Below are 44632 nucleotides of genomic sequence, written 5' to 3'. Positions count from 1 at the left end.
GCAGTAATATATCAACCAAACTATTTCACATGAAAAAAGGAAAAAATATGCAAATAAATTTCATGCACAAAGTGGCTAAAATAGGCCTTGTTGCTTCACTTTTTACAGCTCTTAGCCTAAGCGCAGCTGACTCTGCTAGAAGCATCACAGATATGAAAGGTGTCAAAGTAAGCGTGCCTGAGAAGGTTGAGAAGATCGCAGCACTATGGAATGCAAACAACGAGATCATCCTAGCACTTGGCGGTATGGATAAGGTTGTAGCCACAACTGATCTGATCAAAAACAACAAGTGGTTTGAGCACATCTATCCAAAACTTAAAAATTTACCAGCTGCACTAAACGGCAAAGACCTTCAGATCGAAGAGCTTGTTAAACTTGCACCTGACGTTATCATAGTGTATAACAAAAATTTTCAAGATGAACTTATCAAAAATGGCTTTAGCGCGGTAAATTTGATCTTTAGAGACTATCCAGATATGGAGAAAAGCATCTATGCAACAGCTGAAGTCATAGGCACTGATGATGCTAGAAAAAAAGCTGAAAAACTTGCTAATAAAATCCACGATAACTCTGAGTTTGTAACAGCAAGAACAAAAAGCATCCCTGATGCTAAGCGTCCAAAAGTACTTCACCTTCTTGGTGGCGCAAATTTGCTAAAAATTGATGGTACAAACACCATCCAAAACACTTGGATCAAGCTAGGTGGCGGTGTAAATGCTATCAATACTGAGGGTTCAATGATCGAAGTTAGCGCTGAAGAGATCATCAATGCAAACCCTGATATCATCATCGTTGGCGGCAATGACACAGACGCACAGATCAAAAAGATAAAAGAGCACCCTGCATTCTCTGGCTCAAACGCTGTTAAAAACGGCAAAATTTACGGCAACCCAAAAGGTGTATTTAGCTGGGATAGATATGGTGCTGAAAACGTACTTCAAATTTTATGGGCAGCAAAAACTATCCAACCAGATCTATTTAAAGATGTCGATATGAAAGTAAAAACAAAAGAGTTTTATAAAGAGTTTTTAAATCACGATCTTAGTGACAAAGAGTATGGCTATATCTTAAAAGGCCTAAATCCAGATGGTAGCAGTAAGTAAGATATGAAAAACGCAAATTTTTCAATAGTTGTTATCTTTTTAGCTCTACTAACGCTTGTTTGCGCCTTTGTCGCACTTGGCGTTGGTAGATTTTACATACCATTTAACGACGTCTTTAGCGTGCTAGCTCACGGCTTTGGCTATGGCGAAGGGGCAGCTAGTAACATCACAAATGTGATAGAAAATTTACGCATACCGCGCATTATAGCCGCTATCTTAGTCGGTGCTGCTCTTAGCGTGAGTGGTGCAGCCTATCAAGGCGTCTTTAAAAACCAGCTAGTTAGCCCTGATCTTCTAGGCGTCTCGGCTGGTGCTTGCGTGGGAGCAGCAACTGCCATTATCTTTGATCTATCACTATTTTGGGTGCAGGCTTTTGCCTTTGGCTTTGGCCTAGCAGCCGTTGCTATCACTCTAACCATACCTAAGATGATGGGGCGCGCGAGCACGCTTATGCTGGTTCTTTCTGGTATCATCGTAAGTGGCCTCATGGGCTCAATAATCGGCTTTTTAAAATATGTCGCAGACCCTGAGACAAAGCTACCTGACATCGTTTATTGGCAGCTTGGTAGCCTTGCAAAGCTTGATAGCGATAACTTAATATACGTCGCCCCAGTGATGATCATCTGCGCCATTTTGCTAATAGCCATGAGCTGGCGTATAAATTTGCTCTCTCTTGGCGACGAGAGTGCGGCAAGACTAGGCGTAAATGTAGCTTTTGAGCGCGCTGTCATCATCATCTGCGCTACGCTTCTTACAGCGTGCAGCGTCTGCATAAGCGGCATAGTCGCTTGGGTAGGACTTCTCATGCCACACTTAGCGCGTATGCTAGTTGGCGCAAATAACATAAAAAGCATGCCTGCAAGCATATTTATGGGTGCGATATTTTTGCTTTTTGTAGATACTTTAGCGCGCAGCATAAGCGTGAGCGAAGTGCCTCTTGGCGTACTTACTGGCTTTATCGGCACGGTATTTTTCGTCTGGGTTTTATGGCGAAATAAAAAGGTTGCGTGATGCTTGAAGTTAGAAATTTAAACTTTAGCTACCCAAATGGGGCTGGCAAACTAGAAAATGTAAATTTAAAGATAGGCGCTGGGGAAATTTTAACCATACTTGGTCGAAACGGAGCTGGCAAATCAACTACTTTAGGCTTAATAAGCGGCTCACTAAAGCCAGTTTCTGGAGAAATTTTCCTTGATGGCAAAAACGTAGATAGCCTAAGCAATAAAGAGCGCGCTAAGATCATGGCGTATGTCGCTCAAAGCGAGGTTACAGAGTATGACTACACTGGGCTTGAGTTTATCACGATGGGTCGTGCGGCGCACCTTGGTATCTTTGCAAGACCTAGCAAAGAGGATGAGGAGATCGCTAGAATTTACATCAAAAAGCTTGAGATCGAGTATCTTGAAGATCGCTTCATCACGCAGATGAGTGGCGGTCAAAAGCAGATGTGTATGATTGCTCGTGCGATGGCTGCACAGCCAAAGATGATCATATTTGACGAGCCAACGAGCGCGCTTGATTTTGGCAACCAGTATAAATTCCTACGCACAGTTAAGTGGCTAAAAGAGCTTGGCTACTCGGTCGTGCTAACCACTCACAACCCCGACTTTGCCGTGCTTCTTGGCGGATATGTCGCTCTTGTAAAGGGTGATGGCGAGGTTGGATTTGGCACGGTTGATGAGATCATCAGAAGTGAGAATTTAAGCCAGCTTTATGGACTAAATTTAAACGTAAGCTACATCGACGAAGTAAAAAGAAACTGCTGCCTCACTTATCCACTCTAAATTTATCTGCTCTTAAATTTTTAAGAGCAGATAGTCCTTTTATCTAAAAATTTCTACTTAAATTTACTAACCATGAATGCTAAAATGCAAAATAAATTTAAAGGAAAAACAATGGCTTACCCACTACTAGGCACAAAAATCGTGATCGATGAAGAAAAGGTTTTAAGAGAGAAAAAGTATAAGCTAGATGTGATCTATGAATATTTAGACCAACTTGCCAAGCAGTGCGACTTGATCAAGATTGACAAAAATACTTTTCACGCAAAGGGTAATGAAAATGATTTGGCAAATTTAGGTCTGTTTGTTTATAAACACGCCATTAAAAACGAGTGGATAACTAAAAATGTCAAAGAGTGGGTTTGGATTAGTCAAAAAGAGGGCAACAGCGATATAGTTGGTGATGATATAGGAGTTTGGGAGTGAGCGATAAAAAAGATTAAATTTATCCCGCCATATCAAATTTCATATAAATTTTAAAAAGAGCCTGCGAAAGGTTAAATTTTGCTAGGCAAAGTAAATTTAGATATGGTAGCTCTAAACCGATTTGTTAGCAACCTTTTTATTAATAGCAATATTGAAAAAGACAAAAAGCAAGATCGGTCTTGGCAAGGAATTAAAATTTAACCGCATTAAACTAACAACCTTGCCATAAATTTGACGCAAATTTATATCCTCCTAGCCAAAAGCAATCATCTACCATAAATTTAATACAACCCACAAGATCAAATTTGAGCTTTATTTTTAAGCTCAGCCACTCTCGCCTTTGCAGCCTGCGTGATATCGTCCTCGTAGTCATAGAAGTTAAAGGTCGCTCCGTGCTGGAAAAAGCCATTTAATATATCGCCGCTTTGGCGGTTTTTAAGATCAAGCTCGGCCACCTTAAAGCCGTCATTTGTCGCGCAAAATTCTTTTAGTCTAGCTGGTGCCTCTTTTAGCTTGGTAAATAAAAAGCAGTATCCATCGCCGCCGTTTCGCCCCACTCTACCGCGCAGCTGATGAAGCGTGGCAAGTCCCAGCCTCTCAGCACCCACGATCACTATCGTATTTAGCCTTGGTAGCGAGATACCGACCTCAACAACCGTCGTCGAGAGCAAAATTTCGCCCTCTTCTCTAAATCGCCTTAAAATTTCCTCTTTTTCCTTATCCTTGCCGTGCGTGACGAAGACATTTTTGAAATTCTTTAGCCAAAAGCCCTGCGCCTCGCTTAAACTTTGGTAGTTTGAGCTCTCGCTGCTCTCAACTAGCGGATAGATGATGGCTACTTGAAAGCCGCCCGCAAGCTGCTTTTTGATGTGAGCGAGCAGATAGCCAAACTCGCTAGCACCTAAAATTTGGCTCATTATATTTTTCTTAAACGGCATCTGCTTTAAAAAGCTAAAATTTACGATCTCAGACTGGATCAAACTTAGAGTCCTTGGTATGGGCGTAGCTGAAAACTGCACGAAATTTGCTCGCTCGTCCTCGCTTGAGGCAAGCTCTTCTATCTTTTTGCGCTGATTTGAGCCAAAGCGGTGCTGCTCATCGACCATGACAAGGGGCGAATTTGGTAGCTCGTGAAAGAGCAGCGCATGCGTACCAACGATCAAATTTGCCCCACTAAAGTCTATCTTTTTCTCCCCGCTTCGCACGAGCATCACATTCATAAAAGGCGGCAGTAGCCTCTTTGCTTCGTTATAAATTTGCTCGCTTAAAATGCTTGTTGGCGCCATCAAAATGGCACTTTGCGGATAGACGCTAAGAGCAGCCGCTAGGATAACTAGCGTCTTGCCACTTCCCACGTCGCCCATTATGACGCGCCTTTTTGCCTGCACGGCACTAAGGTCGTCTCTGATGTCATTTATCGCATTTAGCTGATCATTTGTCGGCGTAAATGGCAGGCTCTTAAGCCAAGAGCTTATGTCAAAAAGCTTGATTTTTGGGCTTTTAAAGTAGGTTTTTTTGGCACTTAGCTTTTTTATGTAGTTAAAAATTTCTACAAATTTTAAGATTTCCACGCCCTCGCCACCATTTTTTAGGCGGTATAAAATTTGCACGCTTTGCTCATCTAGCCTTTGCAGATCAGCTAGAAATTTAGCCTCTTTTTCATTTAAGCCCTCGGCTAGTAAATTTTGTAAATTTAGATATTTTAAGATGAGTTTTTTTAGCTCTTCATCTTTTAGCTCGGTCTTAAATTTAGGCACGATCTGGCCTATTTTTGTGGTGATTTTTGGATTTACTATCTGCCACGAGCCAAATGCGTAGGAGCAAAGCCCATATATCGCCATCTCTTTGCCAACCTTAAAAGCGCCGTAGTGCCAAGACTTCGCGTTAAAAATGACGATCTTTACGCTACTTTGCCACTGCTCGCAAAAAGCAAGTGCTGTTAGCATACCAGGGCGCGAAGCGAGCGAGGTAATCTTTACATTTATGCAGACCTGCCCTTCTCTTGGGCTCTTAGCGATCGTCGTATCCTCAAAGCCCTTTGGCAGCACAAGAGCAAGGTCGAGTAGGCTAAGCACGCCTATTTTTAGAAGTTTTGCTCTGTCGCTTGCTTCAAATTTCATTTTTTAAAACGCAAAAACTTAGCTCGTTTATCTCTGCGTGGGCTTTTATGAAGCTATTTAGCTCGCTTAGCGAAAGGGCTAAAATTTTATCCAAGTCCTTTAAAAATGCCCCAAGCTCGCCATGTTCGTAAAACTCGCCCTGCGCGATGTCAAGTCGCTTAAATAGCGTCTCAAGTCTAAGCGGCAACGAGCCAAGTAAAAATTTCTTCGCCTGCTCAAGCTCGGCTTTGCTAACGCCTTTTTTGCTAAATTTTAAAATTTCCTCTTTTATAACGGCGATCGCCTCGTCTTTTTTTTCATTTTTTGTCTGCATGTAGCCGTAAAGCTGGCTGTAAGAGAGATTTAGCAAATTTCTAGCGTAGGCGCTGTATGCAAGCCCTCTTTTCACGCGGATCTCCTCCATGAGCCTCGAGCCAAAGCCACCCTCGCCCAGGATAAATGTCGCCACTGCGGCCTTGTATTTCTCCTCTGGCTTTACATCAAATGGCGCACCAAAGTAGATGTAGGCTTGCTCACTTTGTCTGATGATCTCGCTACTTTCGCACTTGTTGCTTGGGCTAAAGCGCTCTAGCTTTCGCACCTTGCCAGGTTTTAGGATTTCTAAAACGCTTGCAAGCTCTTTTGTCTGCTTCTCGTCGATGTCGCCACCAAGCACGCAGAGCAAATTTGAAAGGTCTAAATGCTCGTTTAAAAATTTTCTCACATCTTCAAGCGTGATCGCTTTTACGCTCTTTTTCGTGCCGATACTAGGCTGTGCAAGCACGCTTTTTGGGTATAAAATCTCAAAAAGTCCCTGCCTTGCCACATAGTCAAAGTCGTTTTCATTTGCTGCGATCTCGCCAAGAGTGACGGTTTTGCACCTATTTAGAATTTCTTCTGTTAAATTTGGAGCACTCATGAGCTCTTTTAGCTTGCCGCACGCAAAGGCAAAGTGTTCTTTTAGGCAGTTTAGGTCTATGCAAAATGTCTCAAAGCCACAACTTGCATTTAGGCTAATCGCCCGCACTTCAAGCTCTTTGGCAAATTTAGCCGAGCCTAGCTTCATATCGCCCTCGTTTAGTAAATTTGCACTTAGCCTTGCAAGGCCTGCAAGCTTGCCATTTTGCGAGCTACCAGCTGCTTTGAAAACTAGCTTTAGGCTCACTACTGGCATCGCTTTTGAGCATTCAAAAACGACTGGAATTTTTATATTTTTTACATTGATATCTAAAATTTCCATCTAAAATTTCTCCAAAATATCGTAGTTTGTGTTGCGCTTAGCTGGAATTTCTCCAACATCTTTTATAAGCTCGATCATCTGGTCTTGATTCATCCTAAAGCTAGCCCCTGCGGCCTTTACGACGTTTTCTTCCATCATCGTGCTACCAAGGTCGTTTGCACCAAAAAGAAGCGCTAGCTGGCCTACGTAGCTGCCCTGCGTGACCCAGCTGCTTTGGATATTTTTAAAGTTATCCAAAAAGAGCCTTGAGACCGCAAGTAGTCTTAGGTAGAAGTTTGAGCTTTGCTTTTTGATCTCTGGAAACTCTTGCATGAGCTTTGTGTTTAGCCCTTGAAAGCTCCAAAGTATAAATGCCCTAAATCCAGCCGTCTCATCTTGTAAATTTCTGATGTGCTCCCAGTGCTCCACGATCTCGCGGGTGCTCTCAACCGTGCCAAACATCATAGTAGCAGTCGTCTTCATGCCAAGCTCGTGCGCCTCTTTGTGTATGCGAAGCCAGTCTGCGGTGTCGCACTTTTTAGGCGCAATGATGTCACGCACTCTGTCGCTTAAAATCTCCGCTCCAGCCCCTGGCATCGAGTATAAGCCCTTTTCGTTTAGGCGTCTTAAGACCTCTTTTGTAGAAATTTTTGAAACTCTTGCTATGTAGTCGATCTCAACGGCAGAAAAGCCATGTATCGTGATGCTTGGATAGTGCTTGCTGATGTAGCTTACAAGCTCCTCGTACCACTCGATCTTTAGCTTTGGATGAACGCCGCCTTGAAATAAAATTTGCGTGCCGCCGATGGCGATTAGCTCCTCGATCTTCTTGCCGATCTCCTCAAAACTTAGCACATAAGCGTCTTCCTCTTTTGCGTGGCGGTAAAATGCGCAAAATTTACAATCCACCCAGCAGACATTTGTATAGTTGATGTTGCGATCTACGATGAAGGTCGTAATGCCCTCTGGATGAAGCTCTTTTTTTCTAGCTAACGCCATCTTGCCAAGCTCGTAAAGCGGTGCATTTTCTATAAGATCGATGGCTTCATTTACACTAAGTCTTTTCAAATTTAACCTTTTATTTTGCTTATTTTTTGGCGAGAGTTTAGCCAAAAATGCTTTTAAATATGATAAATCAGGCGTTATGAAAAATTAATTTTTAAAGGCTAAAATGTGAGAAATTCTTTAAAGGAGAGAGTTATGAAAAAGGTAATATTTGCCGTTATCTGCGGATTATTTTTAGTTGGTTGTGCTAAAAACGAGCCAAAGCCAGCTGGGCCTCAAGGTGCAAGTTGCGGATGTGCTCATCATCAAAAAATGATGCAAGAAAATATGCCAAGCTGCCCACATCATGGCATGCAAGGGGCGATGCATGGGCAAATGCCAGCAGGCTGCCCAGCCCACGCAAAATAAATAAAGTGCCAAATGGCACTTTATTTTAATATAACCTTGTCGCCTTTAGTGCCTAAAACCTGCACTTTTTCGCCATTTTTTAGCGCTCCGTCATACTTCCAAAGAGTGCCTTTAAAATAGACCATATTTTCTCTGATCTCGCCAACGCCAGCTTCATCTAAAAATTCCTCATTAAAGCTCTCTTTTTTAGCCATAAATTTACTCTTTAACGGCGCTTTTAAGAGCGCAAGCAAGATAAAGGCAAGCACTAGGACAGCTAAAATTTGAAAGCTCCACTCAAAACTAAAGCCAAAATTTACCACCCCAATGATGATAAAAGCGACGCCAAAAAAGAGCAAATAAAATGAAAATAGCATAAGCTCAGCCGCGCATAAAACTGCGCCTATGGCTATCATTATAAAAGGACTTATCACGCCTTATCCTTAGCTAAGAAATTCTTTAAAACGCTAAGCGAGCCGATGAGCTCAGCCGCCTCATAAGGGACTAAAATTTTATCTTTTGAGCTATTTTTAGCTAGCTCGCTAAATGCCCCGACCCTGTCACGAGCGAGCAGAAATTCAGCCGCATTTGCGTTTTTGCTCATACTATCATTTATCATATCCATAGCCTCTTTTTGAGCCGTTGCGATGGCTATTTGCTCGTATTTTTTCGCATCAGCCATACGTTCTATCGCCTCTGCTTGAAGTACTTTTTCTTGTTTTAGCGCCTCTGCGTTGCGTATTAAAGCCTCTTTTTCAGCCAAGGCTTTTAGCTCGATCGCGCGCTTTTCACGCTCAGCCTTCATCTGCATATTCATCGCCTCTTCGATACCAAGTGGGACAGAAATTTCAGAAATTTCCACACGCATGATCTTTACGCCCCAGTTGCCAGCTGCGTCGCCAAGAGCTACTTGAAGTGCGGCATTTAGGCGGTCACGTGAGCTTAGCGTATCATCAAGGTTCATAGCGCCTATCTCGCCACGAAGCGTTGTCATGGCTAAATTTGCAATGGCGCGCTTGTAGTTATCAACATTATAAACCGCCATTTTTGCATCAAATACCTTTAAAAAGACGATGCCATCGACGCTAATATTAACATTATCTTTTGTGATGACTTGCTGTTTTGTGATATCAACAAGCTGCTCTTTTATAGTTATGATCGCTCTTATCTGATCGACAAATGGGATGATGATATGAAATCCCCCGTCAAGCACCTTGTGAAATTTACCAAGTCGCTCGATCAGCAAATTATCTGCTTGCGAAACGATCTTAATGCCAGCTTTTAAAAACAAAAATGCAAAAATAACCAAAACAACGACTAAAACGCCAAATGTCTCAACTTGCATCTTCTCTCCTTTAATTTATAATTTGTTATTTTCTTAAGTATTATAATACATTTTAAATTTTATTTTCAAAAAGGATCAGCATGAAAAATTTTATCTTTGCACTAAGTGCAGCTCTACTTTTAGCAGGTTGCGCTACGTCAAACCAAAGCGCAAGCGTCCCACAAGGCAAATGTGAAGTAAAAGGTAGCTGCATGGCTCCAGTAAGCAGCATCGAGGGCACTTACAAGGCATTTTTACCTTGCGCTAGCTGCATGGGCATAGACTCAACCCTTACACTTAAAAAAGACGGCACATTTGAAAGTGTGATGAACTACAAGTCAAAAGACAACTACAAAGCCGTTAGCAAGGGCAAATACTCAGTCAAAAACGGCGTTATCACAACCGTTGATGAGTATAAAGAGAAGAGCTTTTATAAGATCGAAGGAGAGAGCCTAAAGATGCTTGACATGGATCAAAAAGAGGTCACTGGCGAGCTAAAAGACAAATACATCTTCAAACGCGTAAAATAAATTTTAAAGGCAAAATGATATAATTTTGCAATTTTTAAGGAGTTGCAAATGAAATATCTTTTTGCCATACTTATCTCATTTTTCATCATTGGCTGCGCTAAAAATGAAAATTTAAAGCCACAAAACCAAGAGCAAACACAAAAATCAAAAGAAGAAAAACCACTTCTTAGAGACGAAAAACCCAAAAAACCAGAAAAACTAATACTTTCAAACTCTATCTACACGAGCTACTACACGACCTTGCCATGCTCAAACTGCGAGGGCGTGAAGACTATCTTAACTCTAAATAAAGACAAAACCTACACAAAAACTATGCTTACGATGGATAAAGCTGCTACCTTGGTAGAAAAAGGCGGCACTTTCGATGTCGATGAGAGCGCTATCGTGCTAAAAGATGAAAGTGGCGCACTTAGCTACTTTGTGCCAAACAAAAACTCACTTCTTCAGCTTGATGATAAGAAAAATAAGCGAGTTGGCGTGCTAGCTCAAATTTATAACTACGAGCCAGTAAATAAGGCTTATAAAGATAGTTTTTTTGCTAGATTTTCTAAATTTAAAGACAAAAATGGCTTTTTAGAGCTTGTGCTTGTGCCTAGCAAAAACGGCGCAAAGATAAGCTTTTACTCATCGCTAAAAGATGGCTCGCCACTTTGTAAATTTAACTCAGAGCTGCTTTACGACAAGGGCATTTTTTACCTTTTGGACGAAAAAGGCGTGGCTTTAAGCGTGCATAAAACCGCTAACAACATCTTCGTAATTGCAAACGATAAAATTTGCAAAAACGCTCACATAAGCGGACACTACAAAAGAGAAAAAGGCAGATCTAGCCTCTTTGGCAAGGGCTTTTTTGCGAAACTTACAAATGAGTCAGCAAATGCTGATGTGATGAAATTTTACGGCGCAAAAAACATAAAAAGAGACAATACTAAAAAAGAAAATAGCTACATCGTCACAAGTAAAAACGAGAGAATTTTTGAATACACCTTGCTAAATGGCATCATTACGAGCATCGAAATTTACTCAAATGAGTTTAAAACTCCAGAAAACATCAGCCTAAAGTCAAATTTCAAAGATATAAAAAACGCACTTGTTATCTCTAAATTTCAAAGCGACGCAAACAATATCTATCTAAAAATAGACAGCCACGACATGCTCATAAAGCTTAAAAATCCGCTCGCACAAGAGATAACAAACTTAAACCAAATACCAGACGAGGCGCAAATAGAGCAGATAACTCTGATGTGGAACCAGTAGCTTGAAAGAGTATCTTAAGCTTTTAAGGGATGAGAGAAATTTCCGCCTTTTAAGCACCATCCAGCTCATGTGCTACTTTGGTGTGTGGTTCTCGCACACAGGCATCTTTACGCTACTTATCTCGCTTGACGCTCCTGTTTGGGCGCTCACACTAAGTGCGGCGATGGCATTTATCCCAGGTGTTGTCATCGCTCCATTTAGTGGCATTTTAGTGGATAAATTTAGCCCAAAACCGATGCTTGTGATCATGATGGCGGTTGAGACAGTGAGTGTTTTTATGCTGCTTTTTATAAACTCACTTGATTTTTTATGGCTACTTTTGCTTATCATTTTTGTTAGAAACGGCGTTGGCGGGATGTATTTTCAAGTAGAAATGAGCGTGCTGCCAAAAATTTTAAGCAAAGAGAGCCTAAAGCTTGCAAACGAGATCCACTCGATCATCTGGGCGGTATCATACACCGCTGGCATGGGGCTTGCAGGCGTTTATATACATTTTTTTGGCATCAAAAGCGCCTTTTTGCTTGACGGAGCTCTTTATCTTTGCAGTTTTGGCTTTTTATATCTTTTAAAGCTAGACGAGCTAAAGCCAGAATTTATAGAAAAACCTCTAAAAATGCTAAAAAATGGGCTTAAATATCTAAAAGAAAATAGGCTCATCGTGCATCTTATATTTTTGCACGCCTTTGTTGGCATCACAGCTTATGACGCATTGATCGCACTTCTAGCCGACTATAAATACACAAATTTACTCTCAACCTCGCTAGTTATTGGCTTGCTAAATGCCTCAAGATCACTCTCACTAATGTTTGCGCCAGCCTTGCTTAGTAAATTTATGAATAAAAAAACGCTCATCTACATCTACATCGGTCAAGGAGTTGGCATCATCATCTGGGCGCTCTCTTTGCAAAATTTTTATCTCTCGCTAATTGGCATCATCTTTGCTGGATTTTGCACATCAAGCCTTTGGAGCTACACCTACACGCTGCTTCAGCAAAACTGCCAAAAAGAGTTTTACGGCAGAGTGATCGCGTATAATGATATGGTTTTTCTTGGATTTAGCGCGCTTATCTCATTTGCGATCGGCTTTTTATACGAGCTTGGACTAAGCGTAGAGATGATCGCAGCCTTCATGGGAAGCCTCTTTTTCATTGGAGCCTTTTACTACCACGTAGTTTCAAAAAGGTATGAGATAAAATAGAAATTTAAAAATCAATATTAGATCGCGGGCTAAGCCGCAATCCATTATAGATAAACTGGGATATTTGTATGTTCTAAGAAAAATCTTGACGTTCCGCCAAGGACCATCTCCATTAGTCCGTTTTCGCCATATCTGCTAGCTACGATAAGGTCTGCGTTTCTATCATTTGCAGCTTTTAAAAGTGCCTCGCCAGGTATCGTTGTAGTTGCTATAACTTCAAAACTAGCGCTGATATTATGAATCTTAAAATACTCTTCAAGTTTTTTAAGATTTAGCTCGGCATTATCGCCAAGGCTTGCTTTTGAAGTGATGCACTGAACTTTTTTAGCGCTCTTTAAAAGATCGATCGCGCCAGTTAGGGCTCTTGAGCTTTGAGTTGTTCCTGTCCAGCTTACAAGGATGTTATCAGCTTTAAAATCACGCATCTTTCTAGGGATAACGATCGCATTTTTGCCGCTTTTTAAAACAGCTGACTCAAATGTGCCAGTGATCTTGCCGTCAAGTGGCACTGCAGCTACGACTAGATCGCAAAATTTACTCTCTTGCTCAACTATGGCGCTTCTTTTTCCATTATGGATCGTGAAATTTGCAGTGCAGACATCTTCGATAACCTCGTCGCTCACCTTTATGCCTAGCTCTGCGCAAATTTTATTAAAAAGCTTTTCGTTCTCTTCGTGCTCAACCGCAAGCTCTGACTTGGCTGATTTTAAAAATTCCTCAAAAAGCACTCCACCACGAAGCGTCATTTTCATATTATAAACCACGCTTGGATCTAGTTGGCAAGTGAGGATCTCCATGTGAGCTTTAAACCATTGTGCAACCTTTAAAGCACCATAAATTCTTGGCTCGATATCGTCCCCTGCTCCTATTGGAAAAAGCAACTTTTTGTATTTCATCATCTATCCTTTAAAAATTTATTCAACCAAAGAGAGCGAAATTTTATTCCCTTTTTGCTCGCTCACACACACTTTTACCTGATCGCCTACGTTTAATGGGCTCTTTATCTTTGAGATATGAAGCAGGCCATCAACACCGTCTTTTAGCTCGATAAATACTCCAAAATCAACCACGCTTTTTACGCTTCCAACAAACTCATCTCCGATATTAAATGTCGGTTTTGCGCGGTCTTTGTCGTGTTTAAATGGCTTTTTGCCAAATGAGCGAGAGTTCTCTTTTGAAGTGATCGAGATGATGTAGTCTTTTGCCGCATCGACGTTTTTCTTAGCGCCACCTGCGATTTTAACTTCGCCTTTTTCTCTATCAAGGTCGATTGAAACTTCAAATTTCTCGATGATCTCTTTTATCGTCTTGCCAGCTTGACCGATGATATCTACTATCTTGCTTGGATCAACGCTAAATAGCTCAAGTTTTGGAAGCACATCTTCGTTTATCTCTATATTTTTATCAGCCTGTGTCATTAGAGCAAGGATATGCTCTCTGCCGCGTTTTGCTTGATAAAGCGCCTCTTTTAGCACTTCTAAGCTGATGCCTCCAAGTTTGATGTCCATCTGAAGCGCTGTGATGCCATCACTTGTGCCAGCAACTTTAAAGTCCATATCGCCATCGTGGTCTTCAAGTCCCATGATATCAGTTAAAACTGCGTGCTTATCGCCTTCAAATATAAGACCCATCGCAACACCTGCAACTAGTTTTTGGGTATTGACCCCAGCAGCTCTAAGTGCGAGCGAACCACCGCAAACACTAGCCATAGAGCTTGAACCGTTGCTCTCTAAAATTTCTGAAACGACCCTTATCGTATATGGAGAAGCTAGATCGATGCTTGGTGCAAGGGCACGTTTGGCTAAATTTCCATGTCCAAGCTCACGCCTGCCTGGAGCTTTAAGTGGGCTTGCTTCGCCGACGCTAAAGCCTGGGAAGTTGTAGTTAAACATAAATTTCTCAACCAAAGGAGCTTTTTCAGTTAGGATGTCATACATCTGAGCATCGCTATCTGTGCCAAGAGTGGCGACAACTAGCGCCTGAGTTTGACCTCTTGTAAAGAGGCATGAGCCGTGAGCGTTTGGAAGGACATTTGTCTCGATGCTAATAGGTCTAACCTCTTCAAGCCCACGTCCGTCGGCTCTAACGCCCTCGTTTATGATCTGCTCTCTTACTATTTTCTTTTTATATTTACCAAGGACATTTGAGATGACGGCCTCGTCCCAGCCCTCTTTTTGAGCCACTTCATCGCTTGAAATTTGCTTAGCGATCTTGCCAAGCTCGCTAGCACGCTCACTCTTTGCCATTTGGTTGATCGCGTTTTTAACCTCTGCTTTATAAAATTTATCGATGTAAATAGCGATATTTTCATTTTCTATCTCAGGTTTTAGCTCAAGTGCTGCGTCCTCTTTTTTATGCTCTTTAAATGCCTCTTCATAAGCGCTGCTAGCTCTTAGTATCGCTTTACCAGCAAAGTCGATCGCCTCAACCATCTTATCTTCGCTAAATTCATTCATCACTTGCTTTTGCGCCATACTATCGCTTAGGCTTGGATCTATCATCGGCTCGATCGCTACCATCGGGATAAGCTGCGTAGTTTGTTGAGGCAAGCTTCTCATCTCTATCATCAAAAGCTCATCTTTTGTGCCAGCTACATAAAGATCAATCGCACTTTGTTTTAGCTCAGAGTTGCTTGGGTTTATAACAAATTTATCATCTATATATCCAACTCTTACGCCACAAACTGGGCGATTTACTGGGATATCGCTAAGATACAGTGCAACTGAGGCTGCATTTAGGCTCACAACTTGCAAATCAACCTCAGGATCAGCCGAAAGCACCATGACAACGATCTGCGTTGGGTATGCGTAGCCTTTTGGGAAAAGTGGGCGAAGTGATCTATCTATGATGCGAGCTGTTAGCGTCTCAAAGTCGCCTGGCTTGGTCTCACGCTTGACGTAACCGCCTGGGATTTTACCAGCAGCGTAAGCTTTTTCGATGTATTGCACCGTTAGAGGCAAAAAGTCCTCTTCAACTTGCACATCTTCTCTTGCCACAGTTGCTAAAACTACGGTGTTTTTCACCCTTAAAAGCACTGCCCCGCTAGCTTGTTTAGCTACTTTATTAAGGTCAAAAATTTCGACCTGATTATTGACTTCTATACTATATTGCATTATTTTTATCTCCTTGTTGTTTTTGTAACGGTAAATAGTGAGGGCTCTCTTCTAATATCGACATGATGCGCTCGCTAGTAGCCTCGATCTTTTTCTCATAATACGAATCCACATCGATAAAATCAGCGATCTTATTTATCGTGTAAATTTCATCGACCATATCATTTAAATTTGTAAAGACATCAGTTGCTATCATCGGCGTTGCGTATGAGATGGATTTTACCTTCACATCAAGCAGCGTCTTTATGCAGATGAGTGCCGTCATGCCAGTCTCACACCCCTCATCGATAAGTAAAATATTCTTGCCCTTTAGCTCTCCTATCAAATTTCCTTTTCTGTATTTATATACATTTTTTAAAATTTTCTCTTCATATTTTCTATGCGCCTCGCCGTAGATGTAGTCATAGCTTATGTTAAAAGCTTTTATGAGAGGGTCGTTTAGTACGATATCCTCAGTTTCGCTAACTATCGCTACGTCACATTCACTGTTGTTTGGCGCAGGGATTGGCTCGCTAAAGAGCATCTCATAGCTTAAATTTAGCCCTCTGCAAACCACATCAGTCAGGATAACTGACTCAAGCGACATGCAAAGAACTATCGTCTTAGCGTCATTTAGCTCTTTTTTTGGCAAGATCTCGATGAGCTTATTGGCTGCATCTAGTTGATCTTTAAATTTAACGCTTGCCATTATCTAGCCATCTTATTTGCTACTTGATGAAGCGGTGCTGCTTTGTGAAAAGTCATAGTGCAAGCCGCCCATTGGGTAAAAGCTGATAGTAAAATAGACACCATTTGACTTAGTCGAAGCAGAACCGCTTGTCGTTGTCGTTGGCTCGATATCTCTTTGATAGATAAGGCCGTAGTTCCAGCACTTTCTTTGATGAAGCACGCCAACTCTCCAACTCTTTGTGTAGCTTCTCTCAACGTCGTATTGCCAGCCGCCAATTAGGCTATATTGATGAGGGAGCTTCACGCCTGCACTGCTTGTAAAGTAGCTATCTTTTGTTGCGCTGTTTTTAGCCTTGCTATCGCTCTTTTTCATAGTATGGAGCATATTTATCCAAAATAGATCATGCGTATAGTAAAGTCCATTTTGCACCTTTTTAAGCTCTCTATCTTTGTGTGAATACTCTAGCTTGTTATAAAGGCTAAAATTCTCAAACGGATATAGGTAGATGGCATTTTTTAAATTTGAATACTCATTATCTTTTGTGTAGTAACCTTGTGAGATGCTGTGTTTTACGACTTTTCTACCACTGCCGTTAAAGAAATACTGCGTCAAATAGCCAGAAACTTCCTCTTTGCTCTGATCTTGAGCTAAGAAATTTTCATACTCATTTAGATCTTTATCGTATATAAACTCGTCGTCTAAATTTCCTTTTCTATATCCTGGCAGCAAGTACTCAGCACCAAAATTTAAAGTGTGATAAAAGCTCTCATACGCCTTTGCAAGGTCTGTGTGAAGGGCAAATTTATGGTAGTTATTTACAAAATTTGCGTGTTTATCTTCTCTTTTGTCATCAAATGAATTTATCTTGTTTTCGTAGTTTATCCTTGAAGCGTAAAGATACTCGTAAAATGAAAATGTTAAGCTATCATCAAATAGCGGCACATGCACTGAAGCTGGGAGTGTAAATTCATACTGAGTTGCCCTAACGCCTATCTTTCTATCATATCTATGTGATTGAAGATCGATTGAATATAAGATATTTGGCAAGACTATATCATCTGTAAATTTATGATACTGAAGCGATGGAAGCTCTTGAAGCGTATCTTTGTTTTCGTTCTTTGAGCCGATCTTTTCGGTGTCTATGTAGTATTTCGCATAGGCACCAAAGTAGTGATCGTCATTTGCGATAAAGTAGTTAAATTTAGAGGTCACAAGTGAGTCATAGTCATCGTCTCTGCCCTTTAAATTTAGATAGTCTATGTCATTTAGCTTGGTTGCATCTATCCACATACCCTCTTGCAGATCAGCCTCGCTAAGGTATTTTATGAGTTTATCTCTTTCATATTTTAGCCCGACACCTTTGTGAGTTTTGTTTTTTAGCTCAGCTCTGTTTGAAGTCTCGCCTTTTTGCTTGGCTCGGTAGCTGTTTTTATCAGTAAATGAACCAAAGCTGATCTCGCCTCTTGAATCAGGCGAATCAGTAAATCTAAAAGCACCGTAAATTCCAGCGCCTCTGTTTGTTCTTATCTGCGGATCAAACTCTAGATCCCACTCATTATAAGGCGCAAAATATACTGGCTGCTTATAGTAAAAGCCCTCTGACTTGCCGTATCCAAGCTCTGGCGGCAAAAGACCTGTCCTTCTTGTGGTATCAGTTGAGAAGCCAAAATATGGCAAGTAAAAGACTGGCACATTTGCTATGCGAAAGACTGGGTTAAAAAGATGCAAAAATTTACTCTCTTTATTTAGCATGGCTGAGCTTGAAGTGATGCTCCAGTCAGGATCTTGGACATTACAGCTTGAAACCATAGCCTTTCTTACTCTGTAATACTCGCTATCAGAGCTGCTCTCGTCGCTTCTCATCCACACTTCCATGTCTTTGTTCATCATAAAGAGCGACTCAAAGGCAGCATTGTTGTTTTTTAAATTTAGCTTGGCATAGTTTGAGCGAGAGACCTCGTCTTTACCCTTCATCATATTGACATTGCCAAAGAGCTCGATGACGGAGCTATTTTGATCATACACCGCGCAATCAGCCGTCACAAGATACTCTTGCGAATATACAACGACGTTTTTATTTGCCGTTACGATGCCCTTATCTTGCTTCACGTCATCAGCTAATAGCTGCACATCTTGCACTGCTGCACTTAAACTAAAAACACAAACCGGAATTAAAAATAAAATTTTACGCATTTATCACCACTGTTTTTGCTATTTTGTCTTGCCACGTCTGCCTTGCAGGGTTTGAAAGTGCCCACGCAAAGCCAAGATAAAAACAAGCTTCACTAACTATCCTAAAGATCGCCCTAACAAGACTTTGAGTTAAATTTGGCTTATCTAAAATTTCTACATTTATACACATCGTCTTTGTTATCATCTGCCCGGGGCTTGCGCCGTAATACCAAACGAAAAATGTGTGATAGATGACTTTTAGTAGGTTGATCTGCCAAAAAAGATTTAATACTAAATTTCTAACATCATCAAAGTTAGTGCTAGTAGAAAGTGGCTCCCAGTAGATGATCATAAAAAGAAATACAACTATGATCTCATCGATAGAAAACGCCATGATCCTTTTAGCAAAAGGGGCAAGTGAAATTTCTTCGTTTTGAAGCTTCTCTTCTATCTGCATACTCATTTTAGAGCCTGCCACGCGATATCTTTTCTAAAGTGCGCTCCGTCAAATTTGACATTTTCGCAAAGCTCATAGGCCTTATCACGTGCCTCTTTTATGCTCTTTGCAGTCGCCACGCAGACTAGCACTCTGCCGCCATCTGCGTAAATTTCATCGCCCTCTTTACTCACACCTGCGTAAGCTATATGAGCGTCTTTTACATCATTTAAAACTGAAATTTTAGCCTTTGGGCTGCTTTTATAAGGATAGTTTTTGCTAGACATTACGACACCTACTGCAAATTCATCTTTTAAGCTGATAGGCTTTAGCTCGCCTTTTGCAGCATTTAATAAAATTTCACTCAAATTTCCATCTATCAATGGCATCAAGACCTCGCACTCAGGATCGCCAAATCTCACGTTAAACTCAAGCACATAAGGCTCATTTTTCACGATCATTAACCCCACAAAAAGCACTCCACAAAACGGACTGCCCTCGTTTTTCATCCCTTTTAGCGTAGGTTTTACTACCTCTTCTTCGACCCTTTTTACTAGCTCTTTTGAAGCAAGCGGGCTTGGAGCATACGCACCCATGCCACCAGTATTTGGGCCCTCGTCGTTATCAAGTAGGCGTTTGTGGTCTTGCGCCACTGGCAAGCTTACGAAATTTTCGCCATCACAAATGGCAAAAAAGCTTAGTTCAAAGCCGTCTAGAAACTCTTCAACCACCACAAATTTACCAGCCTCACCAAAACTAGCCCCACTTAGCATGTCGCTAACTGCCTCTTTGGCCTCTTCTTTAGAATTTGCGATGATAACGCCCTTTCCAGCGCAAAGTCCATCAGCCTTTACGACCATCGGAGCGCTTAGGGTATCAATAAATTTAAATGCTTTTTCTTTGTCGTCTGTGTTTAAGTATTTTGCAGTTTTTATGTTATTTCTAGCTAAAAAGTCCTTCATATAGGCCTTGCTAGCTTCAAGTCTGGCTGCTGCTTTGCTTGGTCCAAAGATGAGCAGGCCCTCTTTTTTAAAGATATCCACCACGCCCTCGCTAAGCGGTGCTTCAGGTCCCACGATAGTTAGCTCGATACTATTTTTTTTGGCAAAATTTGCTAGTTCATGAAAGTCTTTTATGTTTAAATTCTCGCCAAGGCGTGAGGTCGCACCATTTCCAGGCGCAAAGTATAAATTTATATCGTTTTTTTCACTTTTTAGCTTAAGAGCGATGGCGTATTCGCGGCCGCCACTTCCTATTATGAGAATGTTCATATTATCTCCGTAAATTTAAAAACCCAAGTGGGCGTCGCATAGAAGAGTGGCCCATAAACAAAGCCAATCTTGCAAATAGATGGATACCAAAAGGTTGCAACTTCTCGCTGTTTAAGGCTCAAACGAAGCCACATCGCAAGGCACCCATACCTTTTCGCTAACAAAAAAGTGTTGGACCCCGTAAAATGCTGACTCGCTTCACTCAGGCAATAAAATTATATAAATTCTTTGCTTAAAGTAACGTTTTGGCAAGTGCGATACAAGCGTTTATATCTTGGTTTTGGCTCACTATTGGCGTGGTAAATTTTAGCTCTTTTGCAGTGACCTTTCCGATGCTTATCGTCTGATAGCTCTCGTCCCAGCCAAAATTACTAAGAAAATTTCTCACATTTATCGGAGATGCGAATATCAAAATGCTATCTTTTGGCGGTTTTAGCTCCATTTTGCAAGGGTTTAAGACATTTTCATAGGTAATGACTGCTTTTATATTTACGCCGCCATCTTGTAAAATTTCTAAGAAATTTGAAGCGCTATCTTTGCCCTTTAGATAAAGCACCTTTTTGCCTTTTAAAAGTGGCAAAATTTCTCTTGCAAAGTCATCTCCATGAGCATTTTGTCCGGTGTAAATTTCACTAAAGCCAAACTTTCTTGCAGCCGCTGCGCAACTATTTGCGATAGCAAAAACTGGCAAATTTACACATGAAATGCCATTAAATTTTAAAGCTTTAAAAGCGTTTTTTGAGGTTGCTACAAGCGCGTCATATTCGCTTAAATTTATCTCAAATTTCAAAAACTCTATCTTGCTAACGCTTAAATTTACAACGCTCTTATCAGCCGTTTTTGTGTTTGAGACAAGATAAATTTTACGCAACTCTTTTTAGCCCTAAAAATGAGATAAAGGCAAGCACGCTGCAAGCTAAAATAGCTATTGAAGTCGAGTAAAAAATGTCGCCAAGACCAACTAGTGGCGAGATGATGCCACCTAAGAAAAATGGGCAAAATCCAAGCACCGCTGAGGCTGAGCCCGCGTACTCTCTGCCCTCATTCATCGCAAGTGAAGAGGCTGTTGGTAAGATAAAGCCAGTAAAGAGCAAAAGCAAGAAAAACGCGATGATAACGCCGATCACTTCAAATTTAAAGCAAAGCATAAACGCTATAAAAATGCTAGCAAACAAGGTGCCAAAAAGCCCAGTTTTTAGTGCTTTTCGTTCATTTAGCAAGCTCGCTATCCTAGCACCTATGACGATGGCTAGGCCATTTGCCGCAAAGCAAAAGCTGTAGCTTACCGGGCTTAGTAGGTAAAACTCTTGTAAAATAAAAGAAGATGCTGCGATATAGGCAAACATCGCAGCCATCGTAAATGTCTGGATCGCAATAAATAGCATAAATTTCTTTTTTCTTAAAATTTTGCCAAAGACGCTGTAGGTCTGAAGCAAAGGCACTTTTAGGCGGTTAGCAGGGCTTAGGCTCTCTTTGAAGTAAAAATTTGCGACAAATAGCAAAATGCCGATGATCGTTAGCGCCATAAAGATGCCGCGCCAGTCGGTAAATTTAAGTAGCAAGCTGCCGCCTATTGGTGAAAATATCGGAGCAAGACCATTTACAACCATCATAAGACTAAAAAATTTAGTCATCTCGTGACCCTTATAAAGGTCGCTCACGACGGCTCTTGAGATAACCAGACTGCCCGCACTTGCAAGCCCTTGGATGATGCGCATAAAGATAAAAAACTGGATATTTTGCGCAAAAAATATAAAAATCGTGCTTATCGTGTAGATGATGAGCGAGATGGTAAGTGGCGTTTTTCGGCCAAATTTATCACTGATTGGGCCAATTATTAGCTGACCGATCGCAAGGCCTGCCATTGAAGTAGTTATCGTTAGCTGCGTGGCAGAGATACTTGTACTAAACCACTCAGTTATGGCTGGAAGTGCTGGCAAGTAAAGGTCTGTGACAAATGGTCCAAAGGCTGAGAGCACGCCTAAAAATATCAGTAAAAATAGTTTGGAATTTTCTTTTCTCATCGCTCTTCTTTTTTAAAAACGATTATATTATGGCTTTGCTTTTTTGATTATTAAAGGTAAATTTAAAGTTAAATTTGTAGTTTTTGATATGAGAAAAAGCCCTAAAATAGGGCTTATTTTACATTTTGTCTTTTGTGACGATTAGAAGCATTTTGAATTTGTCTTTCACTTTTAGTCCGTGTGGGATCTTACCTGGAAGCACGATACTATCGCCCTTTACAAGATGAAAGCTCTCGTCAGCTATCTTTAAATCAAGCTCGCCATCAAGCGCGATAAGTAGAGCATCGCCTGGTGCAGCGTGAGTTGATAGCTCTTGGTCTTTGTCAAAACTAAGTAGCGACATCGAGCCATTTTCGTTTTTGACAAGCGTCTTGCTAACTATCTTGCCACTCTCGTAGCTAACGGCATCTGCGAGGCTAAAGACACTCGCTTTGTCTAAATGATCTATCATAACATTCTCCTTAAAATCTATTAGTAAATATTTTGTTTTCTTTGTAAATTTGAGTTTTCGCCAAGTTTTTGCCTCGATAAGGCAGGCCTCATCACGTCCAAGCTTCATCTGCTTTTCGCCATACTCAAGCTGCGCTTCGCCGTCTATTACCCAGGCAAGGCTGTCTATAAAAAGCATCTCGTGATCAAGCTCCTCGCCCTCATCAAATGCGTATATATCGACGCTTGCGTTTTTATTTTGAAATAGCCTTTTACTAACGACGCTTTTTTCAACTATCTTTGTGTCTTTATCGAGATTATAAATTTGACTCATTTTTTATCCTTTTTTGCGAAAGATTATAATGCAAGTTTTGATAATAGTTCTTAACATATGTTAAGAAATTTGACTATTTTAGTCCTTTTTTTAACTTTCTTATCAAAAATCTAGCAGGATGAAGCTCATGAAATAGCGATCTTTCTATGCAAAGTGGGCGAGCAAGCACAAGATCCGTTATCAAATTTGCTCCAAGTATCGCTGTGCCAAGCCCACGTGAGCCGTGAGCAAAATTTACAAAGACATTTTTTTCGTAGCTTGCTTTTTGGTTGTTATCTTTATTTTTACTCCAAAATAGCCCTTTGTAGTTTTGCTTGTAAAACTCCTCATCGTGCAAGGCACCAATTATCGGAAACCTATCTCCGCTATAACTTCTATATCCTACACGTGAGCCGATAACGGTTGCTTCTCTAGTGTCAAAAAACTCGCTCACGTCGCTTAAATTTTTAGCATTATCCTCAGCTTTAGGCGTATCGCAAATTTCATTTCTAGCGTAGGTTGCGCCGATGACTTGCACCCCTTTGACGGCTGGGCAGATGTAGCCTTTTGCACTTAGCGGCATTGTATTTTTTAAAACTGGCTTTAGGTGCGTGACTTGGCCGCGGACGCTACTTATTTGCATGTCGTAGCCTTTAAATATCTCGCTACTTTTGCTACCAGCACAAAAGATCAAGATATCTGTTTCTATGCTTTTGTTGTTTTTAAATTTGACTTTGATCTTGCCGTTTGACAGGTGCGCCCTGCTCTCATATTCGTGGTTAAATAAAATTTCAAATTTGGTTGAGAGAAATTTGCAAATTTCTTTTGGCCTAGCATAAGCCGCCTCTTTTATAAATATCCCAGGATACGGCTTTAAGTTCTCGTCAAATTTAAAAATATCCTCCGCGTTTTGACCTTGCCACGATGCGTATCTCTTCACCAGCTCATCATCAAACGCATAGTCGATGCAGCCATTAAATTTGATAAGGCTTTTTGACAAATTTGCCTTGTAAAATCTCACTGCTTGCAAAAATGCATTTATGTGCATGCGGCCTAAATTTACCCCAGGCTTCGTAACTAGCGGCATCAAGGCGCCGCAGTGGTTACCTGAGCCATTTGTCGCGACTTCACTCTTTGCCTCGGCGATCACCACTTTAAAGCCATTTTTGGCTAGCTCGCTGGCTGTTGCAAGCCCAGCCACTCCTGCTCCTATAACAAGCGCGGTTTTGCCTTTTACGCTGGCAACTGGCTCGCATCTCGCAAACCAAGCGTCCTTTAAATTTTCATCCTTTTTCTCTAGCACGGCGCTACTCATCTGGCGTTTTCTAGCGTAGCCCTCTTTTAGGCTCAGCAAAAAGCCAGCATTTATTAGCCCATCTTTTACCATTTTTGCGCACGAGTAGGTTCTAACTATAGCACCAACCCTGCTTAGCCTTGCGATCTCTTTGAAGACATTCTCGCTCCAGATCGAGCCATTTTTGCTTGGGGAAAAGCCGTCTAAGAACCAGATATCAGCGGCAAAATCAAGCTCAGACAAAATTTGATCTGCCTCGCCGTAGCAAAGATCAAGGGTGATATTTGGAGCGAAATTTATGCGGTGTATGCCTGAGATTAGCGGTGGATAGAGCGAAACTAGCTTTTTAGCATAAGCTTTAAAAATGCCTAAATTTTCATAAATTTTTAAAAGATCTTCTTTTTTAATAGGACTTTTTTCGATGCTAACAAAGTGAAGCTTTTTGGAGTTATTTTTAAATTTCTTACAAAGTGTGAAGAAATTTAGCCCAGCGCCAAAGCCGGTCTCAGCGACTATAAAGCTATCTTTGCTCTGCCAAATTTCATCAAGTGCGCTCGCAAAGACAAATTCGCTCTCAAGCCAGGGTTTTTCGGTATTAAAATAGATATCGCCAAACTCTTCGTTAAATAGAATTTGCCCTTTAAGGCTTAAATTTGCATTTTTCATCTATTTTTTGCAAAATATCCATCTATGCCGTTTGCGATGCCGTTTGCAAGGGCTTTTTGATAGGCCTCGTTAAAGAGTTTTTCGCCCTCGACTGGATGTGTGATGTAGCCGATTTCTACAAGAACCGCTGGCATAAGAGCGCCCACGAGTACCCAAAATGGCGCCTCTCTCACGCTGCCGTCGCTGGCTGCATAGACCTTTCTAGCGCTTGCTAAAATGTCCTTTTGGATGTCGATACCAAGCTTGTTTGAAGCGATGATCTTCTCGCGGTTTAGCACGTTTAGAAACGTTTGCTGCGAAAAGTAGTTCATCTCTTCGATGTCTGATTTATTTTCAAGCGCGGCTGCGTTTTTGCTGCGCTCGCTTCTTGCAGGCGATAAGAAAAATGTCTCGATGCCGTGCATGCTCTTTGCTTTGGCAGCGTTTGGAGCGGCGTTTGCGTGGATGGAGACGAAAAGATCAGCCATCTTATCGTTTGCAAATTTCGTTCTTGTTCTTAAATTTATAAAAACGTCAGTTGATCTGGTGAAATAGACCTTGTAGCCACGAGATTTTAGTATCTCGCCAAGCTTTTTGGCTACACCTAAAACGGCTGTTTTTTCTTTTAAACTGCCATTTACCGCACCAGGATCCGTGCCGCCATGCCCTGGGTCGATGACGATCGTTTTGTTGCGTGAGAACTTACCCGCCGCAACTGGAGGCAAAGGCTCTTCTACTGGCTCACTTTGTGCTGGCTCAGACTTTAAATTTGGCTCTACCTCGCTTTGCGCTGGTTTTTCATTTTTATTTTTAAGCTTATGAAGTGGCGCTCTTACGTTTTCATTTGAGATGAAATTTTGAGCGCTTATTATTAGCAAATCCCCAGTTGCATTTGCCTTTATCGTCTTTTGCACCTTGTCAGAAAAAATGATCCTAACGGTGTTTTTATCATACTGCGAGATGTGGATGTAGTCTGAGATGAAATTTTTATATGTTAGTGGGTTGCCATTTAGCCTGCCATCGATGTCCATGATGTTTTTGTAGGCGTTTTGCTGTTTGGCAAATGATGTTTTTAGCCTTGCGGTATCTAGCTTTGTGTTAAATTTAAGCACCAAGGTGTCATTTACCTTTGTCGCACTTATTAGCGTTAGAGCTGGCGAAGCTGCTGGCATGCTAGCACCTTTTACGCCGTTTATCGAATTTAGATCTCTTATATATGCGCTTGAGTCAAAGCCAAGCGCCTTTGAGCTTGTTATTAGCCTAGTGAGTGCCTGCTTTTTCGTATTTTTATCGTTTTTTATGATCGCATCGACATAGATATTTTTTATATCGTTGTGAAGCTTGATCTTCGCGCTTCTGTTTAGAGCCATAAAATTTTTATCAAATTTGGCAAATGTCTGCGAATTTGTCGTCGCAAAAAGAAAACTAAATGCTAGAAAAAGAGATATTAAAACCCGTTTCATTCACCATGTACCAGCTTATGCATTAGCTCTTTTACGCTTATTAGCTCTTTTAGTTTGTAGCCATTTGCCCCTGTGAAAAATAGCCCGCTCTCTTTTTTGCCGCTATATGCGTCAAATAGCCTATCTGCGATGCAATACCCAACTTGCTTTGCCTCTTTGCCTCTTTGGCAAGGGCTCACGCAGTTGCTTATGCACTGGATCTTTGGACCCATTCTTTTATCGACTAAATTTATCAAATTTGTTCTTATCCCGCGAGCTGGATAGCCAACTGGGCTCTTTATAAGCTCGATGTCTTTCTCTTCAGCCGCTAGCAAAACCTCTTTAAAGCCGATATCTGCGTCACACTCGTGAGTACCGATGAAGCGTGTGCCCATCTGAACGCCGTCTGCGCCTAGCGATATCGCCTTTTCGATGTCGTTTTTGTCCCAAATTCCACCAGCTGCGATGAGCGGAAAGTCGCCCCACTCTTTAATCTCAGCTTTTACTTGCGGGATGAGGTTAAATAGCGAAAACTCAGGATCAAGGCACTGCTCGTATGTAAAGCCCTGATGTCCGCCACTTAGCGGTCCTTCAAGCACGACAGCGTCTGGCAAGCGCTCATATCTTTGAAGCCAGCGCTTACAAATGATCTTTAGTGCTTTTGCGCTTGAGACGATCGGCACAAGTGCTATCTCTTTAAAATTTTGTGTAAATTCGGGTAAATTTGTAGGCAGACCTGCACCTGAGACTATGATGTTTATACCAGCCTCGCAAGCGTCTTTTACAACCCTTGCGTAGTCGTTTGCAGCATACATTATATTTACGCCAAGTGGCAAGTCACCGCAAATTTTACGTGCATTTTCTATGACAGCTCGAAGGCCTCTTGTAGAGTAGAAATTCTCACTTCCAAAAGGCTTTGCATTTAGCTCTTTATCTATAAATTTGCGGTTTTCATAGTAGCCTGTGCCAACTGAGCTAATTATGCCAAGACCGCCTTCTAAGCTCACATTGCCAGCTAGTTTGTCCCAGCTGATACCAAGCCCCATTCCGCCTTGAAATATCGGGTATTTTATCTCGTATTTACCTATTTTTAACGGCTTTAACTCCATTTATTCAACCTTTATCTTTGCAAATTTGCGCTTTCCAACCTGCAAGATATACTCGCCTGCTCCTAATTTTAACTGCTCATCACTAATTTTTTCTTGATTGACGCTAACTGCGTTTGCTTTTATATCTCGCCTTGCTTGAGAATTTGACTCACTTAGCCCACACTGAGATAAGGCTTCAACTATCCAAATCGGCGCTTTTAAGCTAAATTCTTTCATATCAGTTGGGAGCTGATTTTGAGAGTGCACGCTGTTAAATTCAGCCATAGCAGCCTTTGCCACCTCCTTGCCGTGATACCTCGCTGTTATCTCGTATGCAAGATCCTCTTTTGCCTTTTTTGGATGATATTTGCCACTATTTACGTCATTCATTAGCTCTTCTATCTCGCCAAGTGTTTTTGTGCTTAGTAGCTCGTACCAGCGCCACATTAGCTCGTCGCTTATGCTAAGTGTTTTTGCAAACATATCATTTGCATTTTCAGTTACGCCGATGTAGTTGCCAAGGCTCTTACTCATCTTATTTACGCCATCAAGTCCCTCAAGAAGCGGCATCATGATGACGGCTTGCTCTTTACCGATATTATATGTTCGTTGTAAGGTTCTACCCATTAGAAGGTTAAATTTCTGATCTGTGCCACCCATCTCGATATCACACTTCATCGCCACGCTATCATAGCCTTGAAGAAGCGGATACATAAACTCAGAGATTGATATAGGACTGCCCGCTTTTATCCTCTTTTCAAAGTCATCTCGCTCTAGCATTCTAGCTACTGAAAATGTGCTAGTTAGCTCGATCATCCCAGCAGCGCCAAGCTCATTTGACCATTTTGAGTTAAACATTATCACAGTTTTTTTTGGATCTAAAATTTTAAAAACTTGCTCTTCGTAGGTTTTGGCATTTTTTAAAACGGTCTCTTGATCTAGCTTTTTTCTAGTGGCTGACTTGCCTGTTGGATCGCCTATTTGAGCGGTAAAATCGCCTATTAAAAACTGCACGATAGCGCCATGTTTTTGAAGCAAAGCCATCTTGTTTAGAACGACTGTGTGACCTAGGTGAAGGTCTGGAGCTGTTGGGTCAAAGCCTGCTTTTACATAGAAATTTTCGCCTTTTTCATAATAATTTTTAACTAAATTTTCAACTCTCTCAGCATCGATCATCTCGGCAACGCCGCGGTTTATCTCTTGTAAAATATCGTCTATATCTTGAACCATTTTTCTCTCCTAATTATGATATGGGTCGCTTTGCGAAACAAAATCAATAATCTTATATCTATCTTTGATCTTCTCTTTGATCTCGTTTGCATCGATATTTTCTGCTATTTCGACGCTTATTTCAAACGTATCTCCGCTAAGATCATTTGCTTCGTTTAGCGAGATTGTAGCTAAATTTATATCAAGTCTAGCAAGATATGTTAAAAATTCAGCCAACGCACCTTTTCTGTTTTCTAAATTTAATAAAATTTTATACCTATGTGGGGCATTTCTCGTCCATTTGACAAAGATGATCTCATCGCCTTTATCCATTAGCTTGCCAGCGCGCTCGCAAAGCTTGTGATGCACTGTCACGGTGTGGCCATTTTTAAAGCCAACTATGCTATCGCCCCTTTTTGGATTGCAGCAATAATCAAACTCGACATTTGAAATTTTATGGTTTGAGTAGATCACTATGTTTTCAAATTTCTGCTTTTTAATCTGATATTTGTCGCCCAAAGAGATCATAAATGGGCGCTCTTTTCTGATATATTTTTTAAGCATATTTGCCACTTCTTGCAGATACTCGCTATCAGTTGCTGCACGAAAGACCTTTTTGCCTAAATTTTCGCTCTCTACCCACTCTAAAATTCTATCTTTTGAGACGTTAAATACTGATTTTAAGATATCTATCGCCATTTTGTAGTTTATATCTCTTATCTTTTGCTTACAAAATGACCTTATCGTCGCCTTTGCCTTGCCTGTTCGCACGCTATTTATCCATGAACAGCGAAATTTAGCCTCTTCGCCAGTTACTATCCTAACGATGTCGCCATTTTTTAGCTCTGTTAAAAGTGGCATCCTAACGCGGTTTATATAAGCTTCTTTTGCGTAAAGTCCAATCTCTGAGTGAATCTCATAAGCGTAATCAAGCGCCGTAGCACCACGTGGCAATGTAAAGACCTCGCCCTTTGGAGAATAAACTGCTATATCTTCGATATAAAGGCTATCTTTTGCGTATTCATATAGCTCTTCGACGTTGCTCTCGTTCTCGCTATTTTGCATGCTGATGTCATTTAGCCAGTCAAGCTTTGGATTTAAGAGGCTGCCCTCGCCGTTTTTATATTTCCAGTGCGCAGCAACACCGTATTCAGCGGTTTTATGCATGTCATAAGTGCGAACTTGCGCCTCAAATATACTTTTGTTATCAAAAATGGTTGTGTGTATCGTTTGATAGCCATTTTGCTTTGGAAGCGCGATATAGTCTTTAAATCTTGAGATAAGAGGGTTAAAATTTATATGCAAATTTCCAAGTGCAAGGTAGCAATCAAGCGGCTTTTGCACGATGATCCTAATGGCAAGCAAGTCAAGCACCTCTTCGATAGAAATGCCCTTTCTTTGCATCTTTAGATAGATCGAGTAGTAGTGTTTTATGCGTTTTTGTATCTCAAAAGTGCCCTCGATAAAGCCATTTTCAAGCAAAATTTGACTTACCTTTTCGTGAAAAGCATTTAGTTTTAAGCTAAGCTGCTGCTTGTTTTTGTTTAGGTAGCTATCGATTTTAGCGTACTCTTCTGGCATCGCATACTTAAAGCTTAGATCTTCAAGCATGTTTTTGATCGATGAAATTCCCAGCCTATGAGCGATCGGAGCATAGACCATAAGCGTCTCTTCGGCTATGCGTTTTTGCTTTTCAGGTCTTAGCGCTTCAAGAGTTAGCATGTTGTGAAGTCTGTCGCAAAGCTTTACGACAAGGACTCTGACGTCTTCTATGGAGATTAAGAGCATCTTTCTAAAAGTTAGCGCCGAGCTTGCCAGTTTTTCGTTGCTATCTGAGCTTGCGAGCTTGTTTTCTCTAATGGCAACTATCTTTGTAAGCCCCTCAACTAGCTTTGCCACCTCATCGCCAAATTCAGCCTGAAGCTCACCTAGCGTTACGTCGGTATCTTCGACTACGTCATGAAGAAGTGCAGCTATGACCATGCTCTCATCGCCGCCCATATTTGCTACGATAGAGGCTACTAAGATGGGGTGGATGGCGTATGGTTCGCCGCTTTTGCGGTATTGTCCAGCGTGAGATGTGACGCAGCTATCTACGGCTTTGTCTAAAATTTCACTTCTCTCACAAAGAGAAAAGAGCAGTTTTATCGCTTCTGAAACGTTTTTGCAAGCTAAAATTTGCTCGATTAACTGCTCTAAAAAAAGACTATTTTCCTTCAACTATTGCCTCTAAGCCTATTTTGCCCTCAGCCACTTCAAGTAGTGCGATGTCGGCAAATTTCATCTTTGAAGTATCAGCATCAACTAAAGCTATTGCGCCATTTGCTAGTGCTTCTGCGCGCTTTGCAACGATAAGCGAAAGCTTATATCTATCGTCACCTACTTGTTTTAGCGCTCTTGCTGTGATTTGTTCTGTTCTCATTTTTATCCTTTTTGAAATTTATTTTACAACTGAGTATAGGGCTGCTTCTTCTTCATTTATTATTTTTAATAAATTTCCAGCCTTAAACATATTACAAACTAAGATCGGTAGTGCGTTATCCTTTGCTAAAGCTATGGCAGTGTCGTCCATAACCTTGATGTCATCGCTCATCGCCTTTTCGTAGTTCAGTGATTTTAGAAGTTTTGCATCTTTGAATTTTTTAGGATCTTTGTCATAAACGCCATCAACTTTTGTCGCTTTTATGATCATATCTGAGCCAATCTCAATAGCTCTTAGCGTGGCTGCTGTATCTGTTGTGAAAAATGGATTGCCCGTGCCTGCAGCAAAGATGACAACTCTGCCCTTTTCCAAATGGCGCTGCGCACGTCCCACGATGAAAGTCTCGCAGATCGCTTCCATCTTGATCGCGCTTTGCACTCTTACTTCAAGTCCGCTTCGCTCTAAAGCTTCACGCATCGCGATCGAGTTGATGACAGTTGCTAGCATGCCCATGTGATCGCCACTTGTTCGCTTGATGATACCATCTTTTGCAGCGCTCACACCACGCACTATGTTACCACCGCCTATTACGATGCCAACTTCGATCCCACCATCGATGAGTTCTTTTATCTCGCTTGCTATAAATTTAAGCACAGCTGTGTCTATACCAAAACCATTTTCTCCAGCCAAGGCCTCGCCTGAAAATTTGACCAATACGCGTTTTCTCTTACTCATTGTCATGCTCCTTGAAATTCACGCATTTTAGCCAAAAAGGCTTTAAATTTAGCTAATAACGCTTACAAAGTGACTATTTTGAGATCATTTCAAGCGGGTCGATATGGTAGTTTCTTTGCGTTACTTCAAAGGTTAGATCGTTCCTTACCCTACCTATAACATAACCTTTTTGCACGACTGAGCCTACTTTTACAGTTGGCGCGATCTGACTTAGGTGGGCATAGATTGTGTGGATGCCGTTTTCATTTTCGATGATGACGACATTTTCAAGCATCGGAGTTGCTTTTGCAAAGACGACCTTGCCATTTAGTACGCTTTTTACCTTAGCATCTGGCGTGCTTGAGCGAAGTATGACTGACTCGTTGAAAATTTTGATGTTATATATCGGATCTACGTAATTGCCAAATTTTTGCTTTACAGAGTAGCTATCAAGTGGAGCGATCGTCCTTGCGCCCGAGTATCTCTTAACTGAGCTTGTTTGATAGCCCCCACCCATTGGCTGGCTCTTTTCACCCTTTTTGCCGCCTTTGCTAGCTGCTCTTTCTTGCTTTTCTCTAGCAGCTCTGGCTGCTTCATCCTCTTGCTTTTGCATGATAGCAAGCTGCTCAAGCGTCTTTCTTAGCTCGTCTTGCTGGGCTTGAAGCTTGGCTAGCTTTTTGCTGTAAATTTCTTTATCACGTTTTAGCCCGTTTATTGTATTTTTCTGCGTGCTCTCTAGGCTTTGTAGATCATTTTGCTTGCGCCTATAGTTTTTTATGCTTGAGTTTATCTCATTTATCTTGCTTGATTTATTTTTTATCTTTTCTATCGTATCTTCGTAGTTCTCACTAAGTCTTTTAAAGTCCTCTTTAGCTATGGCGTTTAGCTTGGTTAAAATTTGCGATGAGATGATGCTCTCTTCGCTTTGTTTGCCCTCGCTTGCAGACATCATAAGATCAAATGAAAGATCTTCTGCGATGATCCTTATCATATTTTGCTCTAGCTCTTTTTGGGTGCGCTCTAGCTCTTTGTTTTGCTTTGTTAGATCATCAAGCTCAAGAAGCGCTTTTGAAGCATTTGTCTCAAGAACTGAAATTTGACCCTTTAAATTTGTGATATCGCCACTTATGCCACGAAGTTTTTTCTCGCCATTTACTATATCGCCAGCCAAGTCATCAAGTTTTTTACTAAGCTGCTCACTCATCACCTGCGTCGATCTTAGCGAGTTTTTGGAGTCTTTTATCTTCTCTTTAGTATTTGATGCAAAAGCTAGACTAAAAGCTAGCAAAAGTGTAAAAATTCCTTTTTTCATATCGTGCTTTTTCTAGCCTTACTCATCACTAAACTAACAGCAAAAATGCTTAAAACCACAGCCACGCCAAAAAGGATAAATACATCTCTTGAAAGATCAAGGCTAGGCAAGACTACATCGATACTTGCGGCATTTTCTCTAAATATTTCAAAATTTGGCAAGAAAAAGAAAAACGCACCAACAACAATGGTCGCAACTATGCTATCAACCATGGCTGATTTATATAGCATGGCTGATTTTAGCCAAAATGGCGCTCCAAAAAGTGTCATTATTTCAATGCGCTCTCTATGCTCAAATAGCCAAATTTTAGTCTGTTTAAGCATAAGCATAAGCCCAACGACACAAAGTATCGCCATAAATGCATAAGATATGCTTTTGGCTAAATTTAGCATCTTAAAGACCTTATCATGGGTCTTTGAAAATGTCTCAACCTTGCTTATACCATCAAATTTCAAAAGCTTTTGCTTTATCTCCTCCATATATTCTGGCGATGGAAATTCGCTTAGTCTTAGCGAGTAAAATTTAGGCAAGGCGTTTTGAAGGATGGATAAATTTTTAGCCGAGATGTCGTTTGATAGGCGATCTATTATCTTTTGTGGGCTTAGTGGCTCAACGCTAGCTAGCGTGCTAACCACTGGCTTTAACACTGGCTCGCTTAGCTCTTTGTTTGAGACTACCACGATGTTGTAGTCATTTCCCATAAGTCTCTCATACTCTCTTACGATCTTGTCTGCTGTGAGACTAAACTGCACTGAAAATAAAAGTGCGATTAACGGCAGGATAAATCCAAGGTGGTTTTTAAGCGATCTCATGCACGCCTCCATTTTCTATGACAAAGTGACGGTATGGGATGCGAAGCGTTGATGGGATATGATGCGTCACCACGACCACGCTTGTGCCTAGAAATTCTCTGGCTGATTTTAAAAGCGACCAGATGACGTCGCTTGAGTATTCGTCTAAATTTCCTGTTGGCTCGTCGCATAAGAGCAAATTTGGATTGTGCGCGAGCGCTCTTGCCATGGCAACTCTTTGCTGCTCGCCACCACTTAGCTCACGAGGGTATTTATCAGCTTTGTGAAGCATATTTACATGTTTTAAAAGTTTAGCCACCTGCTTTTTGCTCACATTTTGATTGACGCCTTTAATGATGAGGGGTAGCATGACGTTTTTTTCGACATTCCACTCATTTATCAAGCGGTAGTTTTGAAATATAATGCCAACTCGCTGCCTAAGCTCGCAAAGTCTTTTGTCATCGATATCGTCCATTTGCGTCATGCAGACATTTAGCTCGCCAGCTAGGGGCGAAATTTCTCCGTAAAATGACTTTAAAAGCGTGCTTTTTCCGCTTCCACTCTTGCCTGTGATAAAGACAAAGTCATTTGCGTAGATGTCTAAATTTACGCTATTGATCACAACCTCGTTGCGCTCGTAAGCTAGGCTTAAATTTCTTGCGCTAATTATCTCTTGCATCAGCCAAATACTCCTTCAAAAGCTCGTGTGCTGCTAAATTTTCACGTATTAAGATCGGTTTTTTTATAAAATATTCGCTTTTCTCATCGCTTATTTTGATGAAACATTGCTCTGGTTTGTTAAACGCTCCAAAGGCAACTTTTAGCAAAATTTCACCCTCATTTATGGTGTAAATTTCCTCAAAATGTAAAAAATGATCCTCTTTTTTTATGATGAAATTTTTGAAATTTTTAATGATATTTTTTACGCTTGTCTTTTCTTTAAAACTAAAATCCCCAGCCAAAACGCTCTCATCGCTTTTTGCCTCACAAGTATAAATGACATCGTAAATATCCTTATCTTGGCGTCTCCAGCGGTCTTCATACTTGCTAGTTACTTCTAAATTTCTATTTTTAAAAGCTTCTATCTTTGAGTTTGAGGGCTCTAAAAATTTACTCAAACTAAAGTCGCAATACTCCTTGCTATCAGTTCTTAGCTCAAATTTACCGCCAAGCTTTAGTATCCTCTCGCACTCAAGCGCAAACGCCGATGAGACCACTCGTCTATGCTCAGCCTTGTCCCAAGGTACTGGAAAGTGCAAAAATACTCTATCAACTAAATTTGATCCAACTAGCGAGAGTAAAAGTCTTGCGTCGGTATTTATTAGACGCACGTTTTCTAGGGCATTTGCTCTAGCTAGCTTTGCTACTTGCTCGATGCTTGGTTTATAGACCTCTATGCCGATAACTAGGGCATTTGGGTTGTTTTTAGCCTGATAGAGTAAGTGCCTGCCAGAGCCAAAGCCGATCTCGATAAAAATCTCTTTAAATTTACCTTTTAGCTCGCAAAAAGCTGGCACAAACTCTTCAAGGCTTAAAATTTCACTCACTTTTTTGGTCAAATTTGTCTTTTTTACAGCAAATGCTTGACTGATGATGGCGCTACAATTTTGCTCTTTAAAAAGCTCAAGTGCTTCTTGTAAAAGTCCAACTTTAGCAGGCTTTGTAAGCTTTTCTCCCTTTATGACGACGCCATTTTTGCCTGGCTTTACGACTAGAAAAAAGCCTTCATCTTCATTTTTTGTGTAGATGAGCTTCTCGTTTCGGCCACTTGCCTGCCAAAGAAATTTGATCTTGTCGTTACCAAATGGGAACGAGAGCTCTTTTAAGGATGAAGCGATGAAATTTGGCATTATTTTATGCTAACTTCTGCTTTTGATGACTTATCAGAGGCGATGCCGTATTCATCGACTGCTACGACGCTGTAAGAGTAGCTAGCTCCTTTTTGGACGCTGTCATCTCTAAGCCCAGTATCACTTATGCCGCTAAAGACTTTCTCGCTAGCACCGCTTCTATAAACTGTATATGAGCTAGCTCTATCAACTGCACTCCAGCTTACATTTACACCGCTACCATCGTAGCTAGCGCTTATACTTGGAGTTTTTGGTGCGCCAAGTGTGCTACCAACGATCGGCTCTTCTTGCTTTAAGCTCTCAAGGCCGTCTTTATCGACAGCTGTGACTCTATAATACCTTGTCGCTGCGTTTGTGTTTATGAGGTCTTCATAGGTGTTGCTAGTCGTTTTTGCTAGGTATGTGTAAGGCAAAATTTTACTTGTCGTTCTATAAACCTTAAAATAAGCAAAATCCTCAGCTGGCGCATAATCCCACGTTAAGATGATCTTTTTTGGCGCATTTTTGGTCGCTTGGACGTTCGTTACTGATTTAGGGTAACTCCTTTGTTGTGGCACTTATGTTTTGGCTTGGTTTTGAGATGACGCCAGAAGAAGTTTTAACTAAGATTCTATACTCATAAGACCTGCCAGGTTTTACATCAGTGTCGATATACTCGGCATTTAGTCTGCCATTTACCTCTGCTACTTGGCTAAATTTATTAGCTCCTGCATCGCTTCTTTGGATGATGTAGCTTGCTACTGTGCTATCAGGATGTGGTCTCCAGATCACTTTTACGCGGCCTGGAAGCCCTGTGATAGCTTGTGCAAATGGCACAGAGTCAAGTAGTGGCTTAGTAGTCGTAGTTGCGATCGCACCTGGTTGAGAGATGGCGTTGCTTGAGTAGGTTCTCATCTGATATGAGTAAGTCGTCTCTGGAGCTAGGTCGCGATCCACATAGTGCGTAGCAAAGCGGTCTTTTATGTTTGCAACTAATTGCATTTTTGAGTTTGCATCGTTTGGATTTGAGCGGTAAAGGTAGTAGCCAACGACGCTCTCATCGGTCACTGGGTTCCACTCGAAGCCAACTTCTGTCATGTCTGAAATAGTTTTTAAGCTTGTAATAGTTGGTAGTGACGTGCTTTGCTGAGTCGGTACGCTAGAGCCGCATCCCGCTAAGAAAGCTACTAAAAATGGTGTCAATATGCGTAGGGCAAATTTTTTCATCAAAAATCTCCTTGGGAATTTTTTTGTAAATTATTTGGTTAAAGTCATCATACGTTTTTGCGGTAAATTCTACCCTTTTGCCAGTTCGCGGATGGATAAAATAGAGCATATAAGCGTGAAGCATAACCCTGCTTATTTTATCGCCTTGGCTCTTAAATCCGTATAAATCATCGCCTAAAATGTGGCGATTTATGCTAGCAAGATGCACTCTTATCTGGTGCGTCCTACCTGTAAAAAGCTTTGCCGCTATCAAATTTACTCCGCCTTCACTTAGCAAATTTACAAAGGCACTTTTTGCAAATTTAGCGTCCGCGACGATCGCTTTTTTTAGGCGGTTGTTTGGATTTCTGCCGATTGGCTTGTCGATGATGACGTCCTCTTTTAGCGGTAGGTCGGTCAGTGCTAGATAAATTCGTCCCATGCTCTTATCGCTTAGCTGCTCGCTTAGTTTTGCGTGAGCGAAGTTGTTTTTAGCAACGACGATAGCGCCGCTAGTACCTTTATCTAGGCGGTGGACGATGCCAGCTCTTACGTCACCGTTTAAATTTGAGAGCATAAAGCCCTTTTTGTTTAGCCACTCAACAAGTGTCGCCTCTTTGACGCTTGGGGCTTGGTGAACGACGATTTGCGGGGGCTTGTTTAGCACTATGAGATCGTCGTCCTCGTAGATGATCGGGATGTCAAAATTTACTTCGTATTCGTTTTGTACCTCTTTTTTTGGGGCAAAATTTACGCAAATTTCATCGTTTTCATTTAACAAAAAGCTTGGTTTTGAAACTGGTTTTAAATTTACGCTTACAAGGGAGTCTTTTATCAAATTTAAAGCTTGATTACGTGAAATTTGAAGCTCTTTGGCCACTGCAACGTCGAGTCTTGAGCTATTTAAAACATTAAATTTAACCAAAATCAAAGCCTTGTTTGTGATATAATCTAGCCCAAAAATTAAGGTTTGCTTCTTGATAAAACTAGATCGGCGTATTTTAACACATTTTGATTTTATTCAGCCGTTTTTAATCATCCCAATCATAGCCATCTCATACATTTTAGTCTCCGAAGCAAACGACATTTTGGCAAACAAACAGCTTGTGTATTTTGGCATCGGATTTGTCTCATTTTGCATCGCATTTTTACTGCCTATTAGACGCATCGACTGGATTATCCCGATGTTTTACTGGGTCTGTATCGTGCTGCTTTTAAGTGTTGATATATTTGGCGTTAGTAAGCTAGGAGCCAAACGCTGGCTGGAGATCCCTTTCGTTCACTTCACGCTTCAGCCCTCAGAGCTCATGAAGCCAGCCTTTTTGTTGATGCTAGCCTATCTAGTTAAGCAGCGCCCTCCAGAGGCTGATGGATACGGGCTAAAAGACTTTTTAAGACTTAGTTTTTACATACTTTTGCCATTTGCGCTTATCATGAAAGAGCCTGATCTTGGCACCGCACTCATACTTTTGATAGTTGGCTACACCATCCTTTTTGTCATCGGCGTAAATAAGAAAATTTGGATCTGCATCATCCTTGCCATAGGATTTTCGGCGCCAGTTTTGTATGAAAATTTGCATGATTATCAAAAAAAGAGGATACACGACTTCATCGCAGAAGAGCCAAGCTACCACGTCAAACAAAGCATTATCGCCATAGGTAGCGGCGGGTTAAAAGGCAAACCAAAGGACGAGGCTACGCAGACACACTTTAAATTTTTGCCAATCGCCACTAGCGACTTCATCTTCGCCTACAATATCGAGCGTTTTGGCTTTTATGGGGCGCTGCTTTTGCTTGGGCTTTATGGAGCGCTTATAACGCACTTACTTAGCCTAAACTACGGGCTTAAAAATGATTATTTCACGCAGGTGACCGCCACTGGCATAGCCGCGCTCATCTTTGTCTACGTGGGGGTAAATGTCTCGATGACGATCGGCTTTGCGCCAGTTGTGGGCGTACCGCTGCCGTTTTTTAGCTACGGCGGAAGCAGCTTCGTCACCTTCATGGTACTTTTTGGGATACTGCAAAATTTGCTAACTTTTAGGTTTGACCAGACCTACCGCTCGGTGAAATTTAAATTTTAAAATTTGTAAATTTGCTTTATCTAATCATACAAATATCAAACAAATTTTAAAATTTCATGAGTGAGTAATTTTAGTAGTCAATTCTTGCGAGTGAATGGAATTTTAAAATTTGCAAAATTGCTTTATTAAATTTTTATCCAAAAGGAAGACAAGGGGGGGCTTAAATTTTGCTTCGCAGGCTCGCAACTGCAGGGCAGACACGAAGCCGCCCCCCCTATCCCACTTCTTTTTTAATACTCATCTGCTTGCAGTTACAAGACGAAGCCTAAACAAAATCCCATCGCACGTTAGAAGTGCATGCAACAGTGCTGAAGCACTGCATGCGGTTTTACTACAAAAAAACTCTATCAAATTTTAAAATTTGTGAGCGAGGATATCACGACTCTGAATTTAGAACTAAACTAAGTACAGCCTAAATTTAGTAAGTTGCTAAGGCAAGTGAGTAAGATTTTAAAATTTGCTGAGAATATATACTTTTCACTAAAATTCAAAAACAAATTTTGCAAAAAAGCTTAGATTTAGAAATTTATCTCAATTATCTTTTGTAAATTTTTGATATTTTTTTTAATGTTACCATCTTTGTAAATCGCTGAGATGACGGCGATGAGATCGGGTTTTACGTGGGAAAGTGAGCCGATATTTGTCTCATTTATGCCACCTATCACGCAAACAGGTAGGTTTAAAATTTGCTTTGCCTGCCTAACCACTTCAAGGTCGCATTTTGGGGCATTTGGCTTTGTGGGGCTTGTAAAAACAGAGCCAAAAGCAACGTAGCTAGCCCCGTTTTTAGCGGCATTTATGGCTAAGCTTATATCGCCATAGCAGCTAACGCCAACATATGCGTCCTTGCCTAAAATCTCAAACGCCTCTTTTATGCCCTCGTCCTCTTTGCCTAGATGAACAGCATTGGCGCCTATCTTTTTAGCAAATTTGACATCGTCATTTACGATAAATTTCGTGCCAAATTTCTCACATAAATTTAAAATTTCACTTGCAAGCCTTTCGTTTTTGACCGCTTTTTTTGACCTAAACTGAAAAAATTTAACCCCGCACTCCAAAATTTCTCTAGTGTAACGCAAAGCCAAATTTTCAGGCATTAAAATATCATCGCTAATAGCGTAAATTTCAGCCATTAAGCCCTGCTTTATGGTCTATAAGTCTTGCGCCAAATTTACTTTTATGAGCATTTTTTATCCCATTTGCCACAAATTTTTTAGCTATTTTTATGGCACTTACTAGATCGTTTTGTTGCGCTAAAATGGCAGCTAGCGAGCTTGAGAAGCTACATCCTGCGCCGTGCATCACTCTAGGCTCAAAAAGCTCCTCGCTAAATTTCATCACTTCGCCGCCTTTTAGATAGAGCGTATCCTCGCAAATTTCACCAACCTTTGTTCGCTTTAGCACCATATCGCAAGGCAAATTTGCAAAACTAATCCCCAAAATCCTAGCCTCATCTACATTTGGCGTGGCGACACTTGCGAGCTTTAGTAGCTCCTTTAGCGCTTCGATCGCTGCGTCTTCAAGCAGTTTTGCACCTGACTTTGCCACACAAACTGGGTCTATGACAACTGGCACATTTTTAGCTCTTAACTCCTTTAAAAACGCGCTTACAACGGCTATTATCTCCTCATTAAAGAGCATGCCAACCTTCACAGCGTCTATATCAAGCTCGGCTAGCACCATCTCAAACTGAGCTTTTACCATGTTTGCTGGCATCGCAAGCACGCTGCTAACGCCATTTGTATTTTGCGCGGTCACGGCTGTGATGACGCTTGCGCTAAAGCAGCCAAATGCTTCGCAGCTTTTTATATCCGCCTGCACTCCTGCACCGCCGACGCTGTCGCTTCCCGCAACTATCAAAACATTTTTCTTACTCACCCACACACCCACTTATCTCTTTTACGTCAAAAGGGTCTTTGACCTGCCACGAAAGTGCGTATTTCTCGATACTTTTCTTGATCGCACTCACCAAATAATCAATATCCTCAAAGGTATGCGTATAGTGCAGACTAACCCTCACCCAGCCTGGCTTGTGGGTGAAGTTTGGATCCTCTTTTAGCCCCAAAAGATCATGTCCGTATGAGCCAGCGCACGAGCAGCCAGCACGTGTTTGTATGCCATACTCTTTGCTTAAAATTTTTGAAAGCTCATATGGAGCTACGTTTTTTACATTAAATGAAAAAATGGCAAGGCGCTTTAAATTTGGCGGGCAGTAGCTTATAAGCTCTGGGATTTCCCTTAGCCTTTGGCAAAGATAGTCGCTAAGCTCGCTCTCGTTTTCGTAAATGGTAGCAAGCCCTATCTCTTCTCTTAGTCTGTAGGCTAAATTTGCACGTATGAGCCCCAAAATAGGCGGTGTGCCAGCCTCTTCAAGTGCCTCTTGATCTTTTAAAAATATATGGTAGTTTTTACTCACGTAGCTTACCGTGCCACCACCTGCAAAGCTTGGCACATCGTCATTTGCTAGCACTTTTTTGATAGCTAGTAGCCCACAACTGCCAACTCCTCCAAGAAGCTTATGTGGCGAGATAAAGAGCGCATCAAAGTAGTCGCAGTCTAAATTTGCATATGCACTAAGGCTCGCCACGTCAAATGCCACGATACCGCCAAATTTCTTAACCATCGTGTAAATTTGCTTGTAGTCGCTTATGACGCCTGTGACGTTTGAGGCGGCGCTAAAGCTAGCGATGATCTCACGTCCTTGGTTTATCTTTAAAATTTGCTCCAAATGCCCGAAATTTATACCGCCATCTTTTGCGAGCCTTATACGCTCAACCTCGCAAAGTGCCTCTTTAAAGCTGATCTCATTTGAGTGGTGCTCATAAGGGCCAAGCACGACTAGCGGCGAGCTATCATCAACCTTTAAGTTATACCTTTTTTTGGTAGCTGGAGGCACGTAAAGCCCCAAAAGCTCCTGAAATTTCTTGATCGCACCAGTGGCACCGTATCCAGTGGCTATGAGATAAAACCTATCATCAAGCCCAAGCGCGCGCTTTAGCTCGCTTCTAGCGTTATCATATAAAAGCTGCGTTTTATAGGCGTTTGAGGATGTTAGCGAGTGGGTGTTGGCGTAGGTTTTTAAGATATCAGCGACCTCGTCTTCGATAGGCTTATACGCAAGTCCTGAGGCGGTGTAGTCGAAATAATGTATCCCTTTTTTTAAAATAATATCTCTTCTAATGTGCTCTAAATTTACCAACTTTAGCCTTTTAGTTTTTGCGTGATTATAATTAAAATTTTCTAAAAATATGCTACAATCCGCCACACAAAGGATACGAAATTTTAGCCATAAAATCGACATTTGAGCGGATGAAACACCTTGGTATTGCTGAAGTTATAAAATTTCATCTGGTTTTTGATGACTTTTTATTAAAGGGCTCATACTACGATGTTTTTGAGGCGATTAGGGCTGAAATTTTAGATGATTATAAAAATTTGATGGCTAGGTTTTACTTTGACGAGGACAGCGACGAGGCCATCAAAATGGCTCTTATTAAGCTTGCTAGAAGCGACAGGAAGAAATTTAGCGTAAATAAAATTTTGCCCCAAAGCATGACAAATAGGGTCTATGCAAAGCTTTTTAGCAAGGATTTTTTAGTGCTTGAAAAGAGCCAAGAAAAGCCACGAGTAAAAAACAAACGCCAAATTTTAAAAAAGAGCGAGCGAGCTTATAAGATAGAGGATAAAATTCATTTTAATAGCCATTTTTCAAGGTTTTGGTTTAGATTTATCGAGCCAAATTTAAGCCTTTTAAAAGAGGGTAGGAGTGAAGAAATTTTAGAGCTTATAAGAAGAGAATTTGACGAGTACGCAAGCCTTGGATTTGAGCTTTTAAGCGGCGAGCTAATGGCTAAAAAGCTTGGGTTTGATGGCATTTTGCTAAGCTCATTTTGGAGTAAAAATATAGAGCTAGACATGCTTTTTAGCATAAATGGCAAGATAATAGTCGGCGAAGCAAAGTATAAAGAGCGAAAAATTTGCAAAAATGTCTTAAATTTAGTCCTTCACAAGTGCGAAAGGCTAGGCATAAAGCCTGATATCGTGGCGCTTTTTTCAAAAAGTGGCTTTAGCAACGAGCTTTTGGGCTTAAAAGATGAGCGGCTTAGGCTTTATGAGATAAAAGATTATGAGGAGTTGCTGTGAGTGATATCGATATACAAAATGGCCTAAAAAGCCTGATAGAGCAGACCTATCTGATAGAGCGTGAGTATAAAAATTTGACCGCTTCTTATATGAGCTTGCAAGGTTTTATAAAAGATATCGTGGAAATTTTGCCAAATGCCATTTGGGTGCTTGATGAAAGTGATGAAATTTTCTTGCAAAACTCAGAGGCGCAAAAGCTTGGCAAAGCGTTAAATTTCATCCCAAAAGATGAGGGCGAGCTAAATTTTGGCTCACAAATTTATCTTGTAAAAAAGGTGGTCAAAGATGATAAAAAGATCATCTCGGCTACCGACATAACGCAGGAAAAACGCACCGAGCGCTTAGCCTCGATGGGTCAAGTAGCAGCGCACCTAGCTCACGAGATAAGAAACCCCATAGGCTCTATCTCGCTTCTAAATTCCACCCTTTTAAAAAGGGCTGAGCCAAAAATTTTACCTATCGTCGAGCAGATACAAAAGGGAATTTGGCGGGTTGAGCGCATCATCAAAGCCACACTTCTTTTTACAAAAGGGCTTAGCATCACGCCAAAGGAATTTAACTTTTTAGATATCAAAAGCGAGTGCGAGGAGGCGCTTAAATTTTATGAGTATTCAAAAGATATAAGTTTTGAGCTAAATTTCCCTGACGCCCTTTATAGTGGCGACTTTGACCTCATCGCGATGGTCTTTCAAAACATTTTATTTAACGCGATCGATGCTATCGAAGAGGACGAAAACGACGAAGGCGTGGTGAGACTAGGCTACGAAAAAACGCCAAATGAACATAAATTTATAGTCTATGACAGCGGCGTCTCTATAAAAAATGAAGATATCGTCTTTGAGCCGTTTAAGACGAGCAAACTAAAGGGCAATGGCCTAGGACTACACCTTTGCTTGCAGATCATCGAGGCGCACAAGGGCAGCATAGAGATAACCCTTGAGCCAAAGACATTTTGTATAAATTTACCTATAAAGGAGAAGTGATGAGTAAAATTTTAGATGAGCTAAATGCGTGGCAAAATGGCCTAAAAGCGCTTAAATTTAGTGAAATTTTTAAAAATGGCAGCGAAAAGGTGGCCTTTATTAGCGTTGATATGATAAATGGCTTTTGCTCTGAAGGCGCACTAGCTAGCAAGCGTGTGGGTGAGCTAGCAAGCCTTATAGCAGACACTTTTAGGCTGGCAAGAGAGAAATTTGACCTTAAAAACTACATCCTAATCCAAGATGCTCACGAGCCAAATTCTGCTGAGTTTGCGAGCTTTCCAGCTCATGCTTTAAAAGGGCAAGATGAAGCACAGGCAGTTGATGAGCTGCGAAATTTAGACTTTTTTGATGAGATGAAAATTTTTTATAAAAACTCACTTAGCATCGCTTATTCGCAGGAATTTAATCAATTTATAAGTAAATTTGACAGCTTTGTCATCATGGGCGACTGCACCGATATGTGCATCTATCAGCTTGTCTCTCACCTAAGACTTAGCGCAAATGAGCAAAATTTAAAGCGAGAGATCATCGTGCCAGCAAATTTGGTGCAAACCTACGACGCACCAGGGCATAGTGGGGATTTTTACCAAAATATATTTTTACACCACATGCAAATGGCACTGAATGCACGTGTGGTAAAAGAGCTAAAAATTTAGCCATATATTTATACTAAAAACAATTATCAAATTATAAAATTTAGCGCTTATCTATCGTAT

Annotated in this window: 43 protein-coding genes; 12 read left to right on the top strand and 31 right to left on the bottom strand. The window is 41.1% G+C overall.

Annotation, left to right across the window (positions count from 1 at the left end; genetic code table 11):
- Positions 1-47: 47 nt before the first annotated feature.
- From F3G86_RS07790 to F3G86_RS07775, 4 genes are all read left to right on the top strand, one after another.
- Positions 48-1103, top strand: a complete 1056-nt coding sequence (locus tag F3G86_RS07790) for an ABC transporter substrate-binding protein (RefSeq protein WP_149723542.1) — start codon at positions 48-50, stop codon at positions 1101-1103.
- A 3-nt stretch (positions 1104-1106) separates the two neighbouring features.
- Positions 1107-2114, top strand: a complete 1008-nt coding sequence (locus tag F3G86_RS07785) for a FecCD family ABC transporter permease (protein WP_149723541.1) — start codon at positions 1107-1109, stop codon at positions 2112-2114.
- Positions 2114-2887, top strand: coding sequence for an ABC transporter ATP-binding protein (locus F3G86_RS07780; RefSeq protein ID WP_103572933.1), 774 nt, complete (start codon positions 2114-2116; stop codon positions 2885-2887). Before F3G86_RS07785 ends, F3G86_RS07780 begins: the two co-directional genes overlap by 1 nt.
- A gap of 111 nt (positions 2888-2998) precedes the next feature.
- Positions 2999-3310, top strand: a complete 312-nt coding sequence (locus tag F3G86_RS07775) for a hypothetical protein (RefSeq protein WP_149723540.1) — start codon at positions 2999-3001, stop codon at positions 3308-3310.
- Positions 3311-3609: 299 nt separating this feature from the next.
- Here F3G86_RS07775 and recG read toward each other — a convergent pair whose 3' ends face one another.
- The 3 genes from recG to F3G86_RS07760 are packed head-to-tail and all read right to left on the bottom strand — an operon-like array spanning position 3610 to position 7696.
- A complete protein-coding gene (gene recG, locus F3G86_RS07770; RefSeq protein WP_149723539.1) occupies positions 3610-5430 on the bottom strand; it encodes an ATP-dependent DNA helicase RecG in 1821 nt (606 codons plus the stop codon).
- Positions 5420-6649 carry a M16 family metallopeptidase gene (locus F3G86_RS07765; RefSeq protein WP_149723538.1) on the bottom strand — a complete coding sequence of 410 codons (1230 nt, stop codon included), beginning with the start codon at positions 6647-6649 and terminating at the stop codon, positions 5420-5422. Before F3G86_RS07765 ends, recG begins: the two co-directional genes overlap by 11 nt.
- Positions 6650-7696 carry a dehypoxanthine futalosine cyclase gene (locus F3G86_RS07760; RefSeq protein ID WP_149723537.1) on the bottom strand — a complete coding sequence of 349 codons (1047 nt, stop codon included), beginning with the start codon at positions 7694-7696 and terminating at the stop codon, positions 6650-6652.
- A gap of 132 nt (positions 7697-7828) precedes the next feature.
- Here F3G86_RS07760 and F3G86_RS07755 point away from each other — a divergent pair, with 132 nt between their 5' ends.
- Positions 7829-8041, top strand: a complete 213-nt coding sequence (locus F3G86_RS07755; protein ID WP_149711917.1) for a hypothetical protein — start codon at positions 7829-7831, stop codon at positions 8039-8041.
- Between the two features lie 20 nt (positions 8042-8061).
- On the opposite strand, the gene F3G86_RS07750 is transcribed toward F3G86_RS07755, so the two are convergent.
- Positions 8062-8454, bottom strand: coding sequence for an NfeD family protein (locus tag F3G86_RS07750; protein WP_149723536.1), 393 nt, complete (start codon positions 8452-8454; stop codon positions 8062-8064).
- On the bottom strand, positions 8451-9365 hold the full coding sequence (locus tag F3G86_RS07745; protein WP_021089647.1) for an SPFH domain-containing protein: 915 nt from the start codon (positions 9363-9365) through the stop codon (positions 8451-8453). Before F3G86_RS07745 ends, F3G86_RS07750 begins: the two co-directional genes overlap by 4 nt.
- An 80-nt stretch (positions 9366-9445) precedes the next feature.
- Between F3G86_RS07745 and F3G86_RS07740 the strand changes: the two genes are divergently transcribed.
- Genes F3G86_RS07740 through F3G86_RS07730 form a run of 3 tightly spaced genes read left to right on the top strand, consistent with a single transcriptional unit; the run spans position 9446 to position 12326 of the window.
- Positions 9446-9874 carry a copper resistance protein NlpE gene (locus tag F3G86_RS07740; protein ID WP_087582655.1) on the top strand — a complete coding sequence of 143 codons (429 nt, stop codon included), beginning with the start codon at positions 9446-9448 and terminating at the stop codon, positions 9872-9874.
- Positions 9875-9922: 48 nt separating this feature from the next.
- Complete coding sequence (locus F3G86_RS07735) at positions 9923-11128, top strand: copper resistance protein NlpE (protein ID WP_149723535.1); 1206 nt, start codon at positions 9923-9925, stop codon at positions 11126-11128.
- A 1-nt stretch (position 11129) separates the two neighbouring features.
- Positions 11130-12326 (top strand): MFS transporter, encoded by a 1197-nt coding sequence (locus F3G86_RS07730; protein ID WP_149723534.1) that lies wholly within the window; start codon positions 11130-11132, stop codon positions 12324-12326.
- 44 nt (positions 12327-12370) lie between these two features.
- On the opposite strand, the gene F3G86_RS07725 is transcribed toward F3G86_RS07730, so the two are convergent.
- The 23 genes from F3G86_RS07725 to F3G86_RS07615 all read right to left on the bottom strand — a co-directional run bounded on the left by F3G86_RS07725 (position 12371) and on the right by F3G86_RS07615 (position 37631).
- Positions 12371-13222 (bottom strand): universal stress protein, encoded by an 852-nt coding sequence (locus F3G86_RS07725; protein ID WP_149723533.1) that lies wholly within the window; start codon positions 13220-13222, stop codon positions 12371-12373.
- 18 nt (positions 13223-13240) lie between these two features.
- On the bottom strand, positions 13241-15439 hold the full coding sequence (locus F3G86_RS07720; protein WP_107714548.1) for a polyribonucleotide nucleotidyltransferase: 2199 nt from the start codon (positions 15437-15439) through the stop codon (positions 13241-13243).
- Positions 15429-16127: a sodium:proton antiporter gene (locus tag F3G86_RS07715; protein WP_149723532.1), complete on the bottom strand. Its 699-nt coding sequence runs from the start codon at positions 16125-16127 to the stop codon at positions 15429-15431. Before F3G86_RS07715 ends, F3G86_RS07720 begins: the two co-directional genes overlap by 11 nt.
- Before the next feature lie 12 nt (positions 16128-16139).
- Positions 16140-18302 (bottom strand): LPS-assembly protein LptD, encoded by a 2163-nt coding sequence (locus F3G86_RS07710; protein ID WP_149723531.1) that lies wholly within the window; start codon positions 18300-18302, stop codon positions 16140-16142.
- Positions 18295-18744 carry an RDD family protein gene (locus F3G86_RS07705; RefSeq protein WP_149723624.1) on the bottom strand — a complete coding sequence of 150 codons (450 nt, stop codon included), beginning with the start codon at positions 18742-18744 and terminating at the stop codon, positions 18295-18297. The genes F3G86_RS07710 and F3G86_RS07705 overlap by 8 nt, the downstream gene beginning before the upstream one ends.
- Positions 18741-19988, bottom strand: coding sequence for a phosphoribosylamine--glycine ligase (gene purD, locus F3G86_RS07700; protein ID WP_149723530.1), 1248 nt, complete (start codon positions 19986-19988; stop codon positions 18741-18743). The genes F3G86_RS07705 and purD overlap by 4 nt, the downstream gene beginning before the upstream one ends.
- Before the next feature lie 232 nt (positions 19989-20220).
- A complete protein-coding gene (locus F3G86_RS07695; protein WP_149723529.1) occupies positions 20221-20859 on the bottom strand; it encodes a uroporphyrinogen-III synthase in 639 nt (212 codons plus the stop codon).
- Entirely contained in the window at positions 20852-22012 is a 1161-nt protein-coding gene (locus tag F3G86_RS07690; protein WP_149723528.1) for a multidrug effflux MFS transporter, read from the bottom strand. The genes F3G86_RS07695 and F3G86_RS07690 overlap by 8 nt, the downstream gene beginning before the upstream one ends.
- Before the next feature lie 118 nt (positions 22013-22130).
- A complete protein-coding gene (locus F3G86_RS07685) occupies positions 22131-22775 on the bottom strand; it encodes a cupin domain-containing protein (RefSeq protein ID WP_149723527.1) in 645 nt (214 codons plus the stop codon).
- A 73-nt stretch (positions 22776-22848) separates the two neighbouring features.
- A complete protein-coding gene (mnmC, locus tag F3G86_RS07680) occupies positions 22849-24714 on the bottom strand; it encodes a bifunctional tRNA (5-methylaminomethyl-2-thiouridine)(34)-methyltransferase MnmC2/FAD-dependent 5-carboxymethylaminomethyl-2-thiouridine(34) oxidoreductase MnmC1 (RefSeq protein WP_149723526.1) in 1866 nt (621 codons plus the stop codon).
- Positions 24711-26156 (bottom strand): N-acetylmuramoyl-L-alanine amidase, encoded by a 1446-nt coding sequence (locus F3G86_RS07675; RefSeq protein WP_149723525.1) that lies wholly within the window; start codon positions 26154-26156, stop codon positions 24711-24713. Before F3G86_RS07675 ends, mnmC begins: the two co-directional genes overlap by 4 nt.
- Positions 26153-27244 carry a nitronate monooxygenase gene (locus F3G86_RS07670; RefSeq protein WP_021092139.1) on the bottom strand — a complete coding sequence of 364 codons (1092 nt, stop codon included), beginning with the start codon at positions 27242-27244 and terminating at the stop codon, positions 26153-26155. Before F3G86_RS07670 ends, F3G86_RS07675 begins: the two co-directional genes overlap by 4 nt.
- Positions 27245-28453 (bottom strand): tyrosine--tRNA ligase, encoded by a 1209-nt coding sequence (gene tyrS, locus F3G86_RS07665; RefSeq protein WP_149723524.1) that lies wholly within the window; start codon positions 28451-28453, stop codon positions 27245-27247.
- 9 nt (positions 28454-28462) lie between these two features.
- Positions 28463-30652, bottom strand: a complete 2190-nt coding sequence (locus F3G86_RS07660; protein WP_103586872.1) for a RelA/SpoT family protein — start codon at positions 30650-30652, stop codon at positions 28463-28465.
- Positions 30639-30854 carry a DNA-directed RNA polymerase subunit omega gene (locus tag F3G86_RS07655; protein ID WP_004317259.1) on the bottom strand — a complete coding sequence of 72 codons (216 nt, stop codon included), beginning with the start codon at positions 30852-30854 and terminating at the stop codon, positions 30639-30641. Before F3G86_RS07655 ends, F3G86_RS07660 begins: the two co-directional genes overlap by 14 nt.
- Positions 30855-30872: 18 nt before the next feature.
- Entirely contained in the window at positions 30873-31589 is a 717-nt protein-coding gene (gene pyrH, locus F3G86_RS07650; RefSeq protein WP_103567680.1) for a UMP kinase, read from the bottom strand.
- 73 nt (positions 31590-31662) lie between these two features.
- Entirely contained in the window at positions 31663-32880 is a 1218-nt protein-coding gene (locus F3G86_RS07645) for a murein hydrolase activator EnvC family protein (protein WP_149723523.1), read from the bottom strand.
- Positions 32877-33692, bottom strand: coding sequence for a cell division protein FtsX (locus F3G86_RS07640; RefSeq protein WP_149723522.1), 816 nt, complete (start codon positions 33690-33692; stop codon positions 32877-32879). The genes F3G86_RS07645 and F3G86_RS07640 overlap by 4 nt, the downstream gene beginning before the upstream one ends.
- Positions 33679-34350, bottom strand: coding sequence for a cell division ATP-binding protein FtsE (locus F3G86_RS07635; RefSeq protein WP_004317228.1), 672 nt, complete (start codon positions 34348-34350; stop codon positions 33679-33681). Before F3G86_RS07635 ends, F3G86_RS07640 begins: the two co-directional genes overlap by 14 nt.
- Entirely contained in the window at positions 34334-35521 is a 1188-nt protein-coding gene (trmB, locus tag F3G86_RS07630) for a tRNA (guanosine(46)-N7)-methyltransferase TrmB (protein ID WP_149723521.1), read from the bottom strand. The genes F3G86_RS07635 and trmB overlap by 17 nt, the downstream gene beginning before the upstream one ends.
- On the bottom strand, positions 35521-36078 hold the full coding sequence (locus F3G86_RS07625) for a fibronectin type III domain-containing protein (RefSeq protein ID WP_223228580.1): 558 nt from the start codon (positions 36076-36078) through the stop codon (positions 35521-35523). The genes trmB and F3G86_RS07625 overlap by 1 nt, the downstream gene beginning before the upstream one ends.
- Positions 36053-36727, bottom strand: a complete 675-nt coding sequence (locus F3G86_RS07620; RefSeq protein ID WP_188116443.1) for a fibronectin type III domain-containing protein — start codon at positions 36725-36727, stop codon at positions 36053-36055. Before F3G86_RS07620 ends, F3G86_RS07625 begins: the two co-directional genes overlap by 26 nt.
- The gene (locus F3G86_RS07615; protein WP_004317239.1) at positions 36660-37631 is read right to left on the bottom strand and encodes an RluA family pseudouridine synthase; all 972 of its coding nucleotides are present in this window, start codon (positions 37629-37631) and stop codon (positions 36660-36662) included. The genes F3G86_RS07620 and F3G86_RS07615 overlap by 68 nt, the downstream gene beginning before the upstream one ends.
- A 52-nt stretch (positions 37632-37683) precedes the next feature.
- Between F3G86_RS07615 and F3G86_RS07610 the strand changes: the two genes are divergently transcribed.
- Positions 37684-38790 (top strand): FtsW/RodA/SpoVE family cell cycle protein, encoded by a 1107-nt coding sequence (locus F3G86_RS07610; RefSeq protein WP_149723520.1) that lies wholly within the window; start codon positions 37684-37686, stop codon positions 38788-38790.
- A 518-nt stretch (positions 38791-39308) separates the two neighbouring features.
- On the opposite strand, the gene thiE is transcribed toward F3G86_RS07610, so the two are convergent.
- From thiE to F3G86_RS07595, 3 genes are read right to left on the bottom strand one after another with little or no spacing between them, the layout of a single operon-like run.
- The gene (thiE, locus tag F3G86_RS07605) at positions 39309-39923 is read right to left on the bottom strand and encodes a thiamine phosphate synthase (RefSeq protein ID WP_149723519.1); all 615 of its coding nucleotides are present in this window, start codon (positions 39921-39923) and stop codon (positions 39309-39311) included.
- On the bottom strand, positions 39916-40668 hold the full coding sequence (gene thiD / locus F3G86_RS07600; RefSeq protein ID WP_411160691.1) for a bifunctional hydroxymethylpyrimidine kinase/phosphomethylpyrimidine kinase: 753 nt from the start codon (positions 40666-40668) through the stop codon (positions 39916-39918). The genes thiE and thiD overlap by 8 nt, the downstream gene beginning before the upstream one ends.
- Positions 40661-41989, bottom strand: coding sequence for an aminotransferase class V-fold PLP-dependent enzyme (locus F3G86_RS07595; protein WP_149723518.1), 1329 nt, complete (start codon positions 41987-41989; stop codon positions 40661-40663). The genes thiD and F3G86_RS07595 overlap by 8 nt, the downstream gene beginning before the upstream one ends.
- Positions 41990-42099: 110 nt before the next feature.
- Here F3G86_RS07595 and F3G86_RS07590 point away from each other — a divergent pair, with 110 nt between their 5' ends.
- From F3G86_RS07590 to F3G86_RS07580, 3 genes are read left to right on the top strand one after another with little or no spacing between them, the layout of a single operon-like run.
- A complete protein-coding gene (locus F3G86_RS07590) occupies positions 42100-42933 on the top strand; it encodes a DUF234 domain-containing protein (protein WP_103595858.1) in 834 nt (277 codons plus the stop codon).
- Complete coding sequence (locus F3G86_RS07585) at positions 42930-43916, top strand: sensor histidine kinase (protein WP_149723517.1); 987 nt, start codon at positions 42930-42932, stop codon at positions 43914-43916. The genes F3G86_RS07590 and F3G86_RS07585 overlap by 4 nt, the downstream gene beginning before the upstream one ends.
- The gene (locus F3G86_RS07580) at positions 43916-44572 is read left to right on the top strand and encodes a cysteine hydrolase family protein (protein ID WP_149723516.1); all 657 of its coding nucleotides are present in this window, start codon (positions 43916-43918) and stop codon (positions 44570-44572) included. Before F3G86_RS07585 ends, F3G86_RS07580 begins: the two co-directional genes overlap by 1 nt.
- Positions 44573-44632 lie beyond the last annotated feature (60 nt).

The organism is Campylobacter concisus (genome assembly GCF_902460595.1).
In the GTDB taxonomy this organism is placed as follows: Bacteria; Campylobacterota; Campylobacteria; order Campylobacterales; family Campylobacteraceae; genus Campylobacter_A; species Campylobacter_A concisus_BL.
Note: the sequence above shows the minus strand (reverse complement) of the source record. Positions and strands in the feature narration are given on the sequence as shown.

Excerpts from the sequence above, each read along its gene's own strand:
- F3G86_RS07790 (WP_149723542.1), top strand. The coding sequence starts at position 48 with ATGCAAATAAATTTCATGCACAAAGTGGCTAAAATAGGCCTTGTTGCT.
- F3G86_RS07785 (WP_149723541.1), top strand. The coding sequence starts at position 1,107 with ATGAAAAACGCAAATTTTTCAATAGTTGTTATCTTTTTAGCTCTACTA.
- F3G86_RS07780 (WP_103572933.1), top strand. The coding sequence starts at position 2,114 with ATGCTTGAAGTTAGAAATTTAAACTTTAGCTACCCAAATGGGGCTGGC.
- F3G86_RS07775 (WP_149723540.1), top strand. The coding sequence starts at position 2,999 with ATGGCTTACCCACTACTAGGCACAAAAATCGTGATCGATGAAGAAAAG.
- recG (WP_149723539.1), bottom strand. The coding sequence starts at position 5,430 with ATGAAATTTGAAGCAAGCGACAGAGCAAAACTTCTAAAAATAGGCGTG.
- F3G86_RS07765 (WP_149723538.1), bottom strand. The coding sequence starts at position 6,649 with ATGGAAATTTTAGATATCAATGTAAAAAATATAAAAATTCCAGTCGTT.
- F3G86_RS07755 (WP_149711917.1), top strand. The coding sequence starts at position 7,829 with ATGAAAAAGGTAATATTTGCCGTTATCTGCGGATTATTTTTAGTTGGT.
- F3G86_RS07745 (WP_021089647.1), bottom strand. The coding sequence starts at position 9,365 with ATGCAAGTTGAGACATTTGGCGTTTTAGTCGTTGTTTTGGTTATTTTT.
- F3G86_RS07740 (WP_087582655.1), top strand. The coding sequence starts at position 9,446 with ATGAAAAATTTTATCTTTGCACTAAGTGCAGCTCTACTTTTAGCAGGT.
- F3G86_RS07735 (WP_149723535.1), top strand. The coding sequence starts at position 9,923 with ATGAAATATCTTTTTGCCATACTTATCTCATTTTTCATCATTGGCTGC.
- F3G86_RS07725 (WP_149723533.1), bottom strand. The coding sequence starts at position 13,222 with ATGAAATACAAAAAGTTGCTTTTTCCAATAGGAGCAGGGGACGATATC.
- F3G86_RS07720 (WP_107714548.1), bottom strand. The coding sequence starts at position 15,439 with ATGCAATATAGTATAGAAGTCAATAATCAGGTCGAAATTTTTGACCTT.
- F3G86_RS07715 (WP_149723532.1), bottom strand. The coding sequence starts at position 16,127 with ATGGCAAGCGTTAAATTTAAAGATCAACTAGATGCAGCCAATAAGCTC.
- F3G86_RS07710 (WP_149723531.1), bottom strand. The coding sequence starts at position 18,302 with ATGCGTAAAATTTTATTTTTAATTCCGGTTTGTGTTTTTAGTTTAAGT.
- F3G86_RS07705 (WP_149723624.1), bottom strand. The coding sequence starts at position 18,744 with ATGAGTATGCAGATAGAAGAGAAGCTTCAAAACGAAGAAATTTCACTT.
- purD (WP_149723530.1), bottom strand. The coding sequence starts at position 19,988 with ATGAACATTCTCATAATAGGAAGTGGCGGCCGCGAATACGCCATCGCT.
- F3G86_RS07690 (WP_149723528.1), bottom strand. The coding sequence starts at position 22,012 with ATGAGAAAAGAAAATTCCAAACTATTTTTACTGATATTTTTAGGCGTG.
- F3G86_RS07685 (WP_149723527.1), bottom strand. The coding sequence starts at position 22,775 with ATGAGTCAAATTTATAATCTCGATAAAGACACAAAGATAGTTGAAAAA.
- mnmC (WP_149723526.1), bottom strand. The coding sequence starts at position 24,714 with ATGAAAAATGCAAATTTAAGCCTTAAAGGGCAAATTCTATTTAACGAA.
- F3G86_RS07675 (WP_149723525.1), bottom strand. The coding sequence starts at position 26,156 with ATGAAACGGGTTTTAATATCTCTTTTTCTAGCATTTAGTTTTCTTTTT.
- F3G86_RS07670 (WP_021092139.1), bottom strand. The coding sequence starts at position 27,244 with ATGGAGTTAAAGCCGTTAAAAATAGGTAAATACGAGATAAAATACCCG.
- tyrS (WP_149723524.1), bottom strand. The coding sequence starts at position 28,453 with ATGGTTCAAGATATAGACGATATTTTACAAGAGATAAACCGCGGCGTT.
- F3G86_RS07655 (WP_004317259.1), bottom strand. The coding sequence starts at position 30,854 with ATGAGAACAGAACAAATCACAGCAAGAGCGCTAAAACAAGTAGGTGAC.
- pyrH (WP_103567680.1), bottom strand. The coding sequence starts at position 31,589 with ATGAGTAAGAGAAAACGCGTATTGGTCAAATTTTCAGGCGAGGCCTTG.
- F3G86_RS07645 (WP_149723523.1), bottom strand. The coding sequence starts at position 32,880 with ATGAAAAAAGGAATTTTTACACTTTTGCTAGCTTTTAGTCTAGCTTTT.
- F3G86_RS07640 (WP_149723522.1), bottom strand. The coding sequence starts at position 33,692 with ATGAGATCGCTTAAAAACCACCTTGGATTTATCCTGCCGTTAATCGCA.
- F3G86_RS07635 (WP_004317228.1), bottom strand. The coding sequence starts at position 34,350 with ATGCAAGAGATAATTAGCGCAAGAAATTTAAGCCTAGCTTACGAGCGC.
- trmB (WP_149723521.1), bottom strand. The coding sequence starts at position 35,521 with ATGCCAAATTTCATCGCTTCATCCTTAAAAGAGCTCTCGTTCCCATTT.
- F3G86_RS07620 (WP_188116443.1), bottom strand. The coding sequence starts at position 36,727 with ATGAAAAAATTTGCCCTACGCATATTGACACCATTTTTAGTAGCTTTC.
- thiE (WP_149723519.1), bottom strand. The coding sequence starts at position 39,923 with ATGGCTGAAATTTACGCTATTAGCGATGATATTTTAATGCCTGAAAAT.
- F3G86_RS07590 (WP_103595858.1), top strand. The coding sequence starts at position 42,100 with ATGAAACACCTTGGTATTGCTGAAGTTATAAAATTTCATCTGGTTTTT.
- F3G86_RS07580 (WP_149723516.1), top strand. The coding sequence starts at position 43,916 with ATGAGTAAAATTTTAGATGAGCTAAATGCGTGGCAAAATGGCCTAAAA.